Annotated in this window: 57 protein-coding genes and 4 pseudogenes (1 of these 61 running past the window's edge); 25 read left to right on the top strand and 36 right to left on the bottom strand. The window is 72.6% G+C overall.

From position 1 onward, the window contains the following. Nucleotides 1–675, bottom strand: partial view of an oxygenase MpaB family protein gene (locus ACZ4V1_RS29990; protein WP_468342194.1) — the 5' portion only. Its footprint begins 207 nt before the window's first position; only the first 675 of its 882 coding nucleotides appear in the window; the start codon lies at nt 673–675; its stop codon lies off the left edge, out of view. A gap of 40 nt (nt 676–715) precedes the next feature. Further along, complete coding sequence (locus tag ACZ4V1_RS29985; protein ID WP_468342191.1) at nt 716–1093, bottom strand: four-helix bundle copper-binding protein; 378 nt, start codon at nt 1091–1093, stop codon at nt 716–718. A gap of 153 nt (nt 1094–1246) precedes the next feature. On the opposite strand from ACZ4V1_RS29985, the gene ACZ4V1_RS29980 reads away from it, so the two are divergent. The 4 genes from ACZ4V1_RS29980 to qcrB are packed head-to-tail and all read left to right on the top strand — an operon-like array spanning nt 1247 to nt 4100. Next, nucleotides 1247–1651, top strand: coding sequence for a ChaB family protein (locus ACZ4V1_RS29980; RefSeq protein ID WP_468342189.1), 405 nt, complete (start codon nt 1247–1249; stop codon nt 1649–1651). Between the two features lie 37 nt (nt 1652–1688). After that, nucleotides 1689–2045, top strand: coding sequence for a DUF6479 family protein (locus tag ACZ4V1_RS29975; protein ID WP_468342186.1), 357 nt, complete (start codon nt 1689–1691; stop codon nt 2043–2045). A 36-nt stretch (nt 2046–2081) separates the two neighbouring features. Beyond that, complete coding sequence (locus ACZ4V1_RS29970; RefSeq protein WP_468342183.1) at nt 2082–2432, top strand: DUF8129 domain-containing protein; 351 nt, start codon at nt 2082–2084, stop codon at nt 2430–2432. Between the two features lie 54 nt (nt 2433–2486). After that, nucleotides 2487–4100, top strand: a complete 1614-nt coding sequence (qcrB, locus tag ACZ4V1_RS29965; RefSeq protein ID WP_468342180.1) for a cytochrome bc1 complex cytochrome b subunit — start codon at nt 2487–2489, stop codon at nt 4098–4100. On the opposite strand, the gene ctaF is transcribed toward qcrB, so the two are convergent. From ctaF to ACZ4V1_RS29930, 7 genes are all read right to left on the bottom strand, one after another. Continuing rightward, the gene (ctaF, locus tag ACZ4V1_RS29960) at nt 4028–4489 is read right to left on the bottom strand and encodes an aa3-type cytochrome oxidase subunit IV (protein WP_468342177.1); all 462 of its coding nucleotides are present in this window, start codon (nt 4487–4489) and stop codon (nt 4028–4030) included. The two genes, qcrB and ctaF, sit on opposite strands and share 73 nt — an antisense overlap. Beyond that, entirely contained in the window at nt 4489–6174 is a 1686-nt protein-coding gene (ctaD, locus tag ACZ4V1_RS29955; RefSeq protein ID WP_468342174.1) for an aa3-type cytochrome oxidase subunit I, read from the bottom strand. Before ctaD ends, ctaF begins: the two co-directional genes overlap by 1 nt. A 58-nt stretch (nt 6175–6232) precedes the next feature. Beyond that, nucleotides 6233–7426 carry a CaiB/BaiF CoA transferase family protein gene (locus tag ACZ4V1_RS29950; RefSeq protein ID WP_468342171.1) on the bottom strand — a complete coding sequence of 398 codons (1194 nt, stop codon included), beginning with the start codon at nt 7424–7426 and terminating at the stop codon, nt 6233–6235. Between the two features lie 204 nt (nt 7427–7630). Then, nucleotides 7631–10420, bottom strand: coding sequence for an alpha/beta hydrolase (locus ACZ4V1_RS29945; RefSeq protein ID WP_468342168.1), 2790 nt, complete (start codon nt 10418–10420; stop codon nt 7631–7633). 99 nt (nt 10421–10519) lie between these two features. Next, a complete protein-coding gene (locus ACZ4V1_RS29940; protein ID WP_468342165.1) occupies nt 10520–11176 on the bottom strand; it encodes a GerMN domain-containing protein in 657 nt (218 codons plus the stop codon). After that, nucleotides 11173–12669 carry an ATP-binding protein gene (locus ACZ4V1_RS29935; protein WP_468342162.1) on the bottom strand — a complete coding sequence of 499 codons (1497 nt, stop codon included), beginning with the start codon at nt 12667–12669 and terminating at the stop codon, nt 11173–11175. The genes ACZ4V1_RS29940 and ACZ4V1_RS29935 overlap by 4 nt, the downstream gene beginning before the upstream one ends. 11 nt (nt 12670–12680) lie before the next feature. Continuing rightward, nucleotides 12681–13370, bottom strand: a complete 690-nt coding sequence (locus tag ACZ4V1_RS29930) for a response regulator (RefSeq protein ID WP_468342159.1) — start codon at nt 13368–13370, stop codon at nt 12681–12683. Nucleotides 13371–13483: 113 nt separating this feature from the next. Between ACZ4V1_RS29930 and ACZ4V1_RS29925 the strand changes: the two genes are divergently transcribed. Further along, nucleotides 13484–14410 carry a DUF3152 domain-containing protein gene (locus tag ACZ4V1_RS29925; RefSeq protein ID WP_468342156.1) on the top strand — a complete coding sequence of 309 codons (927 nt, stop codon included), beginning with the start codon at nt 13484–13486 and terminating at the stop codon, nt 14408–14410. Nucleotides 14411–14521: 111 nt separating this feature from the next. Here the strand turns inward: ACZ4V1_RS29925 and ACZ4V1_RS29920 are convergent, their stop codons facing one another. From ACZ4V1_RS29920 to ACZ4V1_RS29905, 4 genes are all read right to left on the bottom strand, one after another. Continuing rightward, a complete protein-coding gene (locus tag ACZ4V1_RS29920) occupies nt 14522–14728 on the bottom strand; it encodes a hypothetical protein (RefSeq protein WP_468342154.1) in 207 nt (68 codons plus the stop codon). A 100-nt stretch (nt 14729–14828) separates the two neighbouring features. Next, a complete protein-coding gene (locus ACZ4V1_RS29915; RefSeq protein ID WP_468342151.1) occupies nt 14829–15842 on the bottom strand; it encodes a TerC family protein in 1014 nt (337 codons plus the stop codon). Between the two features lie 73 nt (nt 15843–15915). Further along, nucleotides 15916–16962 carry an SPFH domain-containing protein gene (locus tag ACZ4V1_RS29910; protein ID WP_468342148.1) on the bottom strand — a complete coding sequence of 349 codons (1047 nt, stop codon included), beginning with the start codon at nt 16960–16962 and terminating at the stop codon, nt 15916–15918. 2 nt (nt 16963–16964) lie between these two features. Continuing rightward, nucleotides 16965–17396, bottom strand: a complete 432-nt coding sequence (locus ACZ4V1_RS29905) for an NfeD family protein (protein WP_468342145.1) — start codon at nt 17394–17396, stop codon at nt 16965–16967. Nucleotides 17397–17550: 154 nt separating this feature from the next. Between ACZ4V1_RS29905 and ACZ4V1_RS29900 the strand changes: the two are divergent. Further along, nucleotides 17551–18101: pseudogene (locus ACZ4V1_RS29900) on the top strand (amidase family protein); the annotation flags it as partial. Here ACZ4V1_RS29900 and ACZ4V1_RS29895 read toward each other — a convergent pair. The 6 genes and pseudogenes from ACZ4V1_RS29895 to ACZ4V1_RS29870 form a co-directional block, all read right to left on the bottom strand. Next, nucleotides 18046–18486, bottom strand: coding sequence for a DUF6010 family protein (locus ACZ4V1_RS29895; RefSeq protein ID WP_468342142.1), 441 nt, complete (start codon nt 18484–18486; stop codon nt 18046–18048). The pseudogene ACZ4V1_RS29900 and the gene ACZ4V1_RS29895 overlap by 56 nt on opposite strands. Next, the gene (locus tag ACZ4V1_RS29890; protein ID WP_468342139.1) at nt 18483–18785 is read right to left on the bottom strand and encodes a DUF3817 domain-containing protein; all 303 of its coding nucleotides are present in this window, start codon (nt 18783–18785) and stop codon (nt 18483–18485) included. Before ACZ4V1_RS29890 ends, ACZ4V1_RS29895 begins: the two co-directional genes overlap by 4 nt. Then, nucleotides 18782–18952, bottom strand: a complete 171-nt coding sequence (locus ACZ4V1_RS29885) for a hypothetical protein (RefSeq protein WP_468342275.1) — start codon at nt 18950–18952, stop codon at nt 18782–18784. The genes ACZ4V1_RS29890 and ACZ4V1_RS29885 overlap by 4 nt, the downstream gene beginning before the upstream one ends. Next, nucleotides 18949–19266 carry a hypothetical protein gene (locus ACZ4V1_RS29880; protein WP_468342136.1) on the bottom strand — a complete coding sequence of 106 codons (318 nt, stop codon included), beginning with the start codon at nt 19264–19266 and terminating at the stop codon, nt 18949–18951. The genes ACZ4V1_RS29885 and ACZ4V1_RS29880 overlap by 4 nt, the downstream gene beginning before the upstream one ends. Nucleotides 19267–19331: 65 nt before the next feature. After that, nucleotides 19332–20021 carry a DJ-1/PfpI family protein gene (locus tag ACZ4V1_RS29875; protein WP_468342133.1) on the bottom strand — a complete coding sequence of 230 codons (690 nt, stop codon included), beginning with the start codon at nt 20019–20021 and terminating at the stop codon, nt 19332–19334. A 285-nt stretch (nt 20022–20306) separates the two neighbouring features. Then, nucleotides 20307–20438: pseudogene (locus ACZ4V1_RS29870) on the bottom strand (LacI family transcriptional regulator); the annotation flags it as partial. Between the two features lie 443 nt (nt 20439–20881). Between ACZ4V1_RS29870 and dhaK the strand changes: the two are divergent. The 3 genes from dhaK to ACZ4V1_RS29855 are packed head-to-tail and all read left to right on the top strand — an operon-like array spanning nt 20882 to nt 22926. Further along, nucleotides 20882–21874: a dihydroxyacetone kinase subunit DhaK gene (dhaK, locus tag ACZ4V1_RS29865; RefSeq protein WP_468342130.1), complete on the top strand. Its 993-nt coding sequence runs from the start codon at nt 20882–20884 to the stop codon at nt 21872–21874. Nucleotides 21875–21923: 49 nt separating this feature from the next. Next, nucleotides 21924–22523, top strand: coding sequence for a dihydroxyacetone kinase subunit DhaL (gene dhaL, locus ACZ4V1_RS29860; protein WP_468342127.1), 600 nt, complete (start codon nt 21924–21926; stop codon nt 22521–22523). Beyond that, nucleotides 22516–22926, top strand: a complete 411-nt coding sequence (locus ACZ4V1_RS29855; RefSeq protein ID WP_468342124.1) for a PTS-dependent dihydroxyacetone kinase phosphotransferase subunit DhaM — start codon at nt 22516–22518, stop codon at nt 22924–22926. The genes dhaL and ACZ4V1_RS29855 overlap by 8 nt, the downstream gene beginning before the upstream one ends. Before the next feature lie 168 nt (nt 22927–23094). Here ACZ4V1_RS29855 and ACZ4V1_RS29850 read toward each other — a convergent pair whose 3' ends face one another. After that, nucleotides 23095–23739, bottom strand: a complete 645-nt coding sequence (locus tag ACZ4V1_RS29850; RefSeq protein WP_468342122.1) for a TetR/AcrR family transcriptional regulator — start codon at nt 23737–23739, stop codon at nt 23095–23097. 132 nt (nt 23740–23871) lie between these two features. Here ACZ4V1_RS29850 and ACZ4V1_RS29845 point away from each other — a divergent pair, with 132 nt between their 5' ends. Beyond that, a complete protein-coding gene (locus ACZ4V1_RS29845; RefSeq protein WP_468342119.1) occupies nt 23872–24633 on the top strand; it encodes an SDR family NAD(P)-dependent oxidoreductase in 762 nt (253 codons plus the stop codon). Nucleotides 24634–24664: 31 nt separating this feature from the next. On the opposite strand, the gene ACZ4V1_RS29840 is transcribed toward ACZ4V1_RS29845, so the two are convergent. Continuing rightward, nucleotides 24665–25513 (bottom strand): glycoside hydrolase family 75 protein, encoded by an 849-nt coding sequence (locus ACZ4V1_RS29840; protein WP_468342117.1) that lies wholly within the window; start codon nt 25511–25513, stop codon nt 24665–24667. Nucleotides 25514–25957: 444 nt separating this feature from the next. Between ACZ4V1_RS29840 and ACZ4V1_RS29835 the strand changes: the two genes are divergently transcribed. Continuing rightward, a complete protein-coding gene (locus ACZ4V1_RS29835) occupies nt 25958–26962 on the top strand; it encodes a fibronectin type III domain-containing protein (RefSeq protein ID WP_468342114.1) in 1005 nt (334 codons plus the stop codon). Nucleotides 26963–27127: 165 nt separating this feature from the next. Continuing rightward, entirely contained in the window at nt 27128–27679 is a 552-nt protein-coding gene (locus ACZ4V1_RS29830) for a hypothetical protein (protein WP_468342111.1), read from the top strand. 13 nt (nt 27680–27692) lie between these two features. Here the strand turns inward: ACZ4V1_RS29830 and ACZ4V1_RS29825 are convergent, their stop codons facing one another. The 4 genes from ACZ4V1_RS29825 to ACZ4V1_RS29810 form a co-directional block, all read right to left on the bottom strand. Then, nucleotides 27693–28247, bottom strand: a complete 555-nt coding sequence (locus tag ACZ4V1_RS29825; protein WP_468342108.1) for a PadR family transcriptional regulator — start codon at nt 28245–28247, stop codon at nt 27693–27695. A gap of 31 nt (nt 28248–28278) precedes the next feature. Beyond that, complete coding sequence (locus ACZ4V1_RS29820; protein ID WP_468342106.1) at nt 28279–30294, bottom strand: FAD-dependent oxidoreductase; 2016 nt, start codon at nt 30292–30294, stop codon at nt 28279–28281. Between the two features lie 113 nt (nt 30295–30407). Further along, nucleotides 30408–30776: a hypothetical protein gene (locus ACZ4V1_RS29815; protein WP_468342103.1), complete on the bottom strand. Its 369-nt coding sequence runs from the start codon at nt 30774–30776 to the stop codon at nt 30408–30410. Nucleotides 30777–30848: 72 nt separating this feature from the next. Then, nucleotides 30849–31742 carry a hypothetical protein gene (locus tag ACZ4V1_RS29810; RefSeq protein WP_468342100.1) on the bottom strand — a complete coding sequence of 298 codons (894 nt, stop codon included), beginning with the start codon at nt 31740–31742 and terminating at the stop codon, nt 30849–30851. Between the two features lie 244 nt (nt 31743–31986). Here ACZ4V1_RS29810 and ACZ4V1_RS29805 point away from each other — a divergent pair, with 244 nt between their 5' ends. Beyond that, nucleotides 31987–34071, top strand: a complete 2085-nt coding sequence (locus ACZ4V1_RS29805) for a SpoIIE family protein phosphatase (RefSeq protein ID WP_468342097.1) — start codon at nt 31987–31989, stop codon at nt 34069–34071. 14 nt (nt 34072–34085) lie between these two features. Here the strand turns inward: ACZ4V1_RS29805 and ACZ4V1_RS29800 are convergent. Then, nucleotides 34086–34232 (bottom strand): annotated as a pseudogene (locus ACZ4V1_RS29800) (putative protein N(5)-glutamine methyltransferase); the annotation flags it as partial. A gap of 68 nt (nt 34233–34300) precedes the next feature. Then, the gene (locus tag ACZ4V1_RS29795) at nt 34301–35368 is read right to left on the bottom strand and encodes an ABC-2 transporter permease (RefSeq protein ID WP_468342094.1); all 1068 of its coding nucleotides are present in this window, start codon (nt 35366–35368) and stop codon (nt 34301–34303) included. Between the two features lie 114 nt (nt 35369–35482). Between ACZ4V1_RS29795 and ACZ4V1_RS29790 the strand changes: the two genes are divergently transcribed. The 7 genes from ACZ4V1_RS29790 (at nt 35483) to ACZ4V1_RS29760 (ending at nt 41170) form a co-directional block, all read left to right on the top strand. Continuing rightward, the gene (locus ACZ4V1_RS29790; RefSeq protein WP_468342090.1) at nt 35483–35977 is read left to right on the top strand and encodes a MarR family winged helix-turn-helix transcriptional regulator; all 495 of its coding nucleotides are present in this window, start codon (nt 35483–35485) and stop codon (nt 35975–35977) included. 91 nt (nt 35978–36068) lie between these two features. Continuing rightward, complete coding sequence (locus tag ACZ4V1_RS29785) at nt 36069–36674, top strand: sulfite oxidase-like oxidoreductase (protein WP_468342087.1); 606 nt, start codon at nt 36069–36071, stop codon at nt 36672–36674. Next, entirely contained in the window at nt 36661–37443 is a 783-nt protein-coding gene (locus ACZ4V1_RS29780) for a ferredoxin reductase (protein ID WP_468342084.1), read from the top strand. Before ACZ4V1_RS29785 ends, ACZ4V1_RS29780 begins: the two co-directional genes overlap by 14 nt. 313 nt (nt 37444–37756) lie before the next feature. Next, nucleotides 37757–38341, top strand: coding sequence for an Rv1733c family protein (locus ACZ4V1_RS29775; RefSeq protein WP_468342078.1), 585 nt, complete (start codon nt 37757–37759; stop codon nt 38339–38341). A gap of 193 nt (nt 38342–38534) precedes the next feature. Further along, nucleotides 38535–39503 carry an acetylxylan esterase gene (locus ACZ4V1_RS29770; protein ID WP_468342075.1) on the top strand — a complete coding sequence of 323 codons (969 nt, stop codon included), beginning with the start codon at nt 38535–38537 and terminating at the stop codon, nt 39501–39503. A 139-nt stretch (nt 39504–39642) separates the two neighbouring features. Then, entirely contained in the window at nt 39643–40284 is a 642-nt protein-coding gene (locus tag ACZ4V1_RS29765) for a serine hydrolase (RefSeq protein WP_468342072.1), read from the top strand. 142 nt (nt 40285–40426) lie between these two features. Then, nucleotides 40427–41170, top strand: a complete 744-nt coding sequence (locus ACZ4V1_RS29760) for a GntR family transcriptional regulator (RefSeq protein ID WP_468342069.1) — start codon at nt 40427–40429, stop codon at nt 41168–41170. Between the two features lie 14 nt (nt 41171–41184). On the opposite strand, the gene ACZ4V1_RS29755 is transcribed toward ACZ4V1_RS29760, so the two are convergent. Together ACZ4V1_RS29755 and ACZ4V1_RS29750 are read right to left on the bottom strand one after the other, a co-directional pair. Next, entirely contained in the window at nt 41185–41910 is a 726-nt protein-coding gene (locus ACZ4V1_RS29755; RefSeq protein WP_468342067.1) for a class I SAM-dependent methyltransferase, read from the bottom strand. A gap of 4 nt (nt 41911–41914) precedes the next feature. Further along, entirely contained in the window at nt 41915–42502 is a 588-nt protein-coding gene (locus ACZ4V1_RS29750; RefSeq protein WP_468342064.1) for a PadR family transcriptional regulator, read from the bottom strand. Nucleotides 42503–42580: 78 nt separating this feature from the next. On the opposite strand from ACZ4V1_RS29750, the gene ACZ4V1_RS29745 reads away from it, so the two are divergent. The 3 genes from ACZ4V1_RS29745 to ACZ4V1_RS29735 all read left to right on the top strand — a co-directional run bounded on the left by ACZ4V1_RS29745 (nt 42581) and on the right by ACZ4V1_RS29735 (nt 45835). Further along, nucleotides 42581–43006: a nuclear transport factor 2 family protein gene (locus ACZ4V1_RS29745; protein WP_468342061.1), complete on the top strand. Its 426-nt coding sequence runs from the start codon at nt 42581–42583 to the stop codon at nt 43004–43006. A 391-nt stretch (nt 43007–43397) separates the two neighbouring features. Beyond that, nucleotides 43398–44537 carry a transcription termination factor Rho gene (rho, locus tag ACZ4V1_RS29740; protein WP_468342058.1) on the top strand — a complete coding sequence of 380 codons (1140 nt, stop codon included), beginning with the start codon at nt 43398–43400 and terminating at the stop codon, nt 44535–44537. A 119-nt stretch (nt 44538–44656) separates the two neighbouring features. Further along, nucleotides 44657–45835, top strand: coding sequence for a D-alanyl-D-alanine carboxypeptidase family protein (locus ACZ4V1_RS29735; protein ID WP_468342055.1), 1179 nt, complete (start codon nt 44657–44659; stop codon nt 45833–45835). Between the two features lie 18 nt (nt 45836–45853). Here the strand turns inward: ACZ4V1_RS29735 and ACZ4V1_RS29730 are convergent, their stop codons facing one another. The 3 genes from ACZ4V1_RS29730 to ACZ4V1_RS29720 form a co-directional block, all read right to left on the bottom strand. Then, nucleotides 45854–46786 (bottom strand): glutaminase, encoded by a 933-nt coding sequence (locus ACZ4V1_RS29730; protein WP_468342052.1) that lies wholly within the window; start codon nt 46784–46786, stop codon nt 45854–45856. A 369-nt stretch (nt 46787–47155) separates the two neighbouring features. Then, on the bottom strand, nt 47156–48175 hold the full coding sequence (locus tag ACZ4V1_RS29725) for an asparaginase (RefSeq protein ID WP_468342272.1): 1020 nt from the start codon (nt 48173–48175) through the stop codon (nt 47156–47158). A gap of 50 nt (nt 48176–48225) precedes the next feature. Beyond that, nucleotides 48226–48906 carry a FadR/GntR family transcriptional regulator gene (locus ACZ4V1_RS29720; RefSeq protein WP_468342269.1) on the bottom strand — a complete coding sequence of 227 codons (681 nt, stop codon included), beginning with the start codon at nt 48904–48906 and terminating at the stop codon, nt 48226–48228. Between the two features lie 187 nt (nt 48907–49093). Between ACZ4V1_RS29720 and ACZ4V1_RS29715 the strand changes: the two genes are divergently transcribed. Further along, nucleotides 49094–50176: a fatty acid desaturase family protein gene (locus ACZ4V1_RS29715; protein ID WP_468342050.1), complete on the top strand. Its 1083-nt coding sequence runs from the start codon at nt 49094–49096 to the stop codon at nt 50174–50176. 33 nt (nt 50177–50209) lie between these two features. Here the strand turns inward: ACZ4V1_RS29715 and ACZ4V1_RS29710 are convergent, their stop codons facing one another. From ACZ4V1_RS29710 to ACZ4V1_RS29695, 4 genes and pseudogenes are all read right to left on the bottom strand, one after another. Next, a complete protein-coding gene (locus tag ACZ4V1_RS29710; protein ID WP_468342047.1) occupies nt 50210–51046 on the bottom strand; it encodes an undecaprenyl-diphosphate phosphatase in 837 nt (278 codons plus the stop codon). Between the two features lie 101 nt (nt 51047–51147). Further along, entirely contained in the window at nt 51148–51522 is a 375-nt protein-coding gene (gene crcB / locus ACZ4V1_RS29705; protein ID WP_468342044.1) for a fluoride efflux transporter CrcB, read from the bottom strand. After that, nucleotides 51519–51995 (bottom strand): fluoride efflux transporter FluC, encoded by a 477-nt coding sequence (locus ACZ4V1_RS29700; protein ID WP_468342041.1) that lies wholly within the window; start codon nt 51993–51995, stop codon nt 51519–51521. Before ACZ4V1_RS29700 ends, crcB begins: the two co-directional genes overlap by 4 nt. A 190-nt stretch (nt 51996–52185) precedes the next feature. Further along, a pseudogene (locus tag ACZ4V1_RS29695) lies at nt 52186–52290 on the bottom strand (ArsR family transcriptional regulator); the annotation flags it as partial. A 123-nt stretch (nt 52291–52413) separates the two neighbouring features. Between ACZ4V1_RS29695 and ACZ4V1_RS29690 the strand changes: the two are divergent. Next, nucleotides 52414–52821, top strand: coding sequence for a MarR family winged helix-turn-helix transcriptional regulator (locus tag ACZ4V1_RS29690; RefSeq protein ID WP_468342038.1), 408 nt, complete (start codon nt 52414–52416; stop codon nt 52819–52821). Nucleotides 52822–52910 lie beyond the last annotated feature (89 nt).

The raw sequence follows: 52910 nt of genomic DNA, 5'->3' as shown, positions 1-52910 counted from the left end.
GTACGCCAGATGCGCGACCCGCCGCCACAGCAGTTCGCGCGCGGGGACCAGGAGGGGGCGGACGGGCGGGCGGAGCAGGAAGTCGTCCACCTCGTGTGCCTCGTCCCCCGCGGCCAGCTCGGGCCGTACCCGCGCGAAGTAGGCGGCCAGCTCGGCCCGGTTCGCGGGTACGGCCCCGGGGTCGAGGCCGACCAGACGGGCGCTGTGCCGGTGTTCGGCGAGGTAGCGGTCGGCGTGGGCGTCCGTGAGGGGGAACCCGGAACGGCGCAGGACGTGCAGGTAGGAGTCGATCTCTGCGCAGTGCACCCACAGGAGCAGCGCGGGTTCGTCGACGCCGTACCGCTCGCCCGTGTCCGGGTCCGTCGCACCGAGCATCCGGTGGATCTTCCGCACCCGGGCGCCGGCCCGCTCGGCGGCCTCGGTGGTGCCGTACGTCGTCGTGCCGACGAAGCCCGCGGTGCGCATCAGCCGGCCCCACGCGTCGCGCCGGAAGTCGCTGTTCTGCGTCACGCCGCGCACGGCGCGCGGATGCAGGGCCTGGAGGTACAGGGCGCGGATGCCGGCGATCCACATCATCGGGTCGCCGTGCGCCTGCCAGGTCACCGAGCCGGGTCCGAACAGTCCCGGGTCACCCGCTCGGCAGCCTGCCCGATCACCCGTCCCTGTGGCCGTCATACCGGCAGGCTAACGCCCCGCGCCCGGCGGCCCCAGGGCCTCAGCGCAGGGTGGCGAGGAACTCGCCGCAGGCCCGGGCGCAGGCCCGGCACGCCTGCGCGCTCTCCTCGGCGCCGGGGTGCCCGTCGAAGACGTGCGCGCTCTCCAGGCACACCTGCCGGCACCATTCGAGCTGGACGCGTATCGCGGCCTCGTCCACCTGGTTCTGTTCGGACAGCACCCGGCAGGTCGCGTCGCACACCTCCGCGCACATGATGCCCTTGCGCCGTACGAGTTCCTGGTTCTCGGTCCCGTCCGGGTCCACGAGGCTCGCCCGCAGCGCGCACGCCCGTGCGCACTCGGTACACGCCTGTGCGCAAGCGAAGCGGTCCTCCAGGAAGCGGAACAGTTCCTGCTGTGAAGTCGTCGTCGATGTCACACCGCGCGGGTTGCCGCTGCGGGCGGCGCCAAACCGCCGGGCCCGTTGTTCCCAAGGGTTCCGGCCCGTTTTCCGGGCGGGCTGCCGGGCACCCGTCGACTCTCGTGAAGCTGGTGACAGCGATGACGTCGACCGCACACGGAGGTGCACGACATGCCGGGACGACAGGAACTGCCGTCGACCCTCGAGCGCTCTGCCCGGGAGGCCCAGCGCACCTGGATCAAGGCCCACGACTCGGCCGTGGAGGAGTACGGCGAGGGCGAGCGCGCCCACCGGGTGGCGTACGGGGCACTGAAGCACAAGTACGAGAAGATCGGCGACCACTGGGAGCGCAAGGAGGGCGGCCGCAAGGGTCCCTCCGACCCGCAGTCCGGGCGGCCCCGCGGACAGGGCGGCCGCAGCGGCGAGGGCGTCGACGAGAAGGCCTCGAAGGAGCACCTGTACGGCGTGGCGAAGCGGTTGGGTGTCGAGGGCCGGTCGCGGATGTCGAAGGCGGATCTGCTCGCGGCGATCCGGAAGGCCAACCGTTCGCGGACGCGAGCGTCGCGGTCGGGCTGAGCTGGTTGGCGACGTGGAGCAGGGGTACCCGCGCCCCATGACCAACGCATGGATGGACCTGGCCGCGAGCTCCGCCGGGATCGGCATCGGCATCGGTGTCGCGGCCGTCGTGCTGGTGGGCCTGCTGATCGGCGCGTTCGCCTTCGGCAGTCGGCAAAAGCGCAAGGAATCTCCCCCGCCGCGGCCCGAGGAGCAGCCCCGTATGCCCGACGAGGGGCCCGTCCACGAGACGCGGGAGCGGCGGGAGCCCGACGAGATGCCCAGGAGCGACGACCGGACGCTGCCGCACGACCTCGGGCACCAGGGCAGCCGCACCGCTTCCCAGCAGGAGCGGCCCCGCTGGGACGAGGGCAGCAGCGGTTCGTTCGGCAGCGGCGGACCGGGCGGACGCTGAATCCCCGAGGATGTCGTAACAGAGGAAGTGAGAACCATGGCCGACCCCGCTCGCAACACCCTGCCGTTGCCGGACTACGACCAGCTGCCGATCGGTGGGCTGGAGAGCCGGATCCGGTCCCTGGGCGCGGAGGATGTGGAGGAACTGCTGGCGTACGAGAGGTCGCACGCCGACCGCCTCCCCGCCACGGAAGTGCTGGCGGCCCGGCTGGAGCAGCTGAAGTCGGGTGCGGAGCCGTCCTCCGGCGACCCGGACGCCGTACGCCCGGAGCAGGGGCGGAGCCGCACCGGCTCCCCCGTGTCGCCGGCGACCTCCCCGGAGCCGTTCTCCCCGCCGCCGCACGGCACCCCGGACCAGCCGGGCAAGCCGAAGGGTGACCGTACGTAGCCGTTGCGCGAACGGGCGTAGTTTCCGGCACGGACGCCGGGGAACCCATGCGCCGTGCTGTTCAAGAGGAGAAGGGCCCGCGCCGGCGCGCGGGCCCGCTACGCGGCCGAACACACCGTCAGCTGGGCCGACGGGCGCCTTCCCGTCTCCGAGGGCGGTGGGCTGCTGCGCAAGGCTTTCCCGGAGCACTGGTCGTTCCTTCTGGGCGAGATCGCCCTCTACAGCTTCGTGGTGCTGCTGCTGACCGGGGTGTGGCTGACGCTGTTCTTCAATCCGTCGATGACGGAGGTCGTCTACGACGGGTCGTACGAGCCGCTGCTCGGGCTGAGCATGTCGGAGGCGTACCGCTCGACGGTCGACATCAGTTTCGACGTGCGCGGCGGGCTGCTGATCCGGCAGCTGCACCACTGGGCCGCCCTGGTGTTCCTGTCGGCCATCGGGGTGCATCTGCTGCGCGTCTTCTTCACCGGGGCGTTCCGCCGGCCGCGTGAGGCCAACTGGCTGATCGGCGTGACACTCTTCGTGCTGGCACTGGCCGAGGGCTTCGCCGGCTACTCGCTCCCCGACGACCTGCTGTCCGGGACGGGGCTGCGCATCGCGCAGGGCATCATGCTGTCCATCCCGGTGGTGGGGACGTACGTCAGCATGTTCGTGTTCGGCGGCGAGTACCCCGGCGACGACGTGATCCCGCGGCTGTACTCGCTGCACATCCTGCTGATCCCCGGGCTGCTGCTGGCGCTGGTCACGCTCCACCTGATCCTGGTGTTCTACCTGAAGCACACCCAGTGGGCGCGCCCCGGCCGCACCAACCGCAACGCCGTGGGCAAGCCGATGTTCCCGCAGTTCCTGACGAACTCCACGGGCCTGTTCTTCATGGTCTTCGGCGTCCTGACGGTGCTCGCGGCGGTCGCGCAGATCAACCCCATCTGGGCGTACGGCCCCTACCGCCCCGACGTCATCTCCACGGGCTCGCAGCCCGACTGGTACGTGGGCTTCCTGGAGGGGGCGCTGCGGCTGATGCCGCCCTTCGAGACGGCGGTGGCGGGGCACACCGTCATGTGGAACGTGCTGGTGCCCGCGGTCGTGCTGCCGGGCGCCCTGTTCGCGGTGCTGTACGCGTACCCGTTCTTCGAACGCTGGGTGACGGGCGACCATGAGGAGCACCACCTGTGCGACCGGCCCCGGGACAAGCCCGTGCGGACCGGACTGGGCGTCGCCGCGGTCTGCTTCTACGCGGTTCTCCTCCTGGCGGGCGGCAACGACATCCTCGCCCACGTCTTCGACGTCTCGCTGAACCTGTTGACCTGGGTGTTCCGGATCTCCCTGGTACTGCTGCCGCCGATCGCCTTCATGGCGACCAAGCGTGTCTGCCTGGCGCTGCGGGAGCGGGACCGCGAGCGACTGGCCGAGGGCGAGGAGACGGGCGAGCTGCGGCAGACGCTCGCCGGCGGCTATGTCGAGAGCCACACGCCCCTCGACGCCGAGGAGCGGCACGTGCTGCGGTCGCGGACGGAGCCGGCGCCGCTCGCGCCGACGGCACCGGCCGGGGACGCGCCGCACGTGGGCCGGCTGCGGGCGACGCTCAGCGAGTGGTACTACGACGACCGGGTCGACGCGGAGGAGGCGGAGCCCGAGCCGGATTCCTCCCCGGGCGAGCTGGAGCGCTGAGTGTCTCCCCGGCCCGCGTACTGGAAGACGAGGCCGAAGACGGCCGGGGCGAGCACACCGAAGCCGATCAGCGTGAGCCACAGGCCGTAGACGATGCCGAGCGCGAGGACGACCGCGCCCAGGGCGGCGACGATGGGCCAGGGGCTGTGCGGCGGGAAGAACTCCAGCGGACCCGCGGTCTCGCCGACCTCCGCGTCGCCGCGGTCCTGGGCCCGCAGGCCGCGCTTGCGGTACTGCACGCGCAGGAAGAACGCGACGAGCGAGGCCATCAGGAAGGCGAGGGTCAGTGCGGCGGTACCGGCGGGCTCCTCGGAGAACCAGCCGTAACCGGCCGCGGTGACGGCGAAGAAGGCCGCCACGCCGGTGAACAGACGGGCTTCGGTCCTCACTACTGCTTCCTCTGCTCGTGCCTCTGGTCGTGCCGGCCGATGCCGGGGTGGTGCAGGTCGAATGCCGGTGACTCGGAGCGGACTCGGGGCAGCGACGTGAAGTTGTGCCGAGGGGGCGGGCAGCCGGTGGCCCATTCGAGGGAACGGCCGTAGCCCCAGGGGTCGTCGTGCTCCACCTTCGGGCCGTACTGGCGGGTGCGCCACACGTTGTAGAGGAACGGCAGTGTGGAGAGGCCGAGCAGGAAGGCGCCGATGGAGCTGACGGTGTTCAGCGTCGTGAAGCCGTCCGCGGCCAGGTAGTCGGCGTAGCGGCGCGGCATGCCCTGCTGGCCGAGCCAGTGCTGGACCAGGAACGTGGTCTGGAAGCCGACGAAGAGCGTCCAGAAGTGGATCTTCCCGAGGCGTTCGTCGAGCAGCTTGCCGGTGAACTTCGGCCACCAGAAGTAGAAGCCGGCGAACATCGCGAAGACGACGGTGCCGAACAGCACGTAGTGCAGGTGGGCGACGATGAAGTACGAGTCCGTCAGGTGGAAGTCCAGGGGCGGGGAGGCGATGAGGACACCGCTCATGCCGCCCAGCAGGAACGTCATCAGGAAGCCGAACGACCACAGCATGGGTGTCTCGAAGGAGAGGGAGCCGCGCATCATCGTGCCGATCCAGTTGAAGAACTTCACGCCCGTCGGCACCGCGATGAGGAACGACATCAGGGAGAAGAACGGCAGCAGCACGGCGCCGGTGGCGAACATGTGGTGGGCCCACACCACGGCGGACAGCATCGTGATCGCGATGGTGGCGCCGACCAGGCTGACGTAGCCGAAGATCGGCTTGCGGCTGAACACGGGGATGATCTCGGAGACGATGCCGAAGAACGGCAGCGCGACGATGTACACCTCAGGATGGCCGAAGAACCAGAACAGGTGCTGCCACAGCAGCGCCCCGCCGTTCGCGGCGTCGAAGATGTGCGCTCCGAACTTCCGGTCGGCCTCCAGCGCGAGCAGCGCGGCGGTGAGGACGGGGAAGGCCGGCAGCACCAGGATCGACGTGAAGAGCACGTTCCAGGTGAAGATCGGCATCCGGAACATGGTCATGCCGGGGGCGCGCAGACACAGGATGGTGGTGATGAAGTTGACCGCGCCGAGGGTGGTGGACACGCCGGTGACCACCAGTCCCATGGTCCACAGGTCGCCGCCCGTGCCGGGGCTGAACACCGCGTTGTTCAGCGGCGCGTAGGCGAACCAGCCGAAGGCGGCCGCTCCCCCGGGCGTCAGGAACCCGGCCACCACCATCAGGCCGCCGAACAGGTACAGCCAGTACGAGAGCGCGTTGAGCCGGGGGAACGCCACGTCCGGGGCGCCGATCTGCAACGGCATGATCGCGTTGGCGAACCCGGCGAAGAGGGGGGTCGCGAACAGCAGCATCATGATCGTGCCGTGGACGGTGAAGAGCTGGTTGTACTGGTGGGCGGTGACCAGTTGGAGTCCCGGGCGGGCCAGTTCACTGCGCATCAGCAGGGCGAGGACGCCGCCGAAGAGGAAGAAGCCGAAGGACGTCGTCATGTAGAGGTTGCCGATCACCTTGTGATCGGTCGTCGTCGCCCACCGGGCCAGCGCCCGCCCGAGCGTGCGATTCGTCCGCTGCCGCGCCGGTTCCCGGCGCGGCGGCTCGGTCCTCCTGTCCACCGCCATGCGGCGGAGGGTACCCAGGCGCCCGGGAGTCAGACGCACGGCCACGCCGGGACCTGCGTCAGGCGCCCGGCCCGTCCTCCGCGCGGAAGACGTCCTCGGTGTGTTCACCCAGTTCAGGCGGTGCGAGCCGGTAGCTCGCCGGGGTGGCACCGAGACGGATCGGATGGGCCACCTGGCGGGTACCCGCGACGTCCACCACGGCCTCCACGCCCAGCCGTTCGGCGTAGGCGAAGGCCTCGTCGAGGGCGTTGACCGGACCGGCCGGCACGCCGGCCGCGGGCAGCACCTCGGCCCAGTGGCCGGCGGTGCGGGTACGCAGCCGGTCCTGGAGGAGGGGGCGCAGTTCGCCGCGGTGGGCCACGCGGTCCGGGTTGGTGCGGAACCGCGCGTCGTCGGCGAGTTCCGGTGCGCCGAGCAGCGCGGCCAGCGCGGCGAACTGCCGGTCGTTGCCGACCGCGAGGGCGATCGGCCGGTCCGCCGTGGGGAAGGTCTCGTACGGGGCGATGCTCGGGTGGGCGTTGCCCAGCCGGGCCGGTACGGCGCCCGCCGCGACGTAGCCGGCGGCCTGGTTGGCCATCGCCGACAGCAGCGAGCCGAGCAGGCTGACCTCGACGAGCTGCCCCTCTCCGGTGCGCTCGCGGTGGCGGAGGGCGGCGAGGATACCGACCGTGGCATGCAGTCCGGTGATGACGTCGACGAGGGCCACGCCGGTCTTGGTCGGTTCCCCGTCGGGTTCCGGTTGCCCCGTGACGCTCATCAGCCCGCCCACGGCCTGCACCAGCAGGTCGTAGCCGGGCAGCCCGGCGCCCGCCCCGGTGCCGAAGCCGGTGACGGAGCAGTAGACGAGCCGCGGGTCGGCGGCGAGGAGTTCCTCGTGACCGAGGCCGAGCTTGTCCATGGTGCCGGGGCGGAAGTTCTCCACCACGACGTCCGAGGCGGCGATCAGCGCACGGGCCCGGTCCCGTCCGTCCCCGGTGGTGAGGTCGAGGGTGACGGACCGCTTGTTGCGGTTGACGCCCAGGAAGTACGTGGAGGTACCGGAGGCGTCGGCGGGCGGTCGCCAGGCCCGGGTGTCGTCGCCGGTGCCGGGCCGCTCCACCTTGACGACCTCGGCACCCAGGTCGGCGAGGAGCATCGTGGCGTACGGTCCGGCCAGCACTCGGGAGAAGTCCGCGATGCGCACGCCCTGAAGGGCTCCCGTGCCGTGCGGGTCGTGTGTGCCGTGGTCGGCGGGCGGGGTGTTCCTGGGCATGGCGCGGCTCCTCGTCCGGGTCCGGTTGGCGGCGTCCGGTCTCCTGACCGGCATGCGCGCTCGCCGGTGTCCTCACACGTGACCTGCGCCACGCGCACGCGGGTCCGGAGCGGACGGCGCCGGGTCCGGGCCCGCGTGCGGTCGCTGGTTGCTGGTTGCTGGTTACTGGTTGCTGGTTGCTGGTTGCTGGTTGCTGGTTGCCGACTACGACGCGTCGAGTACGGTACCGGTCAGCACCGGGCCTTGCGGCTCGCCCTCGTCGTCGAGGCTTCGGAAGCCGATGTACTCCGTGGGCTCCGTGACGGCGTCGCGGACCGTGGGCACCGTCACCTCGGCGTCCGACTCCCCGGGCGGGACCGAGGCCCACAGCGAGAAGTACTCCAGCCCGGACAGCGGGACCTCGCCGTCGGGGATCTCCCCCACCGTCTCCAGCAGCCAGTCACGGTCGACGTCCTTGGTGGACAACTCGGGACGGGCGTCGTCCGGCACCGCGACCAGCGCCGTGCCCAGGTCCACGTCGGCGGGCTCGGACAGCGAGACCCGCCAGCGCAGCGGCTGTCCCTCGGTGACTTCGTCGGCGACCGGCGTCACACTGATCCTCGGCATCGGGTCGTCGTTCTCGACCGTGACGCCGCCGGCGTAGGAGCCGATGACCGAGCCTCGTACCGCTTTCACGAGCACGTCGTGGGAGGTGTCCCAGGCGTACCGTTCGTTGCCCGTCACCTTCACGGTGACGTCGATGCCCGGGCTGCCCGGACGGACGGTCACCAGGCGGTCCTCGGTCACCCCCGTCGCCGGGTCCGTGACGTACATCCTGACCGTGCCGCCGCCCTTGCCGACGACGCGCACTGGCACGCAGTGGATCCGCACGCCCTCGTCGCCCTCCTCGACCTTCGTCCGGCCGATGTCGACACGGGCCAGCGGGGCGGGCCGCACCTGGGGAGTGCCCGCCTGCCACGCGTAGGCGTCCATCAGCCACGCCTGGCCCGCGCGGGAACGCGGCGTCAGTTCCAGCGAGGCGATACGGCGCAGGTCGACTCCGGCGCGGCCGGCGGCGGTGAGCGGTACGCGCAGTTCCTGCGCCCAGTAGGACGCGGTGCGTTCACTGCCCGGCAGTCCGTCGGCGCGGACGCGGCCGAGGGTGGCACGCCTGCCTTCGGTGTCGGTGACGGAGACGTCGAGCCGGGTGCCGCTGCTGCCCGGCGGCACGATGACACGCAGGGCGAGGCTCTTCGCGCCCTTCAGGGAGACGGGTCCGCCGGGACGGATACGGGTCGCGGTACCCGGAGCCGACCAGTCGAGGGCGATCGCGCTGCGGCCCACCTCGCGTTCCGGCCGCCAGTACGCGAAGTGCGGCGAGGAACCGCGCGCGTCCTCGCCGAGGCAGGCGGTTTCCGGGTCGGGGTCGATCGCGGAGCACAGGCGTCCACCGGTCACCTTCACCCCGCCGTCCGGCAGGAATCCGGGGCCGCGGCCGGCGCCGACCGCGTGCGTCAGCACGCGCGCGGGGCCGGCCGAGGGGGCGCGGCGGCCCGTGCCGTCGATCAGCTCGCGCACCCGGTCGTCACCGGCGACGAACAGCCGTGCGGCGGCGGCGATGTAGGTCGCGCCGGCCCGGTGCTGCTGCTCGGCGGTGAGCCTCGTCGGGCTGCCCACGGAGCAGACCGGGTCGCGGTCCTCGGGGTCGTCCCAGAAGTCGTCGAAGGCGGGCGCCTGGGCTTGGCCGGGCGTCCACTCGCTGTTGAAGTAGTTGTGGTTCGCGCCGGTGATGTGGACCGCGCTGTGCAGCGCCCGGCCCCGGCTCACCCCGCGGGTGCCGTCGACGTAGAGCTGCCCCTGGAGGTCGGAGACGTCGCCGTCGCAGCCCGGCAGGATCGTCAGCGACGGCACGTCGGGGACCGGGTTCTGGCCGAAGGCGGTCGGGCCGATGAGTACGGTGCCCCGGATGTTCCAGCGGGCCCGCCCCCGGTGGCCGTCCTGGCTCGCGGGCGGCGGGTAGAGGCTGTCCATCGCGGCCCGGTCGACTCCTTCGCCGCCACGCGAGTGGCCGACGAGCAGGACACGGGACAGGTCGACCTTCGGGCCCCGGCGTACGGCCGCCGGGGCGGTGGCGGATCCGGCGGCCCAGTCCGCCCAGCGGGCCAGGTGCGAGCGCACCAGCGAGGAGCGGGCCTGGGCGCCGCCGTCCTCGACGTCGCCGTCCTGGCCGTTGATTCCGTTGGCGGAGATCGAGACGGTCACGTAGCCCTGGGAGGCGAGCAGCTGCTGGTCCTGGCGGTAGCCGCGGTGGCTGGGGATGGGCCGGGTGCCGTCGGCACAGGGCCAGTCGATGGTGACGGCCTCCTCGCCCTGGCCGGGGACGTAGCAGGTGGCGTGGCGGCCGTGCAGGAAGAGGGCGAGCGGGCGCTTTCCGGTCGCTCCCTCGGGGGCGACCACCAGGCCGCGCATCTCGACCGGGGCGGGGAGACCCGGCAGCCGGACCGGGTCGAGCGTGTACTCGCCGGTGGTCGTGGCGAACCGGCCGGGTCTGCCCGGGTCGACGGTGCCGGCGGGGAGCCGGGGCGGGAGTTTCGCCGGGGGTGAGTCGGTGCGGCGGCGCTCGCGGGCGGCGGCACCGGGCTCCTCGTCCAGCCGGCGGCCGGCGGCGAGGACCTGGAGGTCCGTCAGCCCGTTCAGGGCGGCCGGTTCCGTGTCGTCCAGGGGTAAGCGGAAGGTCCGGCCGTCCTCGTCCGGTTCCGGTACGCCGAGCAGGCGGCCGTCGGTGTGGAACTCCACCCGTGCGTCGCCGGGCGGGACGGCCCGCGGGGAGCGCCACTCCAGGGCTCTCGCCTGATCGGTGCCGGTGATCCGCCAGCCGGGCGGCAGTTCGGCGGTGCCGTTCGGTGCCGACCGCGCGGAGGCGGCGGGCGGCAGGGCGTGGGCCGCGGCGGGTGCCGCTCCCAGCAGAGTCAGGACCGCTATGGCGGCGGCCCATGTCTTTCGCGCACGTATCAAGAATCCGCTCCTCAATACCTCGGGGCGGGGCTCCGCCGGTGCGGAAGCCCCTCGTTGGAGGAGGAGGGTGAGGAGATCCTTCGGGTTGCCTGTGTGACGTCAGCCGCCGCGGCCGCCCGCCTCACGGGCCTCGCCGGTCGGGCAGTCCTCGCTGGACCGGCCCGCCAGCCGGCCGCCGGGCTGCTCCACGGTCACCTGCGCGCTCCCCAGCACCGGGTCCTGGCGCAGCCGCGCGACGGCGACCGTGCAGGCCAGCTGGTCGACGGCCGTGTCGCTGAGGCTCCCGACGCTCCCCGGCAACTGGACGACGACCGCCGCTCCGTCGGTCCGGATGGTGGGCGCCACGACGGCCGGCGGCAGTTCGGTCGTCAGCCCCTCGTTCCGTTCCTGCTCGTCCGGTCCCTGGAACAGCATGAGCACGGTGCTGCCGAGGTCGGTCGCGCCGGGCACCGTGCGGGGTACGGCCACCAGAGCGCCGTCCGTGACGAAGTAGAGGGGGACCGTGATGCCGGGCACGACCGCGGATTCGGTCGGTGACGGGACGGATGTGCGGCCGGGCTGCAGGACGCCGGTCGCGGGTTCGCCCGCCTCGACCACACCGGTCGCGGGGATGCCGCAGGCGGAGAGCGGGAGCAGCGCCGCCGCGAGCAGGAGGGGGAGCCGGCGTCGGTGACCGCCGCCGGCCGGTCTCACGCCCGCCCCCGTGGGGGACGCCGGTGCTGGCGCCGGCGGGTGGTTCATGGCTGTTCCGTTCATGGCTGTTCCTCCTTCGCCGCTCGCGTCACCCGTTCCTCCGCCCCGTCCGGTCGCAGAGGGAGGACGACCGTGAAGACGGCGCCGCCGTCCGGATGGTTCGCCGCCCGTAGGGTGCCGCCGTGCAGGCGTACGTTCTCGGTGGTGATGGCCAGCCCGAGGCCGCTGCCCTCGCTCCGGGTGCGGGCGCTGTCCGACTTGTAGAAGCGGTCGAAGACATGCGGCAGGACGCTGTCGGGGATGCCGTCCCCGGCGTCCCTGACCTCCACGACCGCCTGCCTTCCCGCCTGCGGGTCGTCCTCGGCGCGAAGGCGCAGGCGGACGGGGGGAGCGCCGTGCCGGAGGGCGTTGGCGACGAGGTTCGCGACGACGACGTCGAGGCGGCGCGGGTCGACCCGGCCGCGCAGCGCGCCCGGTTCCGGCAGGCCGGTCTCCACGGTGTCCAGCCAGCCGCGGGAGGCGAGCGTGCGCCGTACGGACTCGGCGAGGTCGATCTCGTCCAGGTGCAGGGCGGCCGCGCCCGCGTCGAACCGGGAGATCTCCATCAGGTCGTCCACCAGGCCGGCCAGCTTCGTGGTCTCCTCGCTGATGAGGCGCACCGCCATCGCGGTGTCCTCGTCGAGGCCGGCCGCGTCCTCGTCCAGTACGTCCGTCACCGCCGACATCGCCGCGAGCGGGGTGCGCAGTTCGTGCGAGACGTCCGCGGCGAAGCGACGCGCGCCGGCCTCCATGCGCCGTAGTTCGGCCACCGACCCCTCCAGCGCGGTGGCCGTCTCGTTGAAGGTGCGGGACAGGTCGGCGAGTTCGTCGGAGCCCTGCACCGCGAGCCGGGTGTCCAGGCGTCCCTCGGCGATACTGCGGGTCGCCCGCCGCAGCGCCCGCACGGGCCGCAGTACCCCGCGCGCGGCCAGGAGGGCGATCAGCACGGCCAGGGCCAGGGCGGGCACGGTGGCGCGTTCGATGGCGGTGACCAGCGCGTCGACGTAACCCTGCTCCTCGCGCTGCGGCACGGTCAGGTAGACCTCCAGTCCGGAGGCGCGCCGTTGGGTGCCGTACTCGCCCGCGAAGGTGACGGGCATGCCGACGACCAGGGCGGAGTGGCCGTCCCGCGTCACCCGCTGGAAGACGGTGGCGCGGCGGGTGCGCACGGACTCGCGCATCGCCGGGGACAGTTCCCGGAACGAGTCCCCCGGGTCGGAGGTGGCACTCGCGCCCTGGTAGGCGACCAGCACCCGCCAGTTCTGGGACCGACCGCCACGCGACACGTCGGTGGCGAACGACAGCAGGTCCAACTCGCCTGGCGGGAACCGGTAGTTGGGGACCAGGGTGTTGACCCGGTGCCGGAAGTCCTCGATCACGGTGTCCTGGCTCTGCTGCAGGACGCCGGTACGTGCCTCGCGGAAGGTCAGCGCGCCGGTGGTCACCGTGGCCACGACGGCGACGAGGGTGAAGGCCACCACCAACCGCACGCGCAGGCCGCTCAGCGCGCGCAGCACCCGGGGGACTCTCACCGGGAGCCGAACCGGTAGCCGAAGCCGCGCACGGTGTGGACGTAACGGGGCCGGCCCGCGGGCTCGCCGATCTTGGCCCGCAGGCGCTTCACGCAGGCGTCCACGAGCCGCGCGTCCCCGTGGTAGTTGTGTTCCCACACCGCTTCCAGGAGCTGCTGGCGGCTGAACACCTGCCCGGCCGAGGCGGACAGGGTGAGCAGCAGCCGCAGTTCGGAGGGGCCGAGGGCGACGGGCCGGCCCTGGTGGGTGACGGTGAGGCCGGCCCGGTCGATGACCAGGTCACCGTGGTGTTCGGTGCGGGGTGTGCCCAGGTCGTCCGACGCGCCGCCCACGCGGCGCAGCACCGCGCGGATGCGTGCGTCCAGGACGCGGGCGCGGACCGGCTTGACCACGTAGTCGTCGGCTCCGGCCTCGAGTCCGACGACGATGTCGGTGTCGTCGCCGCGGGCGGTGGCCATGATGATCGGCACCTGGTCGTGGGCGCGTATCCGGCGGCACACCTCGAGGCCTGGCATGCCGGGCAGCATCAGGTCGAGGATCACGGCGTCGGGCCTGAAGGTCCGCAGCTGCTCCAGCCCGTCCTCGCCCGTCACTGCGGCGGCGACCTCGTGTCCCTGGCGGCGCAGTGCGAGGCGCACGCCCTCCCGGACGGCGCGGTCGTCTTCGATGATCAGGACCCGTGGCATGCGTCTCAGTATGCGTATGAACGTGCGAACGTCCTCGCGCGGGTGACGGCTGTTACACAGCGGTCCAAAAGCGGTCCTCGGGCGATCACACGGCGGGGGCACCCTTCGTGATCATGAACGAGCACCGATCGACGTCCTCGCCGCCCTCCGCCGCGGCCCGCCGGCGCCGCCGCGGAAGCCCCGCCCGCCGCAGCCGGGGCGGGAAGCCGCCGATGCTGTGGGCGGGGGTGGTGGCCTGCGTCGTGCTGCTGCTCGCCGGCGGTCTGGTCCTCGAGGAGCGTGCGGAGAGCTCCGGCCGCTCCGCCGACGCGACCGATGCCGCCGGGTCGTCCTCGGCGGCCGAGCGGCCCGCCTCGCGCGAGGCCGTCGAGACGGAGGGTGTGGAGAAGGACGGTCCAGACCCCGAGGCCGGAAAGGAGCAGGAGCAGGAGAAGGAGAAGGAGGGGGGTAAGGGTCGGGACCCCGGCTCGATTCCGTCGTCCGGGCCGGGGACGTTCGCCACCGCGGGCGGCGCCGGTGACCGGGTCGGCGGGAGCGGGCGGACGCTGACCTACGTGGTCCAGGTCGAGGACGGCATCGGAATCCCGGCGCGGGACGTCGCGACCGAGGTCGAGCGGATCCTCGCCGACGAGCGGGGCTGGACGGCGGACGGGAAGGTGGGGTTCCGGCGGGTGTCCGGCGGCACGTCCGACTTCCGGGTACGGCTCGCCACGGCGGAGACGGTGGACGACATCTGCGGGCAGTACGGTCTGGACACCGGGGGCGAGGTCAACTGCAACGTGGGCCAGGACGTCATGGTCAACCTCAAACGGTGGCTGCTGGCCACGCAGTACTACGCGGACGACGTGACGTCCTACCGGGCTCTGATCATCAACCACGAGGTCGGCCACTTCCTCGGCCACGGCCACGTGGGGTGTCCCGGGGCGGGGCGGCCCGCGCCGGTGATGATGCAGCAGATCAAGGGACTGCACGGATGCCGGACCAATGTCTGGCCCTACGACAGCGACGGCCGGCTCGTCACCGGGCCGGCCGTCGGCTGAGGAGAGGTACCGTGCGCCTCGGACGCCCGCCTCGGGGCGAGCACCCGCGTTCAGGCGGTGGAGGCCCGCGCCACCGGAATCCACCGCTCGGCGTCCGCCCGCGCCCGGCGGTTACCCGCGCCGGTCGGTCGCGGATTCGGCGCAGTCCGGGTTGTGGCACGTGCCCGGACGCCACACCGGAACGTTGATCCCGAGCGTCTTGTGCCGATGGACCTCGGCGGGGACGTGGTGGCCGCAGGACGGGCAGGTGTGCCCGCGCTGCACGTCCGCCTGCCGTGTTTCCTGCTTCGTCTTCGTCTGCCGCGTGTGACTGCTCATGGCTCTCACGTCCACACCTGAAAGGAAAGTTTCGAGGAGCTTTTACCCCTACTTTACGTTCGTATGTCCGGCTGGAACAGTCCCGTGCCACTTCGGCACCTCACCGGGAGTCGTGTCGTCCTGCCGGGGGCGGGGCGAGGGCCTCCTCGTCGGGTCCGGCCCCGGCGGCCTCGTCGGGTGCCTCGGTGGGGCGACGCAGGCTCAGAATCACCGATGCCGTCAGGACCACGACGATGACCGCCAGACTCACCGTGGACGGGATTTCCGGCACGGAGGGGCTGACCATCTTGTGCGTCGCCTGGAGGATGAGCTTGACGCCGATGAAGCCGAGGATGATCGCCAGGCCCTTGCTCAGGTAGTGGAACCGGTCCAGGAGTCCCGACAGCAGGAAGTACAGGGCCCGCAGGCCGAGGATGGCGAAGGCGTTGCTGGTGTAGACGATGAAGGCGTCGTCGCTGACGGCGAGCACCGCCGGCACGCTGTCCACGGCGAAGATCAGGTCGGCCGCTTCGATCGCGGCGACGACGGCGAGCAACGGTGTCGCGACACGCTTGCCCGCCTCCTTCACGAAGAACTTCGGGCCCGCGTAGGTGTCGCGCACGGGAATGACTTTGCGCAGCAGGCGGACGGCGAAGCTGCGGCCCGGGTCGAAGCTCTCCTCCTCGCCCTTGAGGATCTTGTAGACGCTGTAGAAGAGGATGGCCGCGAAGACGAACAGCACGGCGGTGAACCGGCTGACCACGGCCACGCCGGCGGCGAGGAAGACGCCGCGGAACACCAGGGCACCGATGACACCGAAGAAGAGGACCCGGTGCTGGTAGGCGCGGGGCACCTTGAAGTAGGCGAAGATCAGGGCGAAGACGAAGAGGTTGTCGACCGAGAGGCTCTTCTCCAGCAGCCACGCGGTGGTGTACTCCGTGCCCGCCGTCCCGCCCAGGACGAGGAAGACGACCCCGCCGAAGACGAGGGCGAGCCCCACCCACAGCCCGCTCCAGGCCGCCGCTTCCTTGAATCCGATGACGTGAGTGTCACGATGGGCCAGCAGGTCGACGACGAGCGACACGACCACGGTCGCGGCGAAGGCTATCCAGAGCCAGAACGGCACATCGAACATGCGGGCCTCGCAATGATCCGCAGGGACACACCCCTACACCCGAGTGTGCCCCACGCGACGGCCGGGGACGATCTCAGCGGTCCTCGGCCAGGGGGGCCGGACGCTGCGCACCGGACGTCACGCCGTCGGCCCTGGCCGCGTCGGCGAGGGCCTGGGCGGCGGCCTCCGCGGCCTGGGCCGTGTCGCTGGCGGCCTGGGCAGCGCCCTCGTCGGAGGGCTTCTCGCGAGTGGCGGGCGACTGGGGCAGCGCTTCGGTGAAGGCGCGGGACACCCCCTGAAGCGCGGAGGTGACCTCGCTGGGGATGACCCAGAAGGTACTGCCCGACCCCTGGGCGAGCTGGGGCAGCACCTGGAGGTACTGGTAGGCGAGGAGTTTGGGGTCGGGGTCGTTGCGGTGCACGGCCTGGAAGACCTCGTCGATCGCCCGGGACTGCCCCTCGGCCTTGAGGATCTCGGCGGTGCGGTTGCCCTCCGCGCGCAGGACGGCGGCCTGCTTGTCGCCCTCGGCGGTGAGGATCTGCGACTGGCGCTGCCCCTCCGCGCCGAGAATGGCGGCCCGCTTGTCCCGCTCGGCCCGCATCTGCTTCTGCATCGCGTCCTTGATGGACTGCGGGGGGTCGATGGCCTTGATCTCCACCCGGTTCACGCGCAGCCCCCACTTACCGGTGGCCTCGTCGAGCACACCGCGGAGCTGGCTGTTGATGGTGTCGCGTGACGTGAGGGTCTTCTCCAGATCCATGGAGCCCACGACATTGCGCAAAGTGGTGACGGTGAGCTGCTCGACCGCCTGGAGGAAACTCGCGATCTCGTAGAAAGCCGCGCGTGGATCGGTGACCTGGAAATACAGCACGGTGTCGATCTCGACGACCAGGTTGTCCTCGGTGATGACCGGTTGCGGTTTGAAGGAGACGACCTGTTCCCGGAGATCGATCACCGGATAGACGCGGTCGATGTACGGAATGACGAGATTCAGGCCGGGTTTCAGGGTGCGGTGGTAGCGGCCGAGCCGTTCGACGTTGCGGGCGCGGGCCTGGGGCACGATGCGTACCGCCCGCACCACGGTGAAAACCGCGAGCAGCGCTACGATCACGCCTGCGATGAGGAACGCCGAGGCTTCCATGGTCACTCCCGGGGGTAGACGAGTGCGGTGGATCCGCTGATCTCCATCACGTCGACGGTCGCTCCTCGAGGGATCACCAGCGTCTCGTCATAGGAACGGGCCGTCCATTCCTCGCCGCCGATACGGACCCTGCCCTCCATGCCCGTCACCTCGGAGACGACGTAGGCGGCCTTTCCGACCAGCGCGTCCACGCCGAAACGCTCCCTTTGGGGCCGGAGGACGTGGCGCAGCGCGATGGGGCGTACGAAGATGAGGGTGACCGTGGCGACGAGGGTGAACACCACGAACTGGAATGGTGGTGAAAGTCCGGCCGCGGCGGATCCGGCCGTGATCAGCGCGGCCGCACCCAGCATTCCGAGCGCGGCGGTGAGGGTGAAGATCTCCGCCACGATCAGAACCGCTGCGACGATCAACCAGATCAGCCATGGATCCATTACGACCCCCTCCTGCAAGGTGTGGGTGCGCGAATGGCTGGGCGTATACCTCTGTTTTACCTTCTTCCAGGAAAACAGAACCCACCCGTTACTGTCACTGCTCCGACCGCACTGGCCCGGCCTTCCCGCTGGACCACCTTCGGCATCGAGCGGACGGGACCTCGCCGGGTTGATCGATTTCAACCGCGCGCATCCGGCCGAGCGGACCTGCTTCGCCGGTCAGGAACTGTTCGAGCAGGCCCTGGGGACGCCCGCGACCACCGACCCGCGGTACCGGGCGATGCGCGCCGAGTTGACGGATCTCTCCCGTCGGTCGATCGACGAGACCACGACCGCGCACCACCTGGACGCCATCGCCTCCCCGGCGAACCCGCCCGCGGGGACGACCGGCTGTGCGCGGGGCGACAACGATGTGCTCCCGTCCTCCACACCGGCCGCCGTCGCCGGATACCCGTCGCCGGGTACCCGTCGCTGTCCGTGCCGGCTGGGCCCGTGAACGGACTGCCGGTCGGCCTGCTCCTGATGGCCGGCGACCACCAGGATGCCGAGCTGCTGTCGCTGGGAGCCGCGGTGGAGGGCCGGCCGGACGCCTGGCCTCGGTCAGGTCTTCCGGCCCCCGGTCTGTCCGTCAGGTGCGGGTGCAGTCCGGTCAGGAGGGGGCAGAGGCGTGATCGTGTGCGTGGTCCGCTGTCCGGCCGGGCCTGAGCCCGCGGCGGACGAGCGCGATCAGGGAAGGTCCTCCGCGAAAGCACCACAGGGCGATGACCGGATCGCAGATCGCACACGCCAGGGACGAGTCGTGGTAGAACGGCAGGATCGGATTGCCCTTGAGGTGGTGGACCATGTCCCAGGCCGTGTGGAGCAGCCAGCCGACGCCGATGAACGTCCAGGAGTCCAGGCCGCGGTAGGCGACGTAGGCCACGAGTGCCACGAATGGGAGCTCCCACGTGCCGAATCCTCCCCCGCTCAGATAGGCGGCCCCGGCTCCGCCCACCATGATCGCGTTGAAGCGGCGTCGGTGCGGTTCCTTGATCAGGGACATCAGCAGGCAGTAGATGACGCCGACGATCACCGGTGATACGAGGTTCATGACGGGATGACTTCTTCCTCCTGGGGGCGGGCCGAATCGCCGCGGTCGAACCGTCGCAGCGCGAGCAGCCCGCCGGCGCCCGGAACGAGGGCCAGGATCTTGACGGCGGCCGGAGCCTGCTCGAGGCGCCAGGTCGCGATGACGACGAACAGGTAGGCGCAGCCGTGGGTGGGGCCCATCAAGGATGAGACGGGCTTGAGGTGGACGGTGAACACGTTGGTCAGCATCACGATCAGGGAGATCAGCTCGGCGTGAGCCGCGATGCGCAGATGGGGCGGAGGCCGGAGGTGCATGGTCATGCCCCCGTGGTGGAGCCGGGACGAATGATCACCAGGGCGGTGACGGTGGCCCAGAGCAGGTTGAAGACGCCGGTGGCCATGGCGAGGCGGCGCGGTGCCGGGGGCGTGGCGCCGGCGGCTGCGGGCCGACGGCGACGATGGTGCGAGGACCGGAGAAGCCTGGTCACGCCTGGTGCTCCGGGGTGGTCTGGCGTTCGCCGGTGACCTTCGAAGACGGAAGGCGGCCGGCCTTGGAGGTGCCCTGGAGGGTGTCACCGTTCACTGTCACGTCGAACGTCATGTTCAGCCGCATGGGCTTGGTGATGGCCTGCTTCCAGGTGAGCCGGTCGTCGACGAGGGTGATGTCGGCGAGTGTCACTTCCTCGCCGGCTCCGTGGGCGACGCCGGTCAGGATGCCGTCCTGCTCACGGAGTTCGACCACGGCCTTGATCTTGCCGATGGGGGTGGAAACCGACAGGTTCCAGGTGCCTTCGACGGACATGCTGATGTTCTTCCTGACTGTGCAAGGGGGATGGTGAGCGACCGGACCCGCGAAGGGCCGGGTGCTCAGAGGGTGGTGGGCGTCGGGCCCTGCGCGCGCCATACGGTGCCGCGCCGCTCGTGGGAGAAGAGGTCTTCGACGGCGTGCGCGACGCGGGGGCCCACCTCGCGCTCCAGTAGGTACAGGCCCAGATCGAGACCGGAGGTCACGCCGGCGCCGGTGATCAGGTCACCGTCGTCCACGATGCGGGCCCGGACCGCGTGGGCGCCGGTGGCGTCCAGCAGGTCGAGGCCCATGTGGTGGGTGGTGGCGTGACGTCCCCCCAGCAGGCCGGCCATGGCCAGCACCAGCGAGCCGCCGCAGACGGTGGCGACGGTGATGTCCGGGTCGTCCATCGCCTGCTCGAGGAGCGCGGGGAGCTCGGTGGCCAGCGTGCGGCCCAGCAGCACCGGGATGAACTCGTCCTGCCTCCACTCGCCGGCGCCCGCCTCTTCCTCCGGGACCTCGCCGGGTTCGCCCACGCGGCCGGAGGCGCCGGGCACCAGAAGGATGTCGGCGCGCTCCAGGTCGAGGGCGCCGGCGGCGCGCAGCGTCAGTCCTCCGGTGCCGCTGACGACCTCACGAGGGCCCTCTGCGGTGACCAGCTCGACGGTCACCGCGCCGTCCGACGCCAAGCCGCCGGCGTACAGCACCTCGTAGGGGGCGACGGCATCGAGCGGGTCGAAGCCATCGAACAGGACGACCTGGATGTGCATGGACTTTCCTCGGGGTCGACTTCCATCGGGACGCTCCGAAGTCAACCGGCCTTCCGGGGGCTCGCCTAGTGGCACTAGTGACAGACCTCGACGGGATAGCGCCAACGCCTTCACAAAGGGCGTGAGCTGCGGAGATGTGGAGCTTACGGAATGCCGGCCCGAGCCCGTCAGGCTGACGGGGAGGCGGGTTCCGGCCATGCTCACGGTCGCTGTTCTCGCGTGGGATCAGGTGATCCCGTCCGACCTGTCCACCCCGATCGAGGTCTTCTCCCGGACCCGCCTGCCCTACCCTCGCGCCGACGTCGATCGCCCGGCCGGTCCCGTGCTGGCGCGGACGATCAACGCGGGATCGACGGACGCGGCCTCCGGCGCAGCGTCGGGGTCCGCGATGTGGCGCAGCAGGTGGGCGACCGCGAGGGTGCAGGGTGGTCCGGTCGCCGAGGCGTTCGGGTTCCAGCACGGTCAGGGTGTTGTCGCCGGGGGGCAGCCGGTTCCGGGCTTCGGCGAGGCTCTGCGGACGCACCGTTCACTCCCGTGCGAGCGATGCCATCTCCCTCGTGGTGCCGCCTCCTTCGGCTGCGCCGCCGGGGGGCGGCGCTCCCGCTCCCTGCGAAGGAGCCCTGGTGTGCGCGGAGGCGCCAGCGCGTGGCCAGAGCCGAACGCGTCCTGATTCCGGACCGGGGCACGCCCATGACGTTCTCGCGCGTGACCTTCCCTACCGCAAGGCCGATACTGCCGACAGCAGCACGCCAGCCGGAACCCGCCTCGGTCCGCTCAGCGGCACGAAGTACCGGAACCAATACTGACCAGCAAAAACGTAGGTCAAGGACTCGCCTACTACGCTTCCCAGGAGGTATCCCGTGAAGATGCTCATCAACGTCCCGGAGACCGTGGTCGCGGACGCGCTACGCGGTATGGCGGCCGCCCATCCCGAGTTGACCGTGGATGTCGAGAACAGGGTGGTCGTGCGACGGGACGCCCCGGTGGCCGGGAAGGTCGCCCTGGTGTCGGGGGGTGGCTCCGGGCACGAGCCGCTGCACGGCGGGTTCGTGGGGCCCGGGATGCTCTCCGCGGCCTGCCCGGGCGAGGTGTTCACCTCGCCGGTGCCGGACCAGATGGTACGGGCGGCGGCGGCCGTGGACAGCGGGGCCGGGGTGTTGTTCGTCGTCAAGAACTACACCGGTGACGTGCTCAACTTCGACATGGCCGCCGAACTGGCCGAGGACGAGGGCATCCAGGTCGCCAAGGTGCTGGTCAACGACGACGTGGCGGTGACGGACAGCCTCTACACGGCCGGGCGGCGCGGTACGGGGGCGACGCTGTTCGTGGAGAAGATCGCCGGGGCCGCGGCGGAAGAGGGCCGGCCGCTGGAACGGGTGGAGGCGATCGCCCGCCAGGTGAACGACGGCTCCCGCAGTTTCGGTGTCGCGCTCAGCGCCGTCACGACGCCGGCCAAGGGCAGCCCCACCTTCGACCTGCCGGCCGGTGAGCTCGAACTGGGCATCGGCATCCACGGGGAGCCCGGCCGGGAGCGACGCCCGATGATGACCTCGGGGGAGATCGCCGAGGCCGCCGTGGACGCGATCCTGTCCGACCTCACCCCACGCAACCCCGTCCTGGTCCTGGTCAACGGCATGGGCGCGACGCCGCTGCTGGAGCTGTACGGCTTCAACGCCGAGGTGCACCGCGTACTCGGCGATCGCGGTGTCGCCGTGGCCCGCACCCTCGTCGGCAACTACGTCACCTCGCTGGACATGGCCGGGGCCTCGGTCACCCTGTGCGAGATCGACGAGGAACTGCTCGGGCTCTGGGACGCCCCGGTGAAGACACCGGGTCTGAGGTGGGGCATGTGAGGGTGGACGGGGAAGGGATCGCAAGGTACCTACCAGGCAAGGAGATCCAGTGCTCGACGCCGACTTCTTCCGCCGTTGGATGACGGCGACCGCCGCGTTGGTCGACCGCGAGGCGGAACGGCTCACCGCCCTCGACTCCCCGATCGGCGACGCCGACCACGGCAGCAACCTCCAGCGCGGGTTCACGGCCGTGACGGCCACGCTGGAGAAGGAGGCACCCGACACGCCCGGCGCGGTCCTGACGCTCGCCGGGCGCCGGCTCATCTCCACGGTCGGCGGTGCCTCGGGGCCGCTGTACGGGACGCTGCTGCGCCGTACCGGCAAGGCGCTCGGCGACGCCGCCGAGGTGAGTGAGGGTCAGCTGGCCGAAGCGTTGCGGACAGGGGTGGACGCCGTACGGACCCTCGGGGGCGCCGCACCGGGCGACAAGACCATGATCGACGCCCTGGTTCCCGCCGTGGACGCCCTCGGCGACTCCTTCGCCGCGGCCCGCGCCGCGGCCGAGGAGGGCGCCGAGGCCACCGTGCCGTTGCAGGCCCGCAAGGGCAGGGCGAGCTATCTGGGCGAGCGCAGCATCGGGCACCAGGACCCCGGGGCGACTTCGGCGGCGCTGCTCGTGGCGGCACTGGAGGAGGCGTCCGGTGAGTGACGCGAAGCTGGTCGGGATCGTGCTGGTGTCGCACAGCGCCGAGGTCGCCGCGTCCGTGGCCGGGCTGGCGAAGGCCCTGTCGGGCGGTGGCGTGACGGTGCCGGTCGCGCCGGCGGGCGGAACCGCGTCCGGCGGGTTCGGTACCAGCTCCGAGCTGGTGTCCGCCGCCGCCGCGTCCGTGGACCGGGGAGCGGGGGTCGCCGTCCTCACCGACCTGGGCAGCGCGGTGCTCACCGTCAAGGCGCTGCTCGCCGAGGGCGACGAACTCCCCGAGAACACCCGTCTGGTGGACGCCCCCTTCGTCGAGGGCGCGGTGGCGGCGGTCGTGACGGCCGCGACGGGTGCCGACCTCGCGGCCGTCGAGGCGGCGGCCGCGGAGGCGTACTCCTACCGGAAGGTCTAGCCGCTACTCCGACCGGAAGGTCTGGCCGCTACTCCGACCGGGAGGTCTGGCCGCGGCTCCGCCCGGTGGGTCCAGTCGCGGTGTCCGGTGGCCGGGGAGGCGGCGGGAGGACACGCCCCCGCCGCCCCGGGAACCCGCCCGCCCGGGCCGTGCCACCGGCGTACCGCGTCAGGTGAGGCCGCTCGCGGCGGCGCGGAGAGCGGTGCGCAGGGTCGCGGCCAGTTCGGCCCGCGCCGTCGCGGCGTCGGCGCGGGTGTCGGCCGTGTGCCAGGCGTGGTGTTCGACCGCCGCGCGCAGCGCCGCGTTGAACATGGCCGCCTGGATCGCCGGCCGCAGATCGCCCGCGGGCAGCCCGGCCCGTTCGGCGAGGGCGCGGGCGAACTCCGGTTCGGCCTCGTCGTAGGTCCGCAGCCAGACCGCTCGCAGGCCCGGTTCGGTGCGGGTCAGCCGGACCAGTGCCCCGACGGTGGCGTGCGCGGGGCCGGCGAGGAGACGGTCGTTGTCCGCCGTCCGCTGCTCGAGGTCGAGGGCCTCGTCGAGGGGCTGGCCGGGCGGCCACTGTCGCAGCGAGTCGGCGATCAGCTCGACGCCGGCCGCGAGCAGCGGGCGTACGCAGCTTTCCTTGGTCGGGAAGTAGCGCCACACCGTGCGTGCCGAGATGCCGGCCGCGCGGCCGATCTGCTCGCCCGTGGTCGCGGCGACCCCCTGGGTGACGAAGAGGTCCACGGCGGCGCGGGCGATCTCCAGCCGGATCTCGGCCTTGCGTTCCTCGGTCAGGGGCGGTCGTCCTGTGCGTCCGCGGGCTGCGGCCATCTGTTCCTCCGGCGCCGGTGATGTCTCTCCCGGGATTCTCCACGACTACTTTTTGTCGCTCACCGACATTAAGTCGTAGAGTGACCGGGCAGCGGGCACGGCGCCCCTGGACCTCACGCGAAGGAGCACCACATGAACGGCGGACCGGGCGGGCGCAGTGTCATCGTCACCGGGGCGGGATCGGGCATCGGGCGGGCCGCCGCCCTGGCGTTCGCCGCGCAGGGCGACCGTGTGGTGCTGGCGGACCTGAACGCCGAGGGCGCGGACACGGCCGTCCAGGAGATCGAGCGGGCGGGCGGCACCGCCGTGGCCGTGACGGGCGACCTGAGCGAGCAGGCTGTCGTCGACCGGGTGACGGCGACCGCGGTCGAGCGGTTCGGCGGCATCGACGTCCTGGTGAACAACGCCGGGATCATGGACCGGATGTCGGCGCTCGCGGACGTGAGCGACGCCGAGTGGGAGCGGGTGCTGAGGGTCAATCTCACCGCTCCCTTCCTGCTGACCCGCGCGGTACTGCCGCACATGCTGGCGGCGGGCCGGGGCACCGTGGTCAACACCGCCTCGGAGGCCGCCCTGCGCGGCAGCGCGGCGGGCGCCGCCTACACGGCCTCCAAGCACGGCGTGGTGGGGCTGACCAAGTCCTTGGCGGTGATGTACCGGGGGCGGGGCATCCGCGCCAACGCCATCTGCCCGGGCGGCACGCAGACCGCCATCGCCGTGGACGCCGAGCAGGGCGCCCACGGTCCGGCCACGCTCGGGCCGCACTTCGTCAACCTCGGCCGGGTGTCGCAGCCCGAGGAGCAGGCCGCGGCGATCGTGTTCCTCGCCTCGGAGGCGGCGAGCAACATCAACGGCGCGATCCTGCCCGTCGACGACGGCTGGTCCGCCGTCTGAGGCACCCGGCGCCCCCTGAGGCGCGGGCGGCTCAGTCGTCGTCCAGGAACTGCCGCGCCAGCCGCTCCCCTGCCTTCTCGGCGGCGGCCTCGTCCTCGATGGGCTCGACCTCGCTGCCCTTGAAGACGATGTACGTCACGTCCGAGGCGGTACCGCCCCCGTGCGGGTCGGCGGGGATGCCGAGCGACTGGGCGGCGGCGTAGGAGGCCTCGCCGACGAGGTCGCGCGGGCCGACGTCGCCGACGACCGCGTAGCGCACGCGGTCCCCGTGGACGACGGCCGCGACCGACCCGCCGTGGACGTCGTGCTCGCGGTGGTCCCAGATGTCACTCGGCTCGGGTACGACGACGTAGGGCAGGCGTTCGGCGTCCAGAGGGCTGCCGTCCGACCGGGTGTAGGCGGTGGCGGCGGTGAAGTAGGGGTCGGTGGCGCTGTTGCAGTGGTCGCCGGGCCGGCCGTCGCAGTCGACGTCCAGGTCGGCCTTCCAGTACACGGCGTCCCGCGTGCCGCAGACCGGGATGTCGGCCGGCGCTCCGGCGTCGGTGCGGTAGCGCCCGCGCGAGACGGGGTCGCAGCTCCGCGCCTTGGCCAGCAGGTCGACGGCGCGGACGGGCCCCTCCCGCCGGGCCTCCTTCGGCCCGGATCCGGCCCCGGCCCCGGCCCGGATCCCGGACGGCGGAACGGGCCCCGCCTGGGGCTGCGGCACCGGCCCGATCCGGGCACCGGACCTGTCCGCGCGGACCGGCCAGGCCTGGTGCTGGTGACCGGACCCGAGCTGGGCCTGGGGGCCGGGACGGGGCGGGGGCGGAGCACCGGGGAACGCAGTGGGGGCGAGCAGGGCGGCGCTGGCCGCGACCAGTGTCAGCGACTGGACACGCACTATGTGGCCTCTCCTGGGGGACATGGACGGTCACTCGGCCACATCTGTCCCCGAATCGCGCACGCGGCCACCTTTTGTGGGCCAGACGGTGCACGCCCGACCGCCGGCGCGGTACGGAGCGGTGCGCGCCCGGGCACACGACCGGTGGTGCGACCGGGGGCGGGCAGGCCGGGCCCTGTACCGGCTCCGGCCCGCCCGGCCGCCCGCGCCGGCGCGGCATCAGCGACGACAGCGGTCCGCGCCGTGGCACCGAACTCCCCTGTTCCTTCGGGGGCTTCGGCCGTGAGCAGACTCAGCATACGTAACCCTTCCGGAGGGTCGCCAACGACCGCCCTCTTGATGTGGTCGCGTCACGCACGTCATATTGGTCCGGACCATTACCCGTGAGCCGAGACCGGCCGGAGTCGAGCCGAGCCGAGCCGAAGAGGTCCTGGAGGCAGAGCCGTGCGAGACGCGCCCGTTCCCGCCCTGCCCGCCCGCGTCTCCGTCCCGCGCCGCTGCGCCCTGGTCTGCGGCGCGCTCGCCCTGATCACGTCCTGCGGGTGGGGCACGGGCGAAGACGGCGACGGGAGCGGCGGGCCGCCCGGGGCACCGACCGGCGTCACCGCCGAGGCGGGCAGCGCCACGACCGTGCACGTGATGTGGAACGCGGTGGACGGCGTCGAGACGTACGAGGTCCACCGCCGCGGCACCTTGGTGAAGGAGGTGGCGGCGTCCGACCGCATGGTGGACATCACCCGGCTGCGCCCCTCGACCGCCTACGCCTTCACCGTGCGGGCCCGCGACGCCGGCGGACGGCTGGGACCGCACAGCCGGGAGGTGCGGGCGACCACTCCCGCCGCCGTCGCCGACGACTCGGCCCCGACGCGCCCGGCGGACGTCCACGGCCGGGCCGCGGGCAGCCGGGCGGTCCAGCTCACCTGGTCCGCCTCGACCGACGACCGCGAGGTGGTGTCGTACGACATCCACCAGGGCGGGACGAAGGTGCACAGCGTCGGTGGCGGCCAGACGGCGGCGGTGGTCACGGGGTTGCGCGCGGGTACCCGGTACTCCTTCACGGTCCGGGCGCGGGACGCGGCCGACAACGTCTCCCCCGCCGGCGCCACCGTCCGGCTCACCACCCCGGGCTCCGACGACGGCCGCGCCACGGCGCCCACCGCCCTGCGCGCGGCCTCCCACCGCGCCGACGGGGCGTACTACATCGATCTCACCTGGGTCCCGCCGCGGACCGGCGGCCTGGTCACCGAGTACCAAATCCACCTGGACGGCCGCCCGGCGACATCACTCGTCTACGGCGCCGACGCGCCGCGCGACCGGGCGGAGTACAGCTTCTACGCGGGACCGGAGGCCGGAGTCACGCACCGGGTGCGGGTGCGGGCCAGGCTGTCCGACGGCACCTGGGGCGGTCTGTCGGCGGAGCGGAAGGTGACCACGGGCGACGGCGGGTGACGTCACGGCAGTCGTGCGGCCGGCCGGCGCGTCACCTGGGCGGTCGCGCTCGGCATGCGGGCACGGCCGCCGCCCTGTTGGCTGCCCGTGAGGCAGCACGGGTGTTTCCGATCTCGGCGGCGCAACCGGATGTACCGCCGACCGTGCCGCCGGAGGGCAGTCCACATGCGCATCTCATCGCCACTTCTCCGCTCCGGCCTGACCGTGGCAGCCGCCGCGCTGCCCGTCGCCCTGGCCGCCGGACCCGCTTCGGCGGGCCCGGGGATCTCCGTGAGCACCACGGGGACCACCGTGTCGGTTACGACCACCGCCTGCGCCCAGCTCAACGGCAGTTGGGGCACCGCCTCGCTGCTCACCGGCAGCCAGGGGGACTTCGCCCAGGGGCGCCAGGTGGCGCTGTCCGGGACGGCGTCCGGTCAGTCCGCCACCTGGTCGGGCATCAGCCCCGGCACGTACACGGTCATCGTCATGTGCTCGAACAACAGCACCGCCGGCACCCAGACCGTCATCGTCTCCGCGGCGCCCTCTCCTTCGCCCAGCCGCTCCGTCTCCCCGTCCCCCTCCCCCTCCGCGTCGCGTGGTGTCCTGGGCGGTCTCGGCGGGGCGGTCCAGGACTACGGCACGGCCACCCTGGTGGCGGGCGGCGCCCTCGTCGGCACGGGCGTCATCGCTGCCGCCTGGTTCCTGCGCCGCCGTGCCAAGCCGTACCGGTTCTGAGCCGCGGGCGCGGTCAGGCCCGTTCGTCGCCTTCGGGCAGTTCGCCGAACTGCGCCAGCGCGTGCCTGAGCCACTGGGTCCAGAAGGTCTCCAGGTCGATACCGGCGCGCAGCACCAGGTGCCGCAGCCGGTCCTCGGCACTGTCCCTGCCCGGCGGGAAGTCCCGCCTCTCGATCTCCTCGTACTCCGCCAACTGCCGCTCGTGCAGGTCCAGGTGACGGCGCAGGTCCGCCTCGATGCCGTTGGTGCCGACCACGGCCGCGGCCCGCAGCCGCAGCAGCATCGTGTCCCGCAGGGGCCTCGGGTCCTGCGGGGTGGCGGCCCAGCGGGCCAGTTCGTCGCGGCCCGCGGGCAGGACCTCGTAGGACTTCTTCTGCCCGCGGGCCGGCTGCCGGCCGGGCAGCGCGCGGATCAGACCGGCCGACTCCAGCTTTCCCAGCTCGCGATAGATCTGCTGGTGCGTCGCCGACCAGAAGTAGCCGATCGACCGGTCGAAACGCCGGGTCAGCTCCAGCCCCGACGACGGCTTCTCGGCCAGGGCGGTGAGGATCGCGTGCGGGAGTGACATGGGCTCATCCTAGGGACGGCCCACGCGTCTCCTACAGCGCCGCCGCCAGCTCGGTGCCCTGCTTGATCGCGCGCTTGGCGTCCAGTTCGGCGGCCACGTCGGCGCCGCCTATGAGGTGCGCGCTGCGCCCGGCGGCGACCAGGTCGTCGTACAGGCCGCGGCTCGGCTCCTGGCCCGTGCACAGGACGACCGTGTCGACCGCCAGGACCGTGGACTCGTCGCCGATCGTGACGTGCAGTCCGGCGTCGTCGATCCGGTCGTAGCGCACGCCCGGGACCATGGTGACGCCGCGGTGCTTCAGTTCGGTGCGGTGGATCCAGCCGGTGGTCTTGCCGAGGCCGGCGCCGACCTTGGAGGTCTTGCGCTGGAGCAGGTGCACGGTGCGCGGCGGCGCGGGCCGCTCGGGCTCGGCGAGACCGCCGGGCGCGCGGTAGTCCATGTCGACGCCCCAGAGGCGGAAGTACGCCCCGGGGTCCTCGTGCGCCTTGTCGCCGCCGTCGGTGAGGTACTCGGCGACGTCGAAGCCGATACCGCCCGCGCCGAGGATCGCGACCCGGTCGCCGACGTGCGCACCGTCGCGGAGCACGTCGAGGTAGCCGACGACGCTCGGATGGTCGACGCCGGGGATCTCCGGGGTGCGCGGGGTGACGCCGGTGGCGACGACGACCTCGTCGTGGCCGTCGAGGTCGTCGGCGCCGACCCGGGTGTTCAGGCGTACGTCGACGCCGTGCGCCGCCAGCTGCGTACGGAAGTAGCGCAGTGTCTCGTCGAACTCCTGCTTGCCGGGGACCTTGCGGGCGACGTTGAGCTGGCCGCCGATCTCGCTCGCGGCGTCGTACAGGGTGACCTCGTGGCCGCGTTCCGCGGCGCTCACCGCACAGGCCAGTCCGGCCGGTCCGGCGCCGACGACCGCGACGCGCTTGCGCCGCCGGGTCGGGGCGAGGACCAGCTCGGTCTCGTGGCAGGCGCGCGGGTTGACCAGGCAGGATGTGATCTTCCCGCTGAAGGTGTGGTCCAGGCAGGCCTGGTTGCAGCCGATGCAGGTGTTGATGGCCTCCGGGCGGCCCACCGCGGCCTTCGCGACGAAGTCGGGGTCGGCGAGCATCGGGCGGGCCATCGACACCATGTCGGCCGCGCCCTCCGCGAGCAGGCGCTCGGCCACTTCGGGGGTGTTGATGCGGTTGGTGGTGACGAGCGGCACCGTCACCTCGCCCATCAGGCGCTCGGTCACCCAGGTGTAGGCGCCGCGCGGCACGGAGGTGGCGATGGTGGGGATGCGGGCCTCGTGCCAGCCGATGCCGGTGTTGATGATGGTCGCTCCGGCCGCCTCGACGGCCTTGGCGAGCGTGATCACCTCGTCGAGGGTGGAGCCGCCGGGGACCAGGTCGAGCATGGACAGGCGGTAGACGACGATGAAGTCCTCCCCGGCCGCCTCCCGGACCCGGCGCACGATCTCGACGGGAAGGCGCATGCGGTTCTCGTAGGAGCCGCCCCAGCGGTCGGTGCGGTGGTTGGTCCGCGCGGCGATGAACTCGTTGATCAGGTAGCCCTCGGAGCCCATGATCTCGACGCCGTCGTACCCGGCCTCGCGGGCGAGGCGGGCGGTGCGGACGTAGTCGTCGATGGTGCGCTCGACGTCGGCGTCGGTCAGCTCGCGGGGCACGTGGGGGCTGATGGGCGCCTGGAGGGGGCTCGGGGCGACCAGGTCGGGGTGGTAGGCGTAGCGGCCGAAGTGCAGGATCTGCAGGGCGATCCGGCCGCCCTCGCGGTGCACGGCCTCCGTGACGAGCCGGTGCCGCTCCGCCTCCGCCTCGGTGGTGAGCTTGGCGCCGCCCTCGTACGGCCGGCCCTCGTCGTTGGGGGCGATGCCGCCGGTGACGATCAGGCCCACTCCCCCGCGGGCGCGGGCGGCGTAGAAGGCGGCCATGCGCTCGAAGCCGCGCTCGGCCTCTTCCAGGCCGACGTGCATGGAGCCCATCAGGACGCGGTTCGGCAGCGTGGTGAAGCCCAGGTCGAGCGGGCTCAGCAGGTGGGGGTAGCGGCTCATCGGGCCCTCCGTGCGCGGTGTGGTGCCTCTGTTGTAGAGGACGGCCGCCTTCTTATGCAACTAGTTGCACAAGAAGGCGGCGCACACCACACCGCCGCACCGGCGGGCCTCGGTCAGTGGCTCTCCAGCCGTAGGTGCAGTTCCCGCTCCTGATCCCCGGAGGCCGCGCTCAGGTCGTGCACGGTGAACAGGGAGTCCAGCGTGGTGCGGAACCGCTCGATCGCCCAGTAGCCGCCCTGCACATCGGCCTCGACGGACGCCGAGAGCCGGGCCGGGTCGCACCCGCCCCGGGCCTCGGCCACGTCGAAGGTGCCGAGCCACACGGTGGGGCGCACTTCGTGGTGGGTCCGGGGCACCTCGTCCGGGCGCCGGTCGGACGAGTAGCACGCGCACAGGGCCTCGAACACGGTCCGGGCGTCCTCCTTGCTGCACCCGCTCAGCTCGACCGAGACGGACTCCGGATGCAGTCGCTCAGCGTCCATCGTGATCGCTCCTCTCGTGGCCCATACCCCCAGAAAAGCACCACTCGCGGCCCCGCGCGAAGGGGGGGCGGGTCAGTTCCGGGTGAAGCGGTAGGTCTTGCTGTCCGTCAGCACACAGAAGCCCGGCGAGACGACGATCACCCGCAGGGTGCCGGTACGGCGGTCGTAGTCGACGCCCTCCGCCTCGAAGCCGCCGGAGCAGGCGCTGCGCAGAGGCAGCTGCCGCAGGGCGGTGACGTGGCCGGTGACGTCCGCGGTGCCGTTCGGCGCGGCGGACAGGTCGATCCGCAGCAGGGGCTTGGTGATGCCGAAGAGGGTGCCCGCCGGGTCGTCGGAGGAGCACAGCAGCGTGGTCGCGTCGAGGAAGTCGCAGCCCTGGACGTCGCGCACGGCGTGGTCCAGGCGGACGGTGGCCGCCTGCGGGAGGTTCGCCGAGGGCGAGGTGGCGGGGTTGACGCCGGGTGTCGGGAAGACCAGCAGCCGGTCCATGGTGCCCCACTCACCCGAGAGCATCCACTGGCCGTCCGGCGAGATGGCGGACCAGGAGTTGTTCAGCGCCTCGCCGGGGCTGAGCGTGTGCACGTACTCCGACCAGCGGCCGTCCGGTGCCTGCACGCGGAACATCTTGGTGTTCCCGTCGTCCCGCTGGTAGGGCTCGACGTAGTGGCCGTCGTAGGAGGCGTCGGGGTCGCCGACGTGGTTCCAGCCCCGGCCGCTGAGGCTCAGGGGGATGGTGCCGATGCCGGTGTAGCGGTTGGGACTGCCGGCCGGCACCTCGACCGAGGCCAGACCCTGGCTCTCGGTCAGCGGATCGGCGCGGTCGGAGCCCACCTCGGTCCAGGTGCCGGCGTTCGGGGCGGCGTTCGGGGCGGCCGCGGCGGCCGGACCGGCGAGGGCGACGGCGAGGGCGAGGGTGGCGAGTCCGGTCAGGGCCGTGTGACAACGTTGCCAGGGGCGCAGGGACATGGGCGGGCTCCTCGGTGGGGGGTGGGTGGTGCGGCACTCGGCGCACAGTCTGTCCCGCCCGCACGGTCATGTACAGACCAACCTCGGCCGTGCTCCGTGCGGCGGCGGCCGCCGTGCCGGGTGATGCTGGAAGGAGGCGGCAGGGGCCTCGGAGAAACGGCCCTGTGCGCGGCGGAACGCGGTAGAACAAGGGAGTCGGCATCAAAAGGGCGTGCCGCGTGGAACGGCGAAGGCGGGGCGTGGGATGAGTGCAGCCGGGTCTGCCGGGTTCGGGGACGACATGTCGCCGCGCGGACCGGTGCGGCCCAGCGGGCTGCTCGACGTGCTGAACGTGGCCTCGGTCGTGCTGGACACCGACGGCCGGATCGTGCTGTGGAGCCCGCAGGCCGAGGAACTGTTCGGATACGCCGCGTCGGAGGCGCTGGGGCAGTACGCCGCCCGGATCATGGTCCACGAACGGCATCTCGACCTGGTCGTGAAGCTGTTCGCCGACGTCGTGAAGACCGGCCAGAGCTGGGCGGGGGCGTTCCCCATCCGCCGCAAGGACGGCACCACCCGGCTGGTGGAGTTCCGCAACATGCGCCTCCTGGACGACCGGGGGGACGTCTACGCGCTGGGCCTCGCCGTCGACCGGTCCACCGTGCGCCGGCTGGAGCACGACGTGGCGCTGTCCACGCGGGTGATCCGGCAGTCGCCGATCGGACTGGCCGTCCTGGACACCGAGCTGCGGTACGTCTCGGTCAACCCGTCCCTGGAGCACATGAACGGCATGACCGCCGAGGAACACCTCGGCCGGACGGTCCGCGAGGTGCTGCCGCTGGTGGAGGCGGCCCCCTTGGAGGAGGCGGCGCGCCGGGTGCTGGAGACCGGACGGCCGATCGTCGGCCAGCCCGCGACCGGGCGGACGCCCGCCGACCCGGACGAGGAGCACACCTGGTCGCTGTCGCTGTACCGGCTGGAGGACGCCGTCGGTGCCGTACTGGGCGTCGCCGTGTCGGTCGTGGACGTCACCGAGCAGCACCGCGCGGGCGTCGAGGCGGAGGCCGCGCGGCGCCGGCTGGCCGCCGTCGCGGACGCCTCGGCGCGGATCGGCACGACGCTGGAGCTGGACCGTACGGCGCACGAGCTGGCCGACGTGGCCGTGCCGGACCTCGCCGACATCGCGGCCGTGGACCTGCTGGAGGCCGTGGTGAAGGGCCGGCGCAGCACCCTGGGCCCGGCCGAGCCCGCGGTGATCCGGGCCCTGGCCGTGCAGGCGATCGACGCCCCCCGCGCGCTGCGGGCGGCCGATCCGCCCGGCCAGGTGGCCCGGTACGGGCCGGACCGCCTGGTCACCGAGTGCGTGCGCACCGGCCGTCCGGTGCTGGTGAAGCGGGTGACGGAGGAGCACCTGCCGCGTATCGCCCGCTCACCGGAGGCGGCCGAACTGCTGCGCCGGGCGGGCGTGCACTCCTACCTCGCGGTTCCGCTGATCGCGCGGGGCGAGGTGCTCGGCGCCCTGGACCTCAAACGGATCGGCAATCCGCTGCCGTTCGGCGAGGACGACCTGCTGCTGGCCCGGGAACTGGCCGCCCGCGCGGCGGTGCAGATCGACAACGCCCGCTGGTACCAGAACGCCCGCGACGCCGCCCTCACCCTCCAGCGCAGCCTGCTGCCGAGCCATCCGCCGGTGACGGGCGGTCTGGAGGTCGCCTCCCGCTACCAGCCGGCCGAGGCGACCAGCGAGGTCGGCGGCGACTGGTTCGACGTGATCGAGCTGGAGGGCTGCAAGACCGCGCTCGTGGTGGGCGACGTGATGGGCAGCGGCATCGCGGCGGCGGCCTCGATGGGCCGGCTGCGCACCGCGACGAACACCCTGGCCGCCCTCGATCTCGATCCGGCGTTCCTGCTCGGCCACCTCGACCGGACCACGGCCGGCCTGGACCAGGCCATCGCCACCTGCGTCTACGCCGTCCACGACCCGCACCGGCGGCAGTGCCGGATCGCCAATGCCGGACATCTGCCGCCGGTCCGGCTGCGCACCGGCCGGCCGCCGGAACTGCTGGACCTGCCCACCGGGGTGCCGCTCGGGGTGGGCGGCGTCGCCTTCTCGACCACCACCGTCGACCTGGAGCCGGGCGACCGGCTGGTGTTCTACACCGACGGTCTCGTCGAGACGCGCCGGCATCCGCTGGACGAGCGGCTGGACGCGCTCCTCGCCCTGCTGGAGGGCCCCGACCGACCTCTGGAAGAGGTGTGCGACCTGCTCCTGCGCACGCTGCACGAGCCGGATAACTCCGACGACGTGGCTCTGCTGATCGCCCGGGCCACGCCGCCGGACAGGCCGTAGCGGAGGCCGCGCCGTCACCCCCTGACGCCGGTCACCACATGGGCGTACAGGTGGTCCTCGCTGACCGCGAGGCGGGTCGCCAGGCCCGCGCGGGTGAAGGCCTGGACGGTTGCCGGTGCCTGGCGTTCGCTCGTCTCGACCAGCAGGCGGCCGAGCGGTGATGGGTCTCGCCTCCCAGGCGTCCGGCGGCCGGGACCGTCCTCGGCCGCCGGACACATCACCCCGATGGTCAGACGCCGACGCTCTCCTCGGCCTCCTCCTCCGCTTCCTCCACCGCCGCGGACGCGGCCTCCCGCCCGTCCGGCCTCGCGTGCTTGCCGGTGGTCGCCGGCACCGGCGCCGAGCCGCCCCGTTCGTGGAGGGCGGCGACCGCTGTCACCAGCAGGCCGAGCAGCAGCCAGGCGATCAGCGTCCAGACGGCGCGGCCCAGTCCGTCGCCGTCGAAGTACAGCAGGCCGCGGGCGCCCTCGACGAATCCGGCGCCGTTCCAGAAGGCGTGCAGGGTGCCGAAGAAGCCGTTCTGCAGTTCGGGCCGGAACAGGCCACCGGAGCTGGTGAAGTTGAGCATCACGAACAGCACCATCATGGCGAGCGTGGTCCACCGCTTGAGGAAGGTGTGCAGGCCCACGCCGATGAACAGGATGCCCGCGGCGTAGAGCCAGGCGATGCCCCACAGACCGGTGAGGTCGTGGTGGGCGAGGTGGAACACCGGCCCGGCGAGCAGGGCGCCGACGCCGCTGACGACGACGGAGACGCCGAGGGTGAGCAGGGCCCGCACGCGCATCGGCAGGGCCCCGCCTGCGGCGCCGAGGGCGGCCACGGACGCGTAGGAGCCGATGCTGACCGCGATCAGCAGGAAGAACAGGCCCTGGCCGGTGGGGTCGTCGTCGACCGGAGTGGCCACGTCGGTCACCTTCAGCGGGACGCCCCGCTGTTCGGCGAGCGGTGTGAAGACCTTCTCCGCGGCCATCGCGCCCATGTCGGACGCGGCGGTGGCCACCACGACCTCGGGCGCCTTGCCCCCGGGCACGTAGGCGCCGGTGATGTCGCGGGCCCTCAGCAGGTCGACGGCGTCCGCCCGGGTGGCGACGGTCCGTACGTCGAGGTCGTCGCCGGCCCCGTCCTCGACCGACTGGGCGAGCACCTTCGCCTCGGGGCCGGAGCCGACGACGGCGACCGGCAGGTGGTTCGGCTCGGGGGTGACGAAGGCCCCCATGTACGCGAGACCCATCCCGACGCACATCAGCAGCGGGGTGATCAGGTGCGTGAGCACGTGGCGCAGGGCGTGCGGCCTCATCGCTCACATCCTCCAATGACTGGTTCGGCCGACCGGTTCGGCGGCGGCATGTAGTTGGCTTATACAACTGCCTTTCAAGTTGTACTATACAACTAGCGATCCGGAGGAGGACCAGTGACGGCAGCCGAGGTGCCCGATGAGACGACCGTCACCCCCGGCGACCGCCCGGCGGACGCGGCCGTGGAGACCGTCCAGCGGGAGATGACGGCCTTCGCCCGCCGCGCCCGCGCCTCGGCGGGGCGCATGCACCCGGAGCTGTCTCTGGTGTCGTACACGCTGCTCGGCCACCTGGAGGAGCGGGACGGCTGCCGGGCCACCGACCTGGCGGCCCACTACGCCCTGGACAAGTCCACCGTCAGCCGCCAGGTGTCCGCCCTGGAGCGCACCGGGCTCGTCGAGCGCCGCGTCGACCCGGACGACCACCGCGTGCAGGTCCTGCACCTGACCGAGGCCGGACGGCACATCCTGGCCCAGGTCACCGAGAGCCGCCGGACGGCCTTCCGCGAGCGTCTCGCCGGCTGGCCCGAAGACGACCTGATCCGCTTCGCCGCGTATCTGGAGCGGTACAACGCGTGGCAGGGCGCCGCATCCGGCGAGGACCAGGGCTGAGGGCCGCTCCCGGGCCACGTACGGTTGACCGCGTACGAACCGATCACGCCGGCCGCGGGCACCCTCGCGGCGGCCCGAAAGGCTCCACCACATGAACACCACCCGAGGCTTCACCGGGCGCCCGCGCGCCGCCCGGCCGGGGTTGCCGCCCGGCCAGTACGACGCCGGTGACGACTGGCCCGTGCTGTCCGCCGAGGTCACGCCCGACCTGTCGCCCGCCGACTGGACCTTCCGCGTGGGCGGACTGGTGGCCGAGACCCGCAGCTGGGATCCGGCCGGGGCGCGCCGACTGCCGGCGTCGGCGTACTCGGGCGACATCCACTGCGTGACCGGCTGGTCGAAGTTCGGGGTGCGGTTCGGGGGCGTGTCCCTGGACGCCTTCCTGGACGCGGTGCGCCCGCTGCCGTCCGCGACGCACGCCGTCGCCTACGCGCACACCGGCTATACCGCGAACCTGCCGCTCGCGGACCTGACCGGCGGGCGCGCGTGGATCGTGTGGGAGTACGACGGGCGCCCGCTCGCCCCCGAGCACGGCGGCCCGGCGCGCCTGGTGGTGCCGCACCTGTACTTCTGGAAGAGCGTCAAGTGGATCGCGGGCCTGGAACTCCTCGACCACGACGAGCCGGGCTTCTGGGAGCGGAACGGCTACCACGCGCGCGGCAACCCCTGGCAGGAGCAGCGGTATGCCGGTGACTGAGACAGCGACGCACACGGCGGGGTCCTTCACTCCCCCGACGCGGTTCGCCGTGCCCGGGCGCGTCGAGGTGAACGGCCGGGTGGCCGGTACGTGGCAGACGGCCACCCTCACGGAGATCCGCCGCGAGACGCACCGCGCGTCCACCTTCCGGTTCGCCGTGCCCGGCTGGGCGGGGCACCTGCCCGGCCAGCACCTGATGCTGCGGCTGACCGCCGGAGACGGGTACGTGGCCCAGCGCCACTACTCGCTGGCGTCCGCGCCGGACGACTCGGGGCACATCGAGCTGACCCTCGACCACGTCGAGGACGGCGAGGTGTCCGGCTGGTTCCACACGGTCGCCCGGCCCGGCGACCGGATCGAGGTGCGCGGCCCGCTGAGCGGCTTCTTCGCCTGGCCCGGCGACCGGCCCGCCCTGCTGCTGGGCGCGGGCTCCGGGGTCGTCCCGCTGATGTCGATGGTGCGGCACCACCGGGCGCGGGGTCTGACGGTGCCGCTGCGGCTGCTGGTGTCCGCGCGCACTCCCGAGGAGCTGATCTACGCCCGCGAGTTCGGCGCGGAGACCACGCCCGTCTTCACCCGCGGCGCCCCGGCCGGCACGCCGGTGGGCCGGATGACGACCGCGCACCTGGCGCCGCTCCTGGCCGAAGCGCCCGCCGACGGCTGGGAGGCCTACGTGTGCGGCTCCAACTCCTTCGCGGAGCACGCCTCGCGGCTGCTGGTGGCGGCCGGCCAGCCGGTGCACCGGATCCGGATCGAACGCTTCGGCTGACCTGGCCGGACCGCGGTGACCGGACGGCCGCCCGGCCCCGCCGGGGGAAGACCTCCGGTCCCCGAGCACCCCCGGACGCCGGGTCCGTGACCGCGGGCCCGGTTTCCCCCCGGCCCCGCTGGGCACCTGTCCGCGGCGCGGTGCGGTCGTCCGGCGTTCCGGGGTGGGCGACACGGTGAGCGAGACCCGCCGAACGGGGTACCAGACCTGTGCGGGCACTCGCACGCGTGGCGCGACGCGGAGACCCGGCGGCCCCGCTCTGGTACGGCCGCCCGCCCGGCCCTCCGGTCGCTGTGATCGCGAGGAGGTCGACATGCGAACCCGGGTGCGCGGCTGGCGCATGCGGCGCAATCCGCTGCGCCGCCGGTCGGACGTCGTCGAGGCGTGGACCGTGCTGGTCGTCGCGGTCCTGCTGGTCGTGGGGGCACCGCTGCTCGGAGCCGCCACGGCCTGGTGGAGCCACGGTCAGGCCCAGGCGGTCGCGGCGGAGCAGCGCGCGGAGCGGTACCGCGTCGACGCCGAGGTCGTCGGCCGGACTCCCGACACCCTGGCGTCGATGCAGGCCGGCGGGCAGCACTCGTACCGCGCGACCGTCCGCTGGAGCACGCCGGACGGAACCGACCGGAACACCACGACCCGGGTCCCGGTCGGCACCCGGCAAGGTGACACGGTCGACGTGTGGCTGGACTCCAAGGGCAGCAGCGTGCCACCGCCGACGGCCGCCGCCGCGGTCTGGCAGCACAGCGTCACCATCGGCGCGTGCACCACCTTGGGAGCGGCGCTCACCGTGCTCCTCGCGCACTGCGCCGTACGCAAGGTGGCCTTCCGGCGCCGGATGACCGAGTGGGACCGCGACTGGGCCCTCACCGAGCCGCAGTGGACACACCGCCGGGCCTGAGGGAGGCGCCGGTGACCCGACCACCTGGCGCGGTCCCCGGACCCCGCCGCCGTCCCCGTCGGCGTTCGGTCCGTCGAACCGCAGGTCAGGTCGGTGATCGGCCCGCCGGCGAGCTGGCCAGTCCTCCGACCATTCACGTACGGTGTGATCATCTGTACGGTCCGGCACTGTCTCCCCGCAAAGGCGGTTCTCGATGGCCCTGTTCGACCTTCCGCTCAAGGAACTCCGCACCTACCGCAGCGCGTCGACAGAGCCAGGCGACTTCGACACGTTCTGGAGCAAGACGCTCGAGGAAGCCCGCGCGCACGACCTGGACGCCCGCTTCGAACCGGTCGACACGGGACTGTCCACGGTGCGGGTGTACGACGTGACGTTCGCCGGGTTCGGCGGTCACCCGGTGAAGGGATGGCTGATCCTGCCGGCCGCGGCGGAGGAACCGCTGCCGCTGGTCGTGGAGTTCATCGGGTACGGCGGCGGGCGCGGGCTGCCGCACGAGCACCTGCTGTGGGCGTCCTCGGGCCGGGCGCACTTCGTGATGGACACCCGCGGCCAGGGCAGCGCCTGGGGCGGCGGGGGCGGAACCGCGGACCCCGTCGGCGGCACGCCCGCGTATCCGGGCTTCATGACCCGCGGCCTGGACGCCCCCGAGAACTACTACTACCGCCGCGTCTTCACCGACGCCGTGCGCGCGGTCGAGGCGGCCCGGTCGCACCCGCTGACCGACCCGGCCCGCACCGTCGCCCTCGGCGGGAGCCAGGGCGGCGGCATCACGATCGCCGTCGGCGGTCTGGTGCCGGACCTGACGGCCGTCGCCCCCGACGTGCCGTTCCTCTGCGATTTCCCGCGCGCGACCAAGCTGACCGACCGGCACCCCTACCGGGAGATCGGTCTGTACCTCAAGACCCACCGCGGCCGCACCGAGGACGCGCTGCGCACGCTGTCCTACTTCGACGGCGTGCACTTCGCGGCGCGCGGCCGGGCGCCCGCGCTGTTCTCGGCGGCCCTGGAGGACCAGACCTGCCCGCCGTCGACCGTCTTCGCGGCGTTCAACGCCTGGTCGCACGACGACAAGGCGATCGAGGTGTACGACTTCAACGACCACGAGGGCGGCGGGTCCTTCCAGGAGGCCGCCAAGCTGCGCTGGCTGCGCTCGCGCGCCTGAGTCCCGCGGTCCCGCCGTTCCGTCGGCCGGCCGACGGCTGACGGCTGACGGCTGACGGCTGACGGCTGACGGCTGACGGCTGACGGCTGACGGCTGACGTCGGACCGGGCGGCCGGGCGGCCACCGCGATCCCGCCACGGTGGGCCCGCGGACTTCCGCCCGGTCCGACCAATCGGTACGTTCGAGGCCGCCCGGGCCGCCCGGGCCGCACCGCCGCGGCCCGGATCCCGGCGGACGACGGAGGACCCATGTCCGAGCGCGCGGCACAGGTTCACGGCCACTGCGACACGCGCTTCGCGGCGGTCCGCGCGGCGTTCGAGGAGAACTTCCGGGACCGGGGCGAACTGGGCGCCGCGGAGGCCAACAGCGCGGCGTGGCGGGCCGCGGAGATACCGGCGGCGAACGGACACGGCACCGCGCGGGCGGTCGCCGCACTGTGCGGGATCCTCGCGGGCCGGGTACGCACGACGGCCACCGCGTGCTGTCCCCGGAAGCGGCCGAGCGAATGCGGGAGGGTCAGGGCTCCTGCCGTGATCTCGTCCTGGGCGCCGGCCTCGCGCACGAGACCGAGGCCGGACTGGGGCTGTGGCTCAGCGGCCCCAACGGCTCCTACGGCCCCAATCCGCGGGCTTTCGGACACGACGGCTTCGGCGGGTCCTGCGGTCTGGCGGACCCGGACGCCGGCGTGTCGCTGGGGTACGTCATGAACCGGATGGGGGCGCGCATCGCCGACGCCCCACGGAAGACGGCACTGGTGGACGCCCTGTACAGCGCCTTGTGAAGGGGTGTCGGACGGCCGAAGCGCGGGTGAGGTTTCGGCCGAACCCGCGGCCCGCCCTTCCCGGTTGGTTTAGACCAATGATAATTCTGGTGGCGCACCGAGCCCGCGCGGCTACCGCACGTCACCAACAGGAGGGCGCGGCATGGCCCGCACCACTTCGCACGACCATCCCCTCACCGACGGACAGCCCCTCTACTGGCGGGTGGCCGCACAGCTCCTCGCCGAGCTGCGCGACGGGACCGTCCCACCGGGCGCACGCCTGCCGGGCGAACGCCGGCTGGCCGAGCGCTACGGGGTCAGCCGGGAGACCGTACGGCAAGCCTTGGAGGTGCTGCGCCGGGACGGCCTCCTCGCCACCGACCGGCGGGGCAGCCACGCCGCCCTGACCGGCCCGCCGGCACACTGCCCGGCCTCCCTCACCTTCCCGGTCGGCGCCCGGACGGCGGAGCCGTGCACCGGCGACCGGGCCACCGTCGCCTGGGAGACTCCGCCGCCGGAGCACGCCGCGGCACTGGGACTGGCGCCGGGCCGGGCGACGCTGGTGCACCGCTACGCTTCCGCGACCGCCGACGGAACCGGCCGGCGGACCGCCGTGACCTCGTTCTCCGCCGTGGCGCTCGCCGAGGTCGAGGAGCTGGCCCGCTACCGCGACCGCGCCGACGGCAGCGCCTCGGCGCAACTGCGGCGGGCCTACGACTGGATGCGCCGCGCGGGCCTGACCCTGCACCACCGCGACACGATCAGCCGCATCGCGGACACGCCGTCGGTGCGGGTCGTCCGACGGGTACACGACCAGTACGCGCGTCCCCTGGAGATCACGGACCTCGTCGTGGACGCCCGGCAGGACGCGCTGGTCTACGAGTTCACGCTGCCGGCGGCGGGCTGAGCCCGCACCCACCGTCAGGGCAGCCGCCGGGCCACCACCATCCGGACGCGCGGGCTGCCGTCGGGCCGGTTCCCGAACTCCGGCAGGGCGTGCAGGTCCGTCCGGAAACCGGCGCGCGCCAGTTCCCGTCCCACGTCCCCGAGCCGGAACGTCCGGTAGTACATGACGAACGGCGGCCGCCACAGCGCGTTGCGCACCCGCATCGCGGCGTCGAAGCCGAGCAGCGTCCAGTAGCCGCGGGAGCCGGGGCGGGGTGGCGCGACCACGGGGAAGACGAAACAGCCGCCCGGTCGCAGTGCGGAGCGCACCTGGGTGAACAGTCCCGGCAGTTCCCGCGGCAGGAAGTGCCCGAACGCACCGAAGCTGACCACGAGGTCGAACGCGGGCCCGAACGGCAGGGCGCGGGCGTCCGCGCGCACCCAGGAGACCGCCGGCCCCTCGGGTACGGCACGCCCCCGGGCGACCTCCAGCATGCCCGCGCTGAAGTCGACCCCCGTCACGCCCTCCCGGCACACCCGGGCCAGCACGCCCACCCCCGCGCCGGTGCCGCAGCACAGGTCGAGTCCGGCGTCGAACGGCCCCATCGGCGCCAGTGCCGAGGCCACGGCGCCGAGCACCCGGTCCGGCGTCCGGTACGGGGTGTGCTCGAACTTCGGGGCGAGCAGGTCGTAGCCGCGTTCGACCGACGACAGTGCCTGGACGGCGAGTTCACGCAGGGTGGGGCCTTCGGGGCTGAACATCCGGTCAGCCTAGAGGCCGGCCGGCGGGCCCGGTGGGGGCGCGCCGCTCCCGCAGCACCGTCAGTACGCGCTCGCACCAGCGGGCGTTCTCGCGCTCGAAGGCGATCCCGGCGAGCAACGTGAGGTAGGGCCCGACGCGGTCGGCGTCCCGCAGGTGCTCCTCCTCGGTGCGGCCGTCGAGGAGTCGCTCGCGGACGCGCTCGTAGCGGGCGAGTTTCCCCAGGGCCCAGGACCTGCGCTCCTCCACCAGCGCGCGGACCCGTTCCGGGGCCAGGCCGTCCATGGCCTGCATCTTGATCAGGAACTCGTCGCGGATGGCGGTGGGGCGCCGGGTCGGCTCGGCGGCGAAGGCGCCCAGCCGTTCCCGGCCGGCCTCCGTGAGGGAGAACAGCCTCTTGGTGGGCCTGCGCTCCTGCGGCACCGTCCGCGCCTCGATGAGCCCGTCGCCGGCGAGACGCTCCAGCTCCCGGTAGAGCTGCTGCGGTGTGGCGGGCCAGAAGTTGGCGAGCGATACGTCGAACACCTTGGACAGCTCGTAGCCCGAGGCCTCCCCCTCCAGCAGAGCGGCCAGGACGGCGTACTTGAGAGACATGTCGACACGCTAGCAAGCAGGGACTAGTCTAGTCCGCACCTATTCAAATAGTTGACCAATGCTCACCGAGGAGGCGCGATGCAGGCATTCCGCGCGGCGGTCGAAGCCCACGATCTCGACGCCGTCGAAGCACTGCTGGCCGAAGATGTCGTCTTCACCAGCCCCGTCGTGTTCAAGCCCTACCACGGCAAGGCGATCACGGCCGCGATCCTGCGCGGCGTCTCCCGCGTCTTCGAGGACTTCCGCTACGAGCGCGTCATCGGTGCGGCGGACGGCCGCGACCACGCGCTGGTGTTCACGGCGCGGATCGGCGACCGCGAGATCGGCGGCTGCGATTTCCTGCACCTCGACGCGTCCGGACGCATCGACGAACTCACCGTGATGGTGCGCCCGTTGTCGGGCGCGCAGGCGCTGCAGGCGGCGATGGGTGCGCAGTTCGACCGGATCGCGCGGGAGGCTCGGGAGGCGCAGGTGCGGGAGGCGGGGGAGGCTCGGGAGGCGTAGGAGTTCAGGGGCGTCCGGGCGGCTCGGTCCCGCCCGGCGCGTGCGGAAGAGGGAACAAGCGGAACGTCGAAGCTGTTGGGAAGGGCGGGACGGGTCGCCCGTCCCGCCTCGCCGCCCTTCCACCCCCACCTGCCGGGTGGTACAGTGCGGTCAGCGCCTGTGTACGCCCCTTTCGGGGCGCCGGTGCCAGTTTCCCTTCGGTTCGCCGACCCGCCCGTCCTGATGCGACCGGCGCGTCCGCTTCTCAGCACAACCTCCTGGGCAGGGTCCTCCCCCGCCGTACCCGAGGTGCTGTTCCCGCCGTCCGGAGGCGTGTCGTCCGACCCCTCGCGCGGCTTCTCCCCTCCCTTCCGCATGCCCCGTGCCCGTGTCCTCGAAAGGACCGAACACCATGACCACCACACTCGAACGCCCCCCTGTGCAGCAGTCCCCGGCCGAGACCGCGAACGGTGTCCTCGACATCGACGCGGGCGGGAAGGGACATCTGCGGGGCGGCAGCCTCCAGCCCGAGCCGTCCGACCTCTCCCTGTCCCCCGCGCTGATCCGCCGCCACGGCCTGCGCAGGGGCGACCTGGTCGAGGGCGTGCGCGGCGACCGGCGCACCCTGACCGACGTCGTCCGCGTCAACGGCCGCACGCCCGAACGGCAGAGCGGCCGACGGAACTTCCACGACCTGACACCACTGCATCCGCACGAGCGGCTGCGCCTCGAACACCCGGCGGCCGGACTGACCGGGCGGGTCGCCGATCTGATCGCCCCGGTCGGCAAGGGCCAGCGCGGCCTGATCGTGGCGCCGCCGAAGACCGGCAAGACCGTCCTCCTCCAGCAGATCGCCGCCGCCGTCGCCGGCAACCACCCCGGCTCCCACCTGATGGTGGTGCTGCTCGACGAGCGGCCCGAGGAGGTCACCGACATGCGCCGGTCCGTGCGGGGCGAGGTGTACTCCTCGACCTTCGACCAGAGCGCCAAGCAGCACATCGCGCTCGCCGAGCTCGTGATCGAACGCGCCAAGCGGCTCGTCGAGGCCGGTGAGGACGTCGTCATCCTCCTCGACTCCCTGACCCGGCTGTGCAGGGCGCACAACAACGCCGCCTCCTCCAGCGGCCGCACGCTCAGCGGCGGGGTCGACGCCGGGGCGCTGCTCGGGCCGAAGCGGTTCTTCGGTGCCGCCCGGAAGGCCGAGGAGGGCGGCTCCCTCACCATCCTCGCCACCGCCCTGGTGGAGACGGGGTCGCGTGCCGACGACTTCTACTTCGAGGAACTGAAGAGCACCGGCAACATGGAGCTGCGGCTGAGCCGGGACCTCGCCTCCCGCCGGGTCTTCCCGGCCGTGGACATGACCGGCTCCGGCACCCGCCGCGAGGAGCTCCTGCTGTCCGGCGCCGAGTCGACCGCCGTACGCGGGCTGCGGCGGGCCCTGGCGTCCCGGGACGGGCAGTCCGGTCTGGAGACGCTGCTGGAGCGGATGCGCCAGACGCCGGACAACGCCACGTTCCTGCGGCGCGTCCAGCCGACGCTGCCCGCCGGCTGACACCGCCCGCGGGCCGACGGGCCCCGGCGGCGGGTCTCCCCTACGGCATCCGGGTGCTTGCGAGCGCGACTCGGCCCGGGCAGCGTGGCGTTCCGGGGGCCCGTTTCTACGTTTGCGGTATGACTATCGGATTCTCATCCCGGGCGGCTCGTTCCACCTGTGTGCTCTGCGTGGCGGGGTTGCTGACGCTCATGCCCGCCGCGGCCGCCCGTGCCGGGCGGCCGGACCCCGGCCCGCCCGGCGGTCCACGGGTGGCGGCGCCGCAGCCGTCGCTGCTGTACCGCTCCGGTACGCAGGTCCGGCCCCGCCCCGGGGCGCCCGGGGTCCCCGATGTCTCCGCCCTGTCCTGGGTGGTCGCCGACGCCGGCACCGGCGACGTCCTGGCGGCACACGACGCGCATCGCAAGCTGCCGCCCGCCAGCACCCTCAAGGCCCTGTTCGCGCTCACGGTGCTGCCGGTCCTGCCGGGCGGCATCCGCCACGAGGTGAGCGGGGAGGAACTGTCCGGCATCGGCCCCGGCAGCAGCCTGGTCGGTGTCGTCGAGGGCCGCACGTACCGGGTCTCCGACCTGTGGAACGGCGTCTTCCTCAACTCCGGCAACGACGCCGTGCACGTCCTCGCCTCACTCACCGGCGGCTGGAGCGCCACGGCCGCCCGGATGCAGGCCGAGGCCCGTGCCCTCGGCGCCCGCGACACCCACGTGCGTTCCCCCGACGGCTACGACGCGCCGGGCCAGGTGTCGTCGGCGTACGACCTGGCGGTCTTCGGCCGGGCGGGGCTGCGCAACCCGGATTTCGCGCGGTACTGCGCCAAGGTCGACGCGATGTTCCCCGGCCGGAACGGGAACTCGTACGGGATCATGAACACCAACCGGCTGCTCACCGGGGCGGACGGCGTGGAGGCCTACCCGGGGCTGATCGGCGTCAAGAACGGCTACACCAGCAATGCCGGCAACACCCTGATCGCCGCGGCACGCCGTGACGGGCGGACTCTGGTCGTGACCGTGATGAACCCTCAGGAGGGCGGCGGTCACGCCGTGTACGAGGAGGCCCGCTCGCTGCTCGACTGGGGCTTCGAGGCGGCCGGGCACGTCGACCCGGTGGGTTCGCTGGCACCCGGCGGCGCCCGGCCTCGGCAGGGCCCCCAGGCCGTGCCCGCGAGGGTCCCGGCGGTGCGGCCGTCGCGGGACGACCCCGGCTGGCCGGAGACCGGTGCCATCGTGGGCGTGGCCGGGCTCGGCGCCGGAGTCATGGCACTGGCACTGCGGCTCAAGCTGGTGCGGGTCGAGGAGAGTTGACGCCGCTCGGGCGGCCGTTCAGAAGACCGACAGCCCCGTGAGCGTCGTGAAGCGGTCCAGCGCCGCCACCCCGGCCACCGAGTTGCCCCGCTCGTCCAGGCCTGGGCTCCACACGCACAGCGTGCAGTGGCCCGGCACCACCGCGATGATGCCGCCGCCGACCCCGCTCTTGCCCGGCAGCCCCACCCGGTAGGCGAACTCGCCGGCCGCGTCGTACGTCCCGCAGGTCAGCATCACCGCGTTGACCTGCTTGGCCTGACTGCGGCTCAGCAGCCGGCTGCCGTCGGCGCGGAGGCCGTGCCGGGCCAGGAACCCGGTCGCGAGGGCGAGGTCGGCGCAGGACGCGGCGACGGAGCACTGGCGGAAGTACTGCTCGAGCAGGACGGGCACCGGGTTGTCGATGTTGCCGTACGACGCCATGAAGTGACCGAGGGCCGCGTTGCGGTCGCCGTGGGCGCTCTCGGAGGCGGCGACCTCCTCGTCGTAGGTCAGGCCCGGGTTGCCGCTCTCCGCGCGCAGGAAGGCCAGCAGTTCCTCCGCGGCGTCCCCGGTGCGGGTGTGCAGGCGGTCGGTGACGACGAGGGCGCCCGCGTTGATGAACGGGTTGCGCGGGATGCCGTTCTCGTACTCCAGCTGCACCAGGGAGTTGAACGGGTTGCCGGACGGTTCGCGGCCCACGTGCTCCCAGAGCGCGTCGCCCTCGCGGGACAGGTCGAGGGCCAGAGTGAAGACCTTGGTGATGGACTGCGCGGAGAACGGCTCCCGCCAGTCCCCCACCCCGTACACCGTGCCGTCCGGCTCGGCGACGGCCATGCCGAAGCGGCGCGGGTCGCAGGCGGCGAGGGCCGGGATGTAGTCGGCGGGCCGGCCGCTGCCGGGGGTCCGCTCGATCTCCTCGGCGATGCGCTCCAGGACCGGCTGGAAGGTCGTCCGCGTACTCATGATCGCCATTCTTCCTCCGCGCCGGTCCCGGCGCGCGGCCGGGTGGGCACGGGGCCGCTGCCCGCCGGGGCCTTCGGCCGCAGCGGTTCGGTGCGCCGTCCGGCGGGCGGCCGCGGGGCCGCCGGCCCGGGTTCGGCGGCTCCGCGGCCGCTCGCCAGGGCCCCTCGGCGCTCTCGACCGCCCGCCGTGCGGCGGAGGCGCGGGTCGAGCGCGGCGACCGGGCCGACGCGGGTCGCGGCGCCCTCGGGGCGGCGGTGACGCCGTGGACGCGGCGCTCGGCGAGGGTGCGGCAGGCGCCGCGCGGGTGGGGTGCGGCTCCGTCGTGCGGGTGCGAGCGGCCACCGTCCGCGGCACCCGAGAACGGCACCGAGAGGCGCACTACGCGCACGAGGCGAGCGGTACGGGGTCCAGCGCGGGCACCGGACGCACCCGCCCCACCGGCTCCCCTCCCCCGAGCAGCGGCTCACCCGCGAACTCCGTGAGCAGCTCCGGGGTGACACCCGCCCGCGCGAGTGCCGCCGCGGCGACCGGGACGCGGGCGCGGTCGGCCCCGTCGGCTATCTTCACGGCGACCGCACTGCCGTCGGGCCGGGCGGCGACCTGGACTCCCTCGAAGCCGTCCTTGGCGAGCAGCCCGGGCACGGCCCGCATCAGCGCGGCGACGTCCCGGCCGGAACCCGAGGCCATCTCGGGGTGCTCGCGCATCGCGTCCGCCACGCGGGCCTCCGGGGTGCCGGGGACGGCGGTGGTGATGCGGGCGGCGGCGCGGGCGAGACCGTGCAGGGAGACCGCGAACAGGGGCGCGCCGCAGCCGTCGACGGTCACCCGGGCGACACGCTGCCCGGTGAGATCCTCGACGGTCTCGGCGATCGCCCGCTGGAGCGGGTGGCCGGGGTCGAGGTAGTCCTTCAGGGACCAGCCGTTGAGCACGCAGGTGTACAGCATGGCGGCGTGCTTGCCGGAGCAGTTCTGGGCGAGCCGGGACGGGAGGCGGCCCTCCCTGACCCAGGAGTCCCGGACGACCGGGTCGAAGGGCAGGTCGGGGACGTTGCGCAGGTGGCTCTCGGCGAGCCCGGCGAGTTCGAGGATGCGCCGGGCGCCGGCGAGGTGGCGTTCCTCGCCGGAGTGGCTGGCGGCGGCGAGCGAGAGGAGACGGCCGTCCAGCGGCAGCCCGGCGCGGACCATGGCGACGGCCTGGACCGGCTTGAGGGCGGAGCGCGGGTAGCAGGCGGCCTCGATGTCCCCGAGCCGGAACCGGGTCTCCCCGCCCGGGCCGAGGACGACGACGGAGCCGTAGTGCACGCCCTCGACGACACCGCCGCGCACCAGGTGGGCGACGGGAGTGTGGAGGGGCTCGCGGATGGGGGGCGGGTCCGCGGGGGAACCGCCGTACGTCACGGCTCGGGGGTCGGGGGCCGGCCCGGCCGCCCGGGTCTGTCGGTGCTCGCTCACGCCTCGGGTGCGCCTTCCGTGGGGGTGGTGTCCGTGCGCGTGGGGCGCACGATGTCGCTCAGGGTGGTCTCGACGCGGTCGAGGTGGTGGGCCATGGCCTCTTCGGCGTCGCGGTCGCTGCCGTCGAGCAGCGCCTCGACGATGGCCCGGTGTTCCCGGTTGGACTGTTCGCGCCGGCCGCCCAGTTCGTTGAGGAAGGCGGACTGGCGGGCCAGCGCGTCGCGGATCTCCTCGATGACCCGACGGAAGACCGGGTTCTGGGCGGCCTCGGCCACGGTGAGGTGGAAGAGGGTGTCCATCGCCACCCACGCGGTGGTGTCCGTCTCCCGCTCCATGCGGTCCAGGAGGTGGGCGATGCGGTCGAGGTTCTCCGGGGTGCGGCGCCGGGCCGCGTAGCCGGCCACCGGGATCTCGACGTGGCGGCGCACCTCCAGCAGGTCGCCGGCCGTGTAGTCGCCGAAGGTGGGGTCCTCGACCGCGCCGGCGACGACGAAGGTGCCCTTGCCGGTTCTGGAGACGGTCAGCCCCATGGTCTGCAGGGCGCGCAGCGCCTCGCGCAGTACCGGCCGGGAGATCTCCAGGGTGCGGCACAGCTCCGCCTCGGAGGGGAGCTTGTCGCCGATCGCGTACTCGCCGCGCTCGATGGCGCCGCGGAGGTGGCCGAGCGCCGCTTCCATGGCGCTGACGCGCCGCGGGGCCGGACCACCTGTCTGGCTGTCTGACAGGTTCACGGGGGCGATCCTGCGGGGCGGGCGGGAAAGCTGTCAAGGCGGGACGGCTGGACCCGGGGTGGTGCTAGCCACACCCCGCCTTCGGGGGCAGACGTCATTCCGCGGCAGGGGAGCCGTTCACATACTGAAGGACATGGCGAATCCACCGGTGCTCATCGAGAGCTTGCCCACCCGCGAAATCGAGAGCTTGCCCACCACCGAACAAGAAAAGGGACGCGAAAAGGGAAGCGACTTTTCCGAACTCTCACGGCGTATAGCCGACGCGGGGCTGCTCCGGCGCCGCCCGCTCTATTACACGGTCCGTTTCGGTGCCGTCGCCCTCGCGCTCGCGGGCGGTGTCGCCGCCTTTCTCACGCTGGGGAACAGCTGGAGCCAGCTGTTCGTCGCGGTGGCGCTGGCCGTCGTCTTCGGCCAGCTCGGACTCGCGGCCCACGACCTCGCCCACCGGCAGGTCTTCTCACGCCGGCGCCCCAGCGAAACCGGTGGCCTCCTCGTGGCCAACCTGCTGCTGGGCATGAGCTACGGCTGGTGGATGAACAAGCACACGCGCCACCACGCGAATCCGAACCACGAGGAGAAGGACCCGGACGTCTCCCCCGACATCCTGGTGTGGTCACGGCGTCAGGCGAACAAGGCGAAAGGGCTTCCCCGTGTCGTCGGGAAACACCAGGCCGCCCTGTTCTTCCCGCTGCTGACGCTGGAAGGACTCAATCTGAGTTTCAGCAGTTTCAAGGCGCTGCGCAGCCCGTCCATGAAACGGCCGGTTCTCGAGGGCACGCTGCTCGTGGCGCATTTCGTCCTGTACTTCGGCGGGCTGTTCACGGTCCTCTCCCCCGGCAAAGCGCTCGCGTTCATCGCCGTGCACCAGGGGCTGTTCGGGATCTACCTGGGCTCGGTCTTCGCTCCCAACCACAAGGGCATGCCGATGATCGAGGAGGGCATGCGCCTCGACTTCCTGCGCCGCCAGGTCCTCACCTCCCGCAATGTTCGCGGTGGCGTACTCGTCGACGCCTTCATGGGCGGCCTCAACTACCAGATCGAGCACCACCTCTTCCCCAGCATGCCGACGCCCGCCCTCGGCAGGGCCCAGGTCATCACCGAGCGGTACTGCGCCGAGCTGGGCGTCCCGTACTGCCAGACGGGCCTGCTCGCCTCGCACCGCGAGGCGCTGCGTCACCTCAGGAGTGTCGGGGAACCGCTGCGCGACGCCCGCTGAGCGGCAAGGGCCGGCCGTCCCGGCGCACGGCGGTCAGCTGTGCAGCACGCCCGCGCCGAGCAGCCCGAAGAGCAGGACGCCCACCGCGATCCGGTAGATGACGAAGGCGTTGAAGGAGTGCTTGGCGACGAACTTCAGCAGCCAGGCGATCGAGGCGTAGGCGACCACGAACGACACGAGGGTGCCGACCGCCAGGGGGGCCGCGCCCGCCCCCGTGCCCAGGGCGTCCTTCAGCTCGTACAGTCCGGCGCCGGTCAGGGCCGGGATGCCGAGGAAGAAGGAGAGCCGCGTGGCGGCCACCCGGTCGAGGTCGAGCATCAGGGCGGTGGACATGGTGGCGCCGGAGCGGGAGAAGCCGGGGAAGAGCAGCGCGAGGATCTGGGAGCCGCCGACCAGTATCGCGTCCTTGAACGAGGTGTCGTCCTCGCCCCGCTTGTGCCGCCCGGTGCGGTCCGCCACCCACATCACGCCGCTGCCGACGATCAGCGAGCCGGCGACCACCCACAGGGAGGCGAGCGGTCCCTTGATCAGCGGCTTGGCGGCCAGGCCCACGAGCACGATCGGGATCGTCGCGAAGATGACCCACCAGGCGAACTTGTAGTCGTGGTGGTAGCGCTCCTCGCGGTCGGTCAGCCCGCGCCCCCAGGCGGAGAGGATCCGCACGATGTCCTTGGAGAAGTAGACGAGCACGGCGGCGATCGCACCGACCTGGATGACCGCCGAGAACCCCACGACGGCGTCGTCGTCCACGGGGATGCCCATCAGCCCCTCGACGATCTTGAGGTGGCCGGTGGAGGAGACCGGAAGGAACTCGGTCACCCCCTCGACGGCTCCGAGGACGACGGCCTGGCCGATGCTGATGACGCTCATGGGATCCCGTTCTGCTCGGGGCTGCGGACGCGACGGCGACAGTCGTGGCCGGGCCGGTCCTCCGATGGCCAGTCCTACTACACGCAGGTCAGCGCCTCGCGTCAGGCGAAGAGCGCGTCGGCCAGTGTCACCCCGGCGAAGGCCGCCCCCAGGCCGGCCGCCACACTCGCCACCACGTTCGCGGCGGCCAGGAGGCCCGCGCCCGTCTCGGTCAGCCGGAGGGTCTCGTAGGAGAAGGTCGAGTACGTCGTGAGGGCACCGCACAGCCCGGTCCCCAGCAGCAGCCGCAGGTCGGAGCCCGCTGCCCCCGCCTGCACCGCGCCGGTCAGCAGGCCCAGGGCCAGGCAGCCGACGGCGTTCACCGTGAAGGTGCCCCAGGGGAACACCGATCCGAACCGGGACCGCACCGCGCGATCGGTGAAATAGCGGAGCGGGGCACCGGCCATACCGCCCACGAAGACCAGCAGCCAGTTCACAACGACTTCTCACCCTTCGGGTCCGTGTCCCCGGCGGCGCCGGGTGCCAGCACGCGGCGGGTCGTCCAGCCGGCGAGGCCCACCGCCGTGAGTGCCGCGAGGGGTGTCGCGGCGAGGTAGGCCACACCCGTAGGGACGTGGCCGGCGGCGAACAGGTGCCGGATGTCGACGGCGTAGGCGGAGAAGGTGGTGAAGCCGCCGAGGACTCCGGTGCCCAGGAAGGGCCGCACGAGGCGGTGGGTGTCCAGGACCTCGGTGACGACCACCATCAGCACGCCGATCAGCGCACACCCCGCGACGTTGACCCAGAAGGTCGTCCAGGGGAACCCGGCGCTGTGCGTCGGCCACCACAGGGAGGCCGCGTAGCGGGCGGCGGCACCCGTGCCGCCGCCGAGGGAGACCGCCACGACGACCGGTGCCTGGATGCGCCGGGCGGGCCGGACGGCGGCGCTGTCGGGGTTCGGGGCTGTCATCGGTCGTACGTCTCCCACTCGCCGGGCAGGGGCATGACCCCGTTCGCAAGTAGGGACCGTTGGCGGCTGTGCCGCGGTTCGGATACGGCGGGCCCCACCGCCGCGCCGCGCGCCAGGGCCGCGGCCCTGGTCAGCTTAACGCCGACGCGGCGCCCGGGTCACTTCTCGGAACCGCCGCGCAGTCGCCGGTCTACCAGCCCTTCTCGAACATCCGCGCCACCTCGGCGATCCGTACCTCGTCACGCCGGTAGTACGTCCGCCGGCGGATCCTGGTGGTACGCAGCAGCCCGAGTCCGCTGCCGACGGAGCTGGTGAAGCGGGACTCGGCCTGAGGGAGCCGGCCGCCCTCTCCGCCGATCCTTGCGCGCACACTAGATGCACGGTCAAGGAACGATCGTTTCGGTGTTACCGTGCAGGTATGGCAGTCAAGACGGCCGGTGCGCGGCTCGAGGAGCGGTGGCGGGAGATCCTCTCGGTGCACGCCCGCACGATGTGCGAGATCGACCGCGTGCTGCACCCGTACGGTCTGGGCGCGAGCGACTTCGAGGTGCTCGACATCCTCGTGGCCGAGGCGCCCGAGGACGGTGCCCAGTGCCGGGTGCAGAACCTGGTCGGCCGGGTCCACCTGAGCCAGAGCGCGCTGTCCCGGCTCATCGCCCGGCTGGAGAAGGACGGGCTGGTGGAGCGCTCGATGTGCGCGGAGGACCGGCGCGGTGTGTACGTCACCCCGACGCGCGGCGGCCGGGCCCTGCACACCGAGGTGCTGCCGCTGCAGCGGGCCGCGCTGGCCCGCACGCTCGGCGACGAGGACTCCCCCCGCGCCTAGGAGTCGTCTTCAAAGGTGCTCAAGTGATGAGGGATCATGCTTGTCGTGGTGCGTCGTCATGAGCTTTCGGATGCTGAGTGGGCTGTGTT

The organism is Streptomyces sp. NPDC028991 (genome assembly GCF_055564775.1).
Note: the sequence above shows the minus strand (reverse complement) of the source record. Positions and strands in the feature narration are given on the sequence as shown.

What these genes read in the sequence shown, in the direction of transcription:
- ACZ4V1_RS29980 (WP_468342189.1), top strand. Translation starts at nt 1,247, where the DNA reads ATGCCGGGACGACAGGAACTGCCGTCGACCCTCGAGCGCTCTGCCCGG.
- ACZ4V1_RS29975 (WP_468342186.1), top strand. Translation starts at nt 1,689, where the DNA reads ATGACCAACGCATGGATGGACCTGGCCGCGAGCTCCGCCGGGATCGGC.
- ACZ4V1_RS29970 (WP_468342183.1), top strand. Translation starts at nt 2,082, where the DNA reads ATGGCCGACCCCGCTCGCAACACCCTGCCGTTGCCGGACTACGACCAG.
- ctaD (WP_468342174.1), bottom strand. Translation starts at nt 6,174, where the DNA reads ATGGCGGTGGACAGGAGGACCGAGCCGCCGCGCCGGGAACCGGCGCGG.
- ACZ4V1_RS29950 (WP_468342171.1), bottom strand. Translation starts at nt 7,426, where the DNA reads ATGCCCAGGAACACCCCGCCCGCCGACCACGGCACACACGACCCGCAC.
- ACZ4V1_RS29940 (WP_468342165.1), bottom strand. Translation starts at nt 11,176, where the DNA reads ATGAACGGAACAGCCATGAACCACCCGCCGGCGCCAGCACCGGCGTCC.
- ACZ4V1_RS29930 (WP_468342159.1), bottom strand. Translation starts at nt 13,370, where the DNA reads ATGCCACGGGTCCTGATCATCGAAGACGACCGCGCCGTCCGGGAGGGC.
- ACZ4V1_RS29925 (WP_468342156.1), top strand. Translation starts at nt 13,484, where the DNA reads ATGAACGAGCACCGATCGACGTCCTCGCCGCCCTCCGCCGCGGCCCGC.
- ACZ4V1_RS29920 (WP_468342154.1), bottom strand. Translation starts at nt 14,728, where the DNA reads ATGAGCAGTCACACGCGGCAGACGAAGACGAAGCAGGAAACACGGCAG.
- ACZ4V1_RS29915 (WP_468342151.1), bottom strand. Translation starts at nt 15,842, where the DNA reads ATGTTCGATGTGCCGTTCTGGCTCTGGATAGCCTTCGCCGCGACCGTG.
- ACZ4V1_RS29910 (WP_468342148.1), bottom strand. Translation starts at nt 16,962, where the DNA reads ATGGAAGCCTCGGCGTTCCTCATCGCAGGCGTGATCGTAGCGCTGCTC.
- ACZ4V1_RS29905 (WP_468342145.1), bottom strand. Translation starts at nt 17,396, where the DNA reads ATGGATCCATGGCTGATCTGGTTGATCGTCGCAGCGGTTCTGATCGTG.
- ACZ4V1_RS29895 (WP_468342142.1), bottom strand. Translation starts at nt 18,486, where the DNA reads ATGAACCTCGTATCACCGGTGATCGTCGGCGTCATCTACTGCCTGCTG.
- ACZ4V1_RS29890 (WP_468342139.1), bottom strand. Translation starts at nt 18,785, where the DNA reads ATGACCATGCACCTCCGGCCTCCGCCCCATCTGCGCATCGCGGCTCAC.
- ACZ4V1_RS29880 (WP_468342136.1), bottom strand. Translation starts at nt 19,266, where the DNA reads ATGTCCGTCGAAGGCACCTGGAACCTGTCGGTTTCCACCCCCATCGGC.
- ACZ4V1_RS29875 (WP_468342133.1), bottom strand. Translation starts at nt 20,021, where the DNA reads ATGCACATCCAGGTCGTCCTGTTCGATGGCTTCGACCCGCTCGATGCC.
- ACZ4V1_RS29850 (WP_468342122.1), bottom strand. Translation starts at nt 23,739, where the DNA reads ATGGCCGCAGCCCGCGGACGCACAGGACGACCGCCCCTGACCGAGGAA.
- ACZ4V1_RS29845 (WP_468342119.1), top strand. Translation starts at nt 23,872, where the DNA reads ATGAACGGCGGACCGGGCGGGCGCAGTGTCATCGTCACCGGGGCGGGA.
- ACZ4V1_RS29830 (WP_468342111.1), top strand. Translation starts at nt 27,128, where the DNA reads ATGCGCATCTCATCGCCACTTCTCCGCTCCGGCCTGACCGTGGCAGCC.
- ACZ4V1_RS29825 (WP_468342108.1), bottom strand. Translation starts at nt 28,247, where the DNA reads ATGTCACTCCCGCACGCGATCCTCACCGCCCTGGCCGAGAAGCCGTCG.
- ACZ4V1_RS29820 (WP_468342106.1), bottom strand. Translation starts at nt 30,294, where the DNA reads ATGAGCCGCTACCCCCACCTGCTGAGCCCGCTCGACCTGGGCTTCACC.
- ACZ4V1_RS29815 (WP_468342103.1), bottom strand. Translation starts at nt 30,776, where the DNA reads ATGGACGCTGAGCGACTGCATCCGGAGTCCGTCTCGGTCGAGCTGAGC.
- ACZ4V1_RS29810 (WP_468342100.1), bottom strand. Translation starts at nt 31,742, where the DNA reads ATGTCCCTGCGCCCCTGGCAACGTTGTCACACGGCCCTGACCGGACTC.
- ACZ4V1_RS29805 (WP_468342097.1), top strand. Translation starts at nt 31,987, where the DNA reads ATGAGTGCAGCCGGGTCTGCCGGGTTCGGGGACGACATGTCGCCGCGC.
- ACZ4V1_RS29795 (WP_468342094.1), bottom strand. Translation starts at nt 35,368, where the DNA reads ATGAGGCCGCACGCCCTGCGCCACGTGCTCACGCACCTGATCACCCCG.
- ACZ4V1_RS29785 (WP_468342087.1), top strand. Translation starts at nt 36,069, where the DNA reads ATGAACACCACCCGAGGCTTCACCGGGCGCCCGCGCGCCGCCCGGCCG.
- ACZ4V1_RS29780 (WP_468342084.1), top strand. Translation starts at nt 36,661, where the DNA reads ATGCCGGTGACTGAGACAGCGACGCACACGGCGGGGTCCTTCACTCCC.
- ACZ4V1_RS29775 (WP_468342078.1), top strand. Translation starts at nt 37,757, where the DNA reads ATGCGAACCCGGGTGCGCGGCTGGCGCATGCGGCGCAATCCGCTGCGC.
- ACZ4V1_RS29770 (WP_468342075.1), top strand. Translation starts at nt 38,535, where the DNA reads ATGGCCCTGTTCGACCTTCCGCTCAAGGAACTCCGCACCTACCGCAGC.
- ACZ4V1_RS29760 (WP_468342069.1), top strand. Translation starts at nt 40,427, where the DNA reads ATGGCCCGCACCACTTCGCACGACCATCCCCTCACCGACGGACAGCCC.
- ACZ4V1_RS29755 (WP_468342067.1), bottom strand. Translation starts at nt 41,910, where the DNA reads ATGTTCAGCCCCGAAGGCCCCACCCTGCGTGAACTCGCCGTCCAGGCA.
- ACZ4V1_RS29750 (WP_468342064.1), bottom strand. Translation starts at nt 42,502, where the DNA reads ATGTCTCTCAAGTACGCCGTCCTGGCCGCTCTGCTGGAGGGGGAGGCC.
- ACZ4V1_RS29745 (WP_468342061.1), top strand. Translation starts at nt 42,581, where the DNA reads ATGCAGGCATTCCGCGCGGCGGTCGAAGCCCACGATCTCGACGCCGTC.
- rho (WP_468342058.1), top strand. Translation starts at nt 43,398, where the DNA reads ATGACCACCACACTCGAACGCCCCCCTGTGCAGCAGTCCCCGGCCGAG.
- ACZ4V1_RS29735 (WP_468342055.1), top strand. Translation starts at nt 44,657, where the DNA reads ATGACTATCGGATTCTCATCCCGGGCGGCTCGTTCCACCTGTGTGCTC.
- ACZ4V1_RS29730 (WP_468342052.1), bottom strand. Translation starts at nt 46,786, where the DNA reads ATGGCGATCATGAGTACGCGGACGACCTTCCAGCCGGTCCTGGAGCGC.
- ACZ4V1_RS29720 (WP_468342269.1), bottom strand. Translation starts at nt 48,906, where the DNA reads ATGGAAGCGGCGCTCGGCCACCTCCGCGGCGCCATCGAGCGCGGCGAG.
- ACZ4V1_RS29715 (WP_468342050.1), top strand. Translation starts at nt 49,094, where the DNA reads ATGGCGAATCCACCGGTGCTCATCGAGAGCTTGCCCACCCGCGAAATC.
- ACZ4V1_RS29710 (WP_468342047.1), bottom strand. Translation starts at nt 51,046, where the DNA reads ATGAGCGTCATCAGCATCGGCCAGGCCGTCGTCCTCGGAGCCGTCGAG.
- ACZ4V1_RS29700 (WP_468342041.1), bottom strand. Translation starts at nt 51,995, where the DNA reads ATGACAGCCCCGAACCCCGACAGCGCCGCCGTCCGGCCCGCCCGGCGC.
- ACZ4V1_RS29690 (WP_468342038.1), top strand. Translation starts at nt 52,414, where the DNA reads ATGGCAGTCAAGACGGCCGGTGCGCGGCTCGAGGAGCGGTGGCGGGAG.